This window comes from Ralstonia flaminis (assembly GCF_958415495.1).
Taxonomy (GTDB): Bacteria; Pseudomonadota; Gammaproteobacteria; order Burkholderiales; family Burkholderiaceae; genus Ralstonia; species Ralstonia flaminis.
This window is the reverse complement of sequence record NZ_CATZLL010000004.1, coordinates 56,559-111,226: the sequence shown is the minus strand read 5'-3', so window position 1 is coordinate 111,226 and position 54,668 is coordinate 56,559. Positions and strand designations below refer to the sequence as shown.

58 protein-coding genes (2 of these 58 cut by a window edge) are annotated in these 54,668 nt (G+C 63.5%); 39 read left to right on the top strand and 19 right to left on the bottom strand.

The genetic code is table 11. The features are described from left to right. The 11 genes from bamA to R2N11_RS07355 form a co-directional block, all read left to right on the top strand. Positions 1–2,115, top strand: the 3' portion of a protein-coding gene (gene bamA, locus R2N11_RS07405; RefSeq protein WP_199032215.1) for an outer membrane protein assembly factor BamA. 183 nt of this gene lie to the left of the window's left edge; only the last 2,115 of its 2,298 coding nucleotides appear in the window; the start codon falls outside the window, past its left edge; its stop codon occupies positions 2,113–2,115. Next, on the top strand, positions 2,115–2,672 hold the full coding sequence (locus tag R2N11_RS07400) for an OmpH/Skp family outer membrane protein (protein ID WP_199032216.1): 558 nt from the start codon (positions 2,115–2,117) through the stop codon (positions 2,670–2,672). Before bamA ends, R2N11_RS07400 begins: the two co-directional genes overlap by 1 nt. A 10-nt stretch (positions 2,673–2,682) precedes the next feature. After that, positions 2,683–3,756: a UDP-3-O-(3-hydroxymyristoyl)glucosamine N-acyltransferase gene (gene lpxD / locus R2N11_RS07395; protein WP_316680667.1), complete on the top strand. Its 1,074-nt coding sequence runs from the start codon at positions 2,683–2,685 to the stop codon at positions 3,754–3,756. Continuing rightward, positions 3,753–4,256 (top strand): 3-hydroxyacyl-ACP dehydratase FabZ, encoded by a 504-nt coding sequence (fabZ, locus tag R2N11_RS07390; protein ID WP_199032218.1) that lies wholly within the window; start codon positions 3,753–3,755, stop codon positions 4,254–4,256. Before lpxD ends, fabZ begins: the two co-directional genes overlap by 4 nt. After that, positions 4,253–5,065, top strand: coding sequence for an acyl-ACP--UDP-N-acetylglucosamine O-acyltransferase (gene lpxA, locus R2N11_RS07385; protein WP_199032219.1), 813 nt, complete (start codon positions 4,253–4,255; stop codon positions 5,063–5,065). The genes fabZ and lpxA overlap by 4 nt, the downstream gene beginning before the upstream one ends. A gap of 41 nt (positions 5,066–5,106) precedes the next feature. Further along, the gene (gene lpxB, locus R2N11_RS07380) at positions 5,107–6,240 is read left to right on the top strand and encodes a lipid-A-disaccharide synthase (protein WP_316680820.1); all 1,134 of its coding nucleotides are present in this window, start codon (positions 5,107–5,109) and stop codon (positions 6,238–6,240) included. A gap of 4 nt (positions 6,241–6,244) precedes the next feature. Then, positions 6,245–6,943 (top strand): ribonuclease HII, encoded by a 699-nt coding sequence (gene rnhB / locus R2N11_RS07375; RefSeq protein WP_316680665.1) that lies wholly within the window; start codon positions 6,245–6,247, stop codon positions 6,941–6,943. A 5-nt stretch (positions 6,944–6,948) separates the two neighbouring features. Then, positions 6,949–7,731: a TrmH family RNA methyltransferase gene (locus tag R2N11_RS07370; RefSeq protein WP_316680663.1), complete on the top strand. Its 783-nt coding sequence runs from the start codon at positions 6,949–6,951 to the stop codon at positions 7,729–7,731. 191 nt (positions 7,732–7,922) lie between these two features. Then, positions 7,923–8,810: a M24 family metallopeptidase gene (locus R2N11_RS07365; RefSeq protein ID WP_316680662.1), complete on the top strand. Its 888-nt coding sequence runs from the start codon at positions 7,923–7,925 to the stop codon at positions 8,808–8,810. Between the two features lie 17 nt (positions 8,811–8,827). Next, on the top strand, positions 8,828–10,636 hold the full coding sequence (locus tag R2N11_RS07360; protein ID WP_316680661.1) for an SDR family oxidoreductase: 1,809 nt from the start codon (positions 8,828–8,830) through the stop codon (positions 10,634–10,636). 32 nt (positions 10,637–10,668) lie between these two features. Continuing rightward, positions 10,669–11,565: a metal-dependent hydrolase gene (locus R2N11_RS07355; protein ID WP_316680660.1), complete on the top strand. Its 897-nt coding sequence runs from the start codon at positions 10,669–10,671 to the stop codon at positions 11,563–11,565. A gap of 70 nt (positions 11,566–11,635) precedes the next feature. Here R2N11_RS07355 and ppsR read toward each other — a convergent pair whose 3' ends face one another. Further along, a complete protein-coding gene (gene ppsR, locus R2N11_RS07350; RefSeq protein WP_199032662.1) occupies positions 11,636–12,487 on the bottom strand; it encodes a posphoenolpyruvate synthetase regulatory kinase/phosphorylase PpsR in 852 nt (283 codons plus the stop codon). 220 nt (positions 12,488–12,707) lie between these two features. Here ppsR and ppsA point away from each other — a divergent pair, with 220 nt between their 5' ends. The 3 genes from ppsA to R2N11_RS07335 all read left to right on the top strand — a co-directional run bounded on the left by ppsA (position 12,708) and on the right by R2N11_RS07335 (position 16,646). Further along, positions 12,708–15,095 (top strand): phosphoenolpyruvate synthase, encoded by a 2,388-nt coding sequence (ppsA, locus tag R2N11_RS07345; protein WP_199032661.1) that lies wholly within the window; start codon positions 12,708–12,710, stop codon positions 15,093–15,095. 161 nt (positions 15,096–15,256) lie between these two features. Further along, on the top strand, positions 15,257–15,685 hold the full coding sequence (locus tag R2N11_RS07340) for an NfeD family protein (RefSeq protein WP_199032660.1): 429 nt from the start codon (positions 15,257–15,259) through the stop codon (positions 15,683–15,685). Positions 15,686–15,719: 34 nt separating this feature from the next. Next, positions 15,720–16,646, top strand: a complete 927-nt coding sequence (locus R2N11_RS07335; protein ID WP_199032659.1) for an SPFH domain-containing protein — start codon at positions 15,720–15,722, stop codon at positions 16,644–16,646. Positions 16,647–16,677: 31 nt separating this feature from the next. On the opposite strand, the gene smpB is transcribed toward R2N11_RS07335, so the two are convergent. Further along, complete coding sequence (gene smpB, locus R2N11_RS07330) at positions 16,678–17,124, bottom strand: SsrA-binding protein SmpB (RefSeq protein WP_199032658.1); 447 nt, start codon at positions 17,122–17,124, stop codon at positions 16,678–16,680. Positions 17,125–17,258: 134 nt separating this feature from the next. Here smpB and R2N11_RS07325 point away from each other — a divergent pair, with 134 nt between their 5' ends. Continuing rightward, positions 17,259–17,696 carry a type II toxin-antitoxin system RatA family toxin gene (locus R2N11_RS07325; RefSeq protein ID WP_021194398.1) on the top strand — a complete coding sequence of 146 codons (438 nt, stop codon included), beginning with the start codon at positions 17,259–17,261 and terminating at the stop codon, positions 17,694–17,696. Beyond that, complete coding sequence (locus R2N11_RS07320) at positions 17,683–18,039, top strand: RnfH family protein (RefSeq protein WP_199032657.1); 357 nt, start codon at positions 17,683–17,685, stop codon at positions 18,037–18,039. The genes R2N11_RS07325 and R2N11_RS07320 overlap by 14 nt, the downstream gene beginning before the upstream one ends. Before the next feature lie 7 nt (positions 18,040–18,046). On the opposite strand, the gene R2N11_RS07315 is transcribed toward R2N11_RS07320, so the two are convergent. Beyond that, the gene (locus R2N11_RS07315) at positions 18,047–18,574 is read right to left on the bottom strand and encodes a hypothetical protein (RefSeq protein WP_316680659.1); all 528 of its coding nucleotides are present in this window, start codon (positions 18,572–18,574) and stop codon (positions 18,047–18,049) included. Positions 18,575–18,727: 153 nt separating this feature from the next. Further along, positions 18,728–19,672 (bottom strand): DMT family transporter, encoded by a 945-nt coding sequence (locus tag R2N11_RS07310; protein WP_316680658.1) that lies wholly within the window; start codon positions 19,670–19,672, stop codon positions 18,728–18,730. A gap of 154 nt (positions 19,673–19,826) precedes the next feature. Between R2N11_RS07310 and guaB the strand changes: the two genes are divergently transcribed. The 3 genes from guaB to guaA all read left to right on the top strand — a co-directional run bounded on the left by guaB (position 19,827) and on the right by guaA (position 23,589). Further along, positions 19,827–21,290 carry an IMP dehydrogenase gene (gene guaB / locus R2N11_RS07305; protein WP_199032654.1) on the top strand — a complete coding sequence of 488 codons (1,464 nt, stop codon included), beginning with the start codon at positions 19,827–19,829 and terminating at the stop codon, positions 21,288–21,290. Between the two features lie 126 nt (positions 21,291–21,416). After that, positions 21,417–21,995, top strand: coding sequence for a hypothetical protein (locus R2N11_RS07300; protein ID WP_316680657.1), 579 nt, complete (start codon positions 21,417–21,419; stop codon positions 21,993–21,995). After that, the gene (gene guaA / locus R2N11_RS07295; RefSeq protein WP_316680656.1) at positions 21,970–23,589 is read left to right on the top strand and encodes a glutamine-hydrolyzing GMP synthase; all 1,620 of its coding nucleotides are present in this window, start codon (positions 21,970–21,972) and stop codon (positions 23,587–23,589) included. The genes R2N11_RS07300 and guaA overlap by 26 nt, the downstream gene beginning before the upstream one ends. A 74-nt stretch (positions 23,590–23,663) precedes the next feature. On the opposite strand, the gene R2N11_RS07290 is transcribed toward guaA, so the two are convergent. The 7 genes from R2N11_RS07290 to R2N11_RS07260 form a co-directional block, all read right to left on the bottom strand. Beyond that, complete coding sequence (locus tag R2N11_RS07290) at positions 23,664–24,122, bottom strand: DUF3828 domain-containing protein (protein ID WP_199026701.1); 459 nt, start codon at positions 24,120–24,122, stop codon at positions 23,664–23,666. 8 nt (positions 24,123–24,130) lie between these two features. Further along, on the bottom strand, positions 24,131–24,505 hold the full coding sequence (locus tag R2N11_RS07285; protein WP_199026700.1) for a CHAP domain-containing protein: 375 nt from the start codon (positions 24,503–24,505) through the stop codon (positions 24,131–24,133). A 160-nt stretch (positions 24,506–24,665) separates the two neighbouring features. Then, positions 24,666–25,934 carry an MFS transporter gene (locus tag R2N11_RS07280; protein ID WP_316680654.1) on the bottom strand — a complete coding sequence of 423 codons (1,269 nt, stop codon included), beginning with the start codon at positions 25,932–25,934 and terminating at the stop codon, positions 24,666–24,668. Continuing rightward, a complete protein-coding gene (locus R2N11_RS07275; RefSeq protein WP_316680653.1) occupies positions 25,931–26,272 on the bottom strand; it encodes a hypothetical protein in 342 nt (113 codons plus the stop codon). Before R2N11_RS07275 ends, R2N11_RS07280 begins: the two co-directional genes overlap by 4 nt. Positions 26,273–26,288: 16 nt before the next feature. Further along, positions 26,289–26,741 carry a MarR family winged helix-turn-helix transcriptional regulator gene (locus tag R2N11_RS07270; protein WP_316680652.1) on the bottom strand — a complete coding sequence of 151 codons (453 nt, stop codon included), beginning with the start codon at positions 26,739–26,741 and terminating at the stop codon, positions 26,289–26,291. Positions 26,742–26,857: 116 nt separating this feature from the next. Continuing rightward, positions 26,858–27,514: a Vgb family protein gene (locus R2N11_RS07265; protein WP_316680651.1), complete on the bottom strand. Its 657-nt coding sequence runs from the start codon at positions 27,512–27,514 to the stop codon at positions 26,858–26,860. A 37-nt stretch (positions 27,515–27,551) separates the two neighbouring features. After that, entirely contained in the window at positions 27,552–28,772 is a 1,221-nt protein-coding gene (locus R2N11_RS07260) for a helix-turn-helix domain-containing protein (RefSeq protein ID WP_316680650.1), read from the bottom strand. Positions 28,773–28,869: 97 nt separating this feature from the next. On the opposite strand from R2N11_RS07260, the gene R2N11_RS07255 reads away from it, so the two are divergent. Both R2N11_RS07255 and R2N11_RS07250 read left to right on the top strand, forming a co-directional pair. Beyond that, the gene (locus R2N11_RS07255; RefSeq protein WP_199026694.1) at positions 28,870–29,649 is read left to right on the top strand and encodes a DUF899 domain-containing protein; all 780 of its coding nucleotides are present in this window, start codon (positions 28,870–28,872) and stop codon (positions 29,647–29,649) included. Continuing rightward, positions 29,630–30,442 carry a DUF2182 domain-containing protein gene (locus R2N11_RS07250; RefSeq protein ID WP_430715422.1) on the top strand — a complete coding sequence of 271 codons (813 nt, stop codon included), beginning with the start codon at positions 29,630–29,632 and terminating at the stop codon, positions 30,440–30,442. Before R2N11_RS07255 ends, R2N11_RS07250 begins: the two co-directional genes overlap by 20 nt. Positions 30,443–30,490: 48 nt before the next feature. Here the strand turns inward: R2N11_RS07250 and R2N11_RS07245 are convergent, their stop codons facing one another. Then, complete coding sequence (locus R2N11_RS07245; RefSeq protein WP_316680647.1) at positions 30,491–31,297, bottom strand: IclR family transcriptional regulator; 807 nt, start codon at positions 31,295–31,297, stop codon at positions 30,491–30,493. Positions 31,298–31,506: 209 nt separating this feature from the next. On the opposite strand from R2N11_RS07245, the gene R2N11_RS07240 reads away from it, so the two are divergent. From R2N11_RS07240 to R2N11_RS07185, 12 genes are all read left to right on the top strand, one after another. After that, positions 31,507–32,583, top strand: a complete 1,077-nt coding sequence (locus R2N11_RS07240) for a sugar ABC transporter substrate-binding protein (RefSeq protein ID WP_316680646.1) — start codon at positions 31,507–31,509, stop codon at positions 32,581–32,583. Beyond that, positions 32,568–34,103, top strand: a complete 1,536-nt coding sequence (locus R2N11_RS07235) for a sugar ABC transporter ATP-binding protein (RefSeq protein WP_316680645.1) — start codon at positions 32,568–32,570, stop codon at positions 34,101–34,103. The genes R2N11_RS07240 and R2N11_RS07235 overlap by 16 nt, the downstream gene beginning before the upstream one ends. Next, complete coding sequence (locus R2N11_RS07230; RefSeq protein WP_430715419.1) at positions 34,093–35,112, top strand: ABC transporter permease; 1,020 nt, start codon at positions 34,093–34,095, stop codon at positions 35,110–35,112. The genes R2N11_RS07235 and R2N11_RS07230 overlap by 11 nt, the downstream gene beginning before the upstream one ends. A 34-nt stretch (positions 35,113–35,146) precedes the next feature. After that, positions 35,147–35,905, top strand: coding sequence for an SDR family oxidoreductase (locus tag R2N11_RS07225; protein ID WP_316680644.1), 759 nt, complete (start codon positions 35,147–35,149; stop codon positions 35,903–35,905). A 32-nt stretch (positions 35,906–35,937) separates the two neighbouring features. Beyond that, positions 35,938–36,798, top strand: a complete 861-nt coding sequence (locus R2N11_RS07220; RefSeq protein ID WP_316680643.1) for a fumarylacetoacetate hydrolase family protein — start codon at positions 35,938–35,940, stop codon at positions 36,796–36,798. A gap of 28 nt (positions 36,799–36,826) precedes the next feature. Further along, positions 36,827–38,104, top strand: coding sequence for an L-fuconate dehydratase (locus R2N11_RS07215; protein WP_316680642.1), 1,278 nt, complete (start codon positions 36,827–36,829; stop codon positions 38,102–38,104). Positions 38,105–38,108: 4 nt separating this feature from the next. After that, complete coding sequence (locus R2N11_RS07210; RefSeq protein WP_316680641.1) at positions 38,109–38,996, top strand: L-fucono-1,5-lactonase; 888 nt, start codon at positions 38,109–38,111, stop codon at positions 38,994–38,996. 3 nt (positions 38,997–38,999) lie between these two features. After that, a complete protein-coding gene (locus tag R2N11_RS07205) occupies positions 39,000–39,776 on the top strand; it encodes an SDR family oxidoreductase (protein ID WP_316680639.1) in 777 nt (258 codons plus the stop codon). Positions 39,777–39,795: 19 nt separating this feature from the next. Continuing rightward, positions 39,796–40,134, top strand: a complete 339-nt coding sequence (locus R2N11_RS07200) for an L-rhamnose mutarotase (protein WP_316680638.1) — start codon at positions 39,796–39,798, stop codon at positions 40,132–40,134. Positions 40,135–40,192: 58 nt separating this feature from the next. Then, entirely contained in the window at positions 40,193–41,248 is a 1,056-nt protein-coding gene (locus R2N11_RS07195; protein WP_316680636.1) for a porin, read from the top strand. Between the two features lie 185 nt (positions 41,249–41,433). Further along, complete coding sequence (locus R2N11_RS07190; protein ID WP_316680635.1) at positions 41,434–42,642, top strand: DUF418 domain-containing protein; 1,209 nt, start codon at positions 41,434–41,436, stop codon at positions 42,640–42,642. A gap of 142 nt (positions 42,643–42,784) precedes the next feature. After that, positions 42,785–44,176 (top strand): L-cystine transporter, encoded by a 1,392-nt coding sequence (locus tag R2N11_RS07185; protein ID WP_316680634.1) that lies wholly within the window; start codon positions 42,785–42,787, stop codon positions 44,174–44,176. A gap of 50 nt (positions 44,177–44,226) precedes the next feature. Here R2N11_RS07185 and pcaQ read toward each other — a convergent pair whose 3' ends face one another. Beyond that, on the bottom strand, positions 44,227–45,159 hold the full coding sequence (gene pcaQ, locus R2N11_RS07180) for a pca operon transcription factor PcaQ (RefSeq protein ID WP_316680633.1): 933 nt from the start codon (positions 45,157–45,159) through the stop codon (positions 44,227–44,229). A 105-nt stretch (positions 45,160–45,264) separates the two neighbouring features. Here pcaQ and pcaH point away from each other — a divergent pair, with 105 nt between their 5' ends. From pcaH to thpR, 3 genes are all read left to right on the top strand, one after another. Beyond that, positions 45,265–46,005, top strand: a complete 741-nt coding sequence (gene pcaH, locus R2N11_RS07175; RefSeq protein WP_199026689.1) for a protocatechuate 3,4-dioxygenase subunit beta — start codon at positions 45,265–45,267, stop codon at positions 46,003–46,005. Beyond that, the gene (gene pcaG / locus R2N11_RS07170; RefSeq protein WP_316680632.1) at positions 46,005–46,700 is read left to right on the top strand and encodes a protocatechuate 3,4-dioxygenase subunit alpha; all 696 of its coding nucleotides are present in this window, start codon (positions 46,005–46,007) and stop codon (positions 46,698–46,700) included. Before pcaH ends, pcaG begins: the two co-directional genes overlap by 1 nt. Before the next feature lie 132 nt (positions 46,701–46,832). Next, positions 46,833–47,435, top strand: coding sequence for an RNA 2',3'-cyclic phosphodiesterase (thpR, locus tag R2N11_RS07165; RefSeq protein WP_316680630.1), 603 nt, complete (start codon positions 46,833–46,835; stop codon positions 47,433–47,435). Positions 47,436–47,446: 11 nt separating this feature from the next. On the opposite strand, the gene R2N11_RS07160 is transcribed toward thpR, so the two are convergent. Beyond that, positions 47,447–48,142 (bottom strand): DsbA family protein, encoded by a 696-nt coding sequence (locus R2N11_RS07160; protein ID WP_316680628.1) that lies wholly within the window; start codon positions 48,140–48,142, stop codon positions 47,447–47,449. 13 nt (positions 48,143–48,155) lie between these two features. Next, positions 48,156–49,037, bottom strand: coding sequence for an MBL fold metallo-hydrolase (locus R2N11_RS07155; RefSeq protein WP_316680627.1), 882 nt, complete (start codon positions 49,035–49,037; stop codon positions 48,156–48,158). Between the two features lie 107 nt (positions 49,038–49,144). Here R2N11_RS07155 and R2N11_RS07150 point away from each other — a divergent pair, with 107 nt between their 5' ends. Continuing rightward, on the top strand, positions 49,145–50,047 hold the full coding sequence (locus tag R2N11_RS07150) for a LysR family transcriptional regulator (RefSeq protein WP_316680626.1): 903 nt from the start codon (positions 49,145–49,147) through the stop codon (positions 50,045–50,047). A 60-nt stretch (positions 50,048–50,107) separates the two neighbouring features. After that, on the top strand, positions 50,108–51,052 hold the full coding sequence (locus R2N11_RS07145) for an endonuclease/exonuclease/phosphatase family protein (protein WP_316680625.1): 945 nt from the start codon (positions 50,108–50,110) through the stop codon (positions 51,050–51,052). A gap of 20 nt (positions 51,053–51,072) precedes the next feature. Here the strand turns inward: R2N11_RS07145 and R2N11_RS07140 are convergent, their stop codons facing one another. From R2N11_RS07140 to R2N11_RS07125, 4 genes are all read right to left on the bottom strand, one after another. After that, a complete protein-coding gene (locus R2N11_RS07140; RefSeq protein ID WP_199026682.1) occupies positions 51,073–51,900 on the bottom strand; it encodes an isocitrate lyase/PEP mutase family protein in 828 nt (275 codons plus the stop codon). A 2-nt stretch (positions 51,901–51,902) separates the two neighbouring features. Then, the gene (locus R2N11_RS07135; RefSeq protein WP_199026681.1) at positions 51,903–52,574 is read right to left on the bottom strand and encodes a 2-hydroxychromene-2-carboxylate isomerase; all 672 of its coding nucleotides are present in this window, start codon (positions 52,572–52,574) and stop codon (positions 51,903–51,905) included. Further along, on the bottom strand, positions 52,567–53,403 hold the full coding sequence (locus R2N11_RS07130) for a CmcJ/NvfI family oxidoreductase (protein ID WP_316680624.1): 837 nt from the start codon (positions 53,401–53,403) through the stop codon (positions 52,567–52,569). Before R2N11_RS07130 ends, R2N11_RS07135 begins: the two co-directional genes overlap by 8 nt. A 66-nt stretch (positions 53,404–53,469) precedes the next feature. Next, entirely contained in the window at positions 53,470–54,414 is a 945-nt protein-coding gene (locus tag R2N11_RS07125) for a LysR substrate-binding domain-containing protein (RefSeq protein WP_199026680.1), read from the bottom strand. A 138-nt stretch (positions 54,415–54,552) separates the two neighbouring features. On the opposite strand from R2N11_RS07125, the gene R2N11_RS07120 reads away from it, so the two are divergent. Further along, positions 54,553–54,668, top strand: partial view of an MFS transporter gene (locus R2N11_RS07120; RefSeq protein ID WP_199026679.1) — the beginning only. The gene runs 1,102 nt beyond the window's last position; only the first 116 of its 1,218 coding nucleotides appear in the window; it begins with the start codon at positions 54,553–54,555; the stop codon falls past the right edge of the window.

Below are 54,668 nucleotides of genomic sequence, written 5' to 3'. Positions count from 1 at the left end.
GACGAGAAGGGTGCCGAATCGATCCGCGCGCTCTACAACACCGGCTTCTTCAAGGACGTGCAGATCCGTGCCGAAGGCAACGTGCTGGTGGTGCGTGTGGAAGAGCGTCCGGCCATCTCGCAGCTCGAGTTCATCGGCTTCAAGGAGTTTGACAAGGACGCACTGCGCCGTACCTTGCGTGGCGTGGGCGTGGCCGAAGCCCGCTATTACGACAAGTCGCTGATCGACCGTGCTGAGCAGGAAATCAAGCGTCAGTACGTCTCGCGCGGCTACTACGCCGCCGATGTGTCGACCACTGTAACGCCGGTCGACGCCAACCGCGTGTCGATCACCTTCACGGTGGACGAAGGCCCGACGGCCAAGATTCGCCAGATCAATATCGTCGGCAACAAGGCCTTCAAGGAAAGTGACCTGCGCGACGAAATGCAGCTGTCCACGCCGAACTGGCTGTCGTGGTACACGAAGAACGATCTGTACTCGAAGCAGAAGCTGACCGCCGACCTGGAAGCGTTGCGCTCGTTCTACCTGGATCGTGGTTACCTGGAATTCGCGATCGAGTCGACTCAGGTTTCCATTACGCCGGACAAGAAAGACATCTACCTGACACTGAACATCCACGAGGGTGAGCAGTACAAGGTGTCGGATATCAAGCTGACCGGTGAACTGCTCTCCAAGCAGGCCGAGATGGAGAAGCTCATCAAGCTCAAGCAGGGCGATGTGTTCTCCTCGGCGAAGCTGTCGGCCACGACCAAATCGATCACCGATCTGCTTGGCACGTACGGTTACGCCTTTGCCACGATCAACCCCCAGCCGCAGATCAACCAGAAGGACCGTACGGTTGCGCTCACGCTGGTGGTCGATCCAGGCCGTCGCGTCTATGTGCGCCGCGTCAACGTGCTTGGCAACAGCAAGACGCGCGATGAAGTGGTGCGCCGTGAAATGCGCCAAATGGAAGCTTCGTGGTTTGACGGCGAGAAGCTGCAGCTTTCGCAGAACCGCATCAACCGCACGGGCTACTTTACTGATGCGAACATCACCACCGAAGACGTGCCGGGCACGTCAGACCAGGTGGACGTCAACGTCAACGTGACGGAAAAGCCGACCGGCCAGATCAACCTGGGTGTGGGCTTCTCGTCGACTGACAAGGTGGTGCTCTCGGCCGGTATCCGTCAGGACAACGTGTTCGGTTCCGGTACCAGCCTGGGCCTGGATGTGAACACCTCCAAGGCAAACCGTACCATCGCGGTAACGCAGTACGACCCGTACTTCACGACCGACGGTATCAGCCGCTCGACCGAACTGTACTACCGCACTTATCAGCCGCTGTACTACACCGGCGATACGACGTACAAGATCGTGCAGCAGGGCGGCAACATGAAGTTTGGGGTGCCGTTCTCGGAAACCGACACCGTGTTCTTTGGTATCGGCTACGAGCGCACGTCCATCGACGTGTCGTCCAACACGCCGCTGGCCTATCAGAACTGGGTTGCGAAGAACGGTAGCATCACCAACAACTTCCCGTTCACGATCGGTTGGTCGAAGGATCAGCGTGACAGCGCGCTGGTCCCGACCCGTGGCCGCTATCAGCAGGCCAATCTGGAAATTGGTGTTCCGGGCGGCATCACGTATTACCGCGCGTATTACCAGCACCAGTGGTTCTACCCGGTTTCGAAGTCGTTTACGCTGGCCTTCAACAACGAGTTCGGCTACGGCCGCGGCTACGGCGGCAAGGACTTCCCGATCTTCAAGAACTACTACGCGGGTGGTATCGGCTCGGTGCGCGGCTATGAAACCAGCACGCTGGGCCCGCGCGATGCCAACGGTATTGCCATTGGTGGCGCCAGCAAGATCGTCGGCAACGTGGAGTTCATCTTCCCGCTGCCTGGCTCGGGTGTGGACCGCACCGTTCGCCTGTTCACCTTCTTCGACTACGGCAACGTGTTCGCAGAAGCCGCCCAGCCGTACAAGCTTAGCGACATGCGCTACTCGACCGGTTTCGGCCTGTCGTGGCTGTCGCCGATTGGTCCGCTGAAGATCAGCATGGGCTTCCCGATCAAGCGGAAGGCCGAAGACCAGACTCAACGCTTCCAGTTCCAGATCGGGACGGCATTCTAATGACTGCATTCATCATGAAATCCACACGCGTCACATTGTCCCGCATGGGCGTGTCGGTTGCCTTCGCAGCACTCGCCGCCGCTAGCTTTGCACTGCCGGTTGCTGCGCAGGAAGCACGTATCGCCGCTGTCAATTCCGAGCGCATCCTGCGCGATTCGCAGCCCGCCAAGGCGGCTCAGGCGAAGCTGGAGGCTGAGTTCGCCAAGCGCGATCGCGATCTGCAGGACACGGCCGCCAAGCTCAAGGCGATGTCCGACAAGCTGGATAAGGACTCGGCCGTGCTGGCTGATGCTGACCGCACCCGCCGCCAGCGCGAGCTGTCCGATCTGGACCGCGATTTCCAGCGCAAGCAGCGGGAGTTCCGCGAAGACCTGAACCAGCGTCGCAACGAAGAGCTGGCCCAGGTGCTTGAGCGCGCCAACCGAGTGATCCGTTCGATCGCGGAGCAGCGCAAGTACGATCTGATCGTGCAGGAAGCGGTGTATGTGAATCCGCGCATCGACATCACCGACGATGTGCTCAAGGCGCTGAACGCGGCTTCGCAATCGGCGAAATGAGGTTGTTCGCATGTCGTTTTCGCTTGGTGAACTTGCCGCGTCGCTCGGCGCGACCGTCCAGGGTGACGCAGGCCTGATCGTCAAGTCGATCGCGCCGCTGGATCAGGCCGGCGCCGATCAGCTCGCCTTTCTTTCCAATCCGCTGTATCTCAATCAGGCTGTGGACTCCAGTGCGGGGGCGATCATCGTGTCGCCCCGCGATCTGGAAGCGCTTGCCGCCCAAGGCCATGTCAATGGCCGGAACTGGTTGGTGACCGCCAATCCGTATGCTGCGTTTGCCCGCGTTGCCCAGCGCTTTGTTGCGCTGACTGCGCGGACGGTGGTGCCCGGTATCCACCCGAGCGCGAGCGTAGGTGAGGGGGCCGTGGTGCCGGCATCGTGCTCAATCGGCCCGAACGTGATCATCGAGGCGGGCGCCGTGCTCGGAGAGCGCGTGCGCATTGCTGGCAATGGCTTCGTCGGCGCGGATGCGCGCATTGGCGACGACACGCTCCTCTACGCAAACGTCTCGATCTACCACGGCTGTGTGGTGGGTGCGCGCTGCATCTTGCACAGCGGCGTAGTGATTGGTGCAGATGGTTTCGGCTTTGCGCCAGACTTCGGCCCGCAAGGCGGCGAGTGGGTGAAGATTCCGCAGATCGGCCGTACAGTGATTGGCGACGATGTGGAGATTGGCGCGAATACCGCCATCGACCGCGGCGCCATGGCCGACACGGTGGTTGAGCAGGGCTGCAAGATCGACAACCAGGTGCAGATTGCGCACAACGTGCATGTTGGTGCATACACCGTCATCGCGGGCTGTGCAGCCATTTCCGGCAGTACGAAGATCGGGCGCTACTGCATCATCGGTGGCGCAGCCAACTTTGCCGGCCACCTGACAATTGCGGACCGCGTGACTGTTTCGGGCGGTACGTCCATCACCAAATCCATCACCAAACCCGGTGGTCACTTCACCAGCGTCTTCCCGTTTATGCCGCACGGCGATTGGGAACGTAACGCGGCCATCGTCCGAGGCCTGACGCGCATGCGCGAACGGTTGCAACAACTGGAACAGCAGGTCAAAGATCTGCGTAAAGAATCATGACCGAAGCATCGAATGTGACGAATGCGACGACCAGCCTCGTCAGCGATTTCAACATCAAGAAGATCCTCGACCTGCTGCCGCATCGCTACCCGATGCTGCTGGTCGACCGCGTGGTCGAGTTTGAATCGGGCAAGCGCATCAAGGCCATCAAGAACGTCACGTTCAACGAGCCGTTCTTCAACGGCCACTTCCCGGGGCATCCGGTCATGCCGGGTGTGCTGATTCTCGAGGCGCTGGCGCAGACTGCGGCACTGTTGACCTTTGGTGAGCCCGGTCACCAACGCAACGAGAACGATCTCTATCTGTTCACAGCCATTGATGGCGCCCGTTTCAAGCGGCAGGTCGTGCCTGGTGATCAACTCTGCCTGCACGCGGAACTGCTGCGTGGCAAGCGTGGCTTCTGGAAGTTCAAGGTGTTCGGCATGGTGGACAACGAGGTTGCCGCCGAAGCCGAAATCATGTGCGCGATCATCAAGGACGAACCGAAGGGAGCCGCATGAGCACGAGCAAGATTCATCCGACCGCGCTGATCGACCCAAAGGCCGAGCTGGATTCGAGCGTCGAGATCGGCGCCTTTACCGTCGTGGGCCCCAACGTGCGCATGGGTGCGGGCACACGTGTCGGTCATCACACCGTGGTCGAGGGCTACACCACGCTCGGTCGCGACAACAGCATCGGCCATTTCGCGTCGGTGGGCGGTCGCCCGCAGGACATGAAGTACCGCGATGAGCCGACGCAGCTCATCGTTGGCGACCGCAACACCATCCGCGAATTCACCACGATCCACACCGGCACTTCGCAGGATGCCGGTATCACGTCCATTGGCGACGACAACTGGATCATGGCCTACGTGCACATCGCGCACGACTGCCGCGTGGGCAATCACACCGTGTTCTCGAGCAACGCGCAGATTGCCGGCCACGTGGAAGTGGGCGATTGGGCCATTCTGGGCGGCATGTCGGGTGTGCACCAGTTCGTGCGCATCGGTGCGCATGCGATGCTGGGCGGTGCGTCAGCGCTGGTGCAGGACGTGCCGCCGTTCGTGATTGCCGCGAGCGACAAGGGTGGCAACAAGGCCGCGCCGCACGGCATCAACGTCGAAGGTCTGCGCCGCCGCGGCTTCACGGCAGAGCAGATCACAGGCTTGCGCCAATCGTACAAGCTGCTCTACAAGAGCGATCTGAGCTTCGATCAGGCCAAGGCCGAGATTGCGGCACAGATCGCGCAGGCTGACGATGCCCCGACGCGTGAAGTGCTGACCGCGTTTGCTGATTTCATCGCCGCCACCAAGCGCGGCATCGTGCGTTGATCGAGCAAGCCCAGGGGGCTGCACCGGCGCGCCGCATCGGCATGGTGGCCGGCGAGGCGTCCGGCGATCTGCTGGCCTCGCTGCTGCTCAGGGGGCTGCACGCACAACTGCCCGCCGATATTGTCTACAACGGCATCGGCGGTGCGCGCATGGCCGAGCAGGGCTTCCAGTCCAATTGGCCGATGCACAAGCTGTCGGTCAACGGCTACGTGGAAGTGCTTGGTCAACTGCGTGAGATTCTCGCCATTCGCAAGGGGCTCAAGCAGGATTTGCTGTCCAATCCGCCGTTGGCCTTCATCGGCGTTGATGCGCCGGACTTCAATTTCAACGTCGAGATCGCCATGCGGCGGGCAGGTGTACCGGTGGTGCACTTCGTTAGCCCGTCGATCTGGGCGTGGCGTGCCGGGCGCATCAAAACGATCGCCAAGGCCGTTGACCACATCCTCTGCCTGTTTCCGTTCGAGCCCGAAATCTACGCCAAGGCTGGCATTCCGGCCACCTATGTCGGTCATCCGCTGGCAGACGTGATTCCGCTGGTGCCGGACGTGGAAGGTGCACGCACGCGCCTGGGTCTTCCGATGGGTCGCAAGATCGTGGCGGTGCTGCCGGGCAGCCGTAACTCCGAGGTCAAGAACCTCGGGCCGACGCTGTTCGCCGCCATGGCACGCATGCAGGCGGTTGAGCCGGACATCGCATTCGTGCTGCCGGCCGCCAGCGCGACGCTGCGCGAGCGGGTCGATGCCCTGCGTGCCGAGCACCCGGGCTTGCATCTGTGGGTGGTCGACGGCCAGTCGCACGCGGCCATGGAGGCTGCTGACGTGATTCTGCTCGCCAGCGGTACGGCCACGCTGGAAGCGGCGCTGTACAAGAAGCCCATGGTCATCACCTACAAGGTGCCCTGGTTGACGGCGCAGATCATGAAGCGCAAGGGGTATCTGCCTTACGTGGGGCTGCCGAACATCCTGTCCGGCCGCTTTGTCGTGCCCGAACTGCTGCAGGACGACGCGACGCCCGAGGCGCTTGCGCGTGAGACGCTGCTGCAGCTGAGCGACCACGGCAACGCCACCTTCCTGCGCGAGCATTTCACGCAGATGCATCTGACGCTCAAGCAGAACATGGCGGAGATTGGCGCGAAGGTCGTGGTCGACCTGCTGCGCAGCCGCGGTCAGCTTTAACGCCATGGCTTCCCGCAAACCCAATCCGGATCAGCTGGGCCTGCTGCTGTCGCAAGCGCCTGCGGACAATGCCGGCAAGCACGCGCACCGCATGCTGTGTGGTGTAGATGAAGCTGGCCGCGGGCCGCTGGCCGGGCCGGTGACTGCCGCTGCCGTTATCCTCGACCCACGCAGGCCGATTGCTGGGCTGGCCGATTCCAAGATCCTCACGGCCAAAAAGCGCGAGGCGCTGTACGACGAGATCATCGAAAAGGCGCTCGCCTGGCACGTGGCTGAGGCGACCGTCGAGGAGATCGACCGGATCAACATTCTGCATGCGACCATGCTGGCCATGCAGCGTGCCGTGCAGGGCGTGGCTGCAAAAGGCACGCTGCCTGACCTCGTACAGGTGGACGGCAATCGCTGCCCGCAAGTGCCGTTTGCTGTGGAGGCCATCGTCAAGGGTGACGCGCTGGTGCAGGAGATCTCGGCGGCGTCGATTCTTGCCAAGGTTACGCGTGATCGGCAGTTGGTTGCCTTGCACGCAGCGTTTCCCGAGTATGGCTTCGACGTGCACGCTGGCTATGGCACGCCCCAGCATTTGGCGGCCATCGAAGCGCATGGCGTGACACCGCATCATCGCCGCTCGTTTGCACCGGTGCGCCGTGCGCTGGAAGCACAAGCGGCAACGACTGCGGGTGGCAGCCCCGCCTGGGACGACTGACTTTCATGAAGCACATCACTTCCCGCGACAACGCCGTATTCAAGCACCTGAAGGCACTGTCGGGCTCGACTCAGCAACGCCGGCGCGCGGGGCAATCTGTGCTCGACGGCGTGCATCTGGTTGCTGCCTTTCTGGATGCAGGCCAGACGCCGGCCCAGATCCTGGTTTCCGAGCGTCATGTCGCTCACCCGGAAGTCACGGTGTTGCTTGATCGCGTTGATCCGCAAACGGTCATCCTGCTGGCCGACAACCTGTTTTCCCAGCTCACCACGGTTGTCAATGGCGTGGATCTGATCGCCTTGATCGAAACGCCCGAAGGTCAGCTGCCGCAAGTCATCGATGCCGATTGCGTCATCCTGGATGGTATTCAGGACGCCGGCAACGTCGGCTCCATCCTGCGCTGCGCTGCGGCGGCAGGTGTGCGCGATGTGTTCATGACGGCGGGGTGTGCCTTCGCGTGGTCGGCCAAGACTTTGCGCGCTGCAATGGGCGCGCATTTCCACCTGAATATTGTTGAGCACTGCACGTTCGAGAACGTGCATCCGCGCATTCAGGTGCCGTTGCTGGCAACGTCCTCGCACGCCAAGCAGGCCGTCTTCGATGTGCGATTGAATGCGCCCGTCGGTTGGGTCTTTGGTAACGAGGGTGCGGGCGTGTCCGACGCATGGCTGTCGGCGGTGACCACGCCCGTAACGATCCCCCAGCCAGGCGGCATGGAATCCCTCAACGTGGCTGCCGCAGCAGCCATCTGCCTGTTCGAAGCGGTGCGCCAGCGCCGCGCTAGCTGATCTCGTTTTCCTGTCGGTTACCGGTCACATGGCGTTTTCAAACGCCAGAAAAGTCCCGCATTGACTTTGCCATTGAGTAATGGAACATTGTGCGTGGTGCCATTGAGCACCCCTCGATAACCAGACTCAGAGCCTGTTCGCAATCCGCATCGCGCGGCCAAAGCGTCAATGGGTTCGCAAGGAGACCGGCCATGCCGAACCCCACCCTGGCGCGCGCCAGTGTCGACGAACTCGCGCAGTTTCGTGAAATCCAGCAACTCGCCTACCAATGCGTTGAAGCGGTCGGGGGCATGTTGCGCCCGGGCATGACGGAGAAGGATGCAGCCAAGCTGCTCACCGAGTGGTTGGGTGACCGCGGCGTGCACGACTGGCTGCACAAGCCGTTCGCCTGGTTTGGCGATCGCACGGCGTTTCAGGGGTTCTCCGGCCTGACGCACATGGCCGGCTTCAACATGGCGTTCTTCCCCTCGTCGCGGCGGCTGGAGGAGAACATGCCAGTCATTCTGGATGTGGCGCCGGTGCGTAACGGGGTGATTGCCGACGTGGGCTATGCCACGTGTCTTGGCGAGAACGCCATCCTTGAACAACTGCAGGACGATCTGATGGCACATCGCGAGCTGATCGTGCGTCTGATCCGTGAGCGTCGCCCGATGGCGGATGTGGCCCGCGCGGTCGATCAGCTTTGCATGAAGCAGGGTGTGGAGCCGCGTCACAAGGCCTATCCGTTCAAGGTACTGGCACATCGCGTGGCCAAGCTGGAAAGCCCGTCCAAGCCGCGCTTCGTGGCGCGCTTCGGGCTCAATGCCACGCGCAACCTGATCCTTGACCAAGTGCGCAGCGGCAAGCAGGAAGGGTGGTCGCCGCTATGGTCGATCGACCGCCGCTCCGAGCACGCGCCAGTGCCGGGCCTGTGGGCAGTCGAGCCGCACCTGGGCTTCCACGGGGTGGGCGCCAAGTTCGAAGAGCTGCTCGTCATTACAGAGGACGATGCCTACTGGCTCGATGACGACCTGCCGCACGTGCGCAGGTGGCAACAACGGCAGCAGCAACGCCAGCTCACGCAGCAGCGTGCCGCATGATGCTTGCGGAGCCACAGATGAAAACGCTTCTTGAAGAGGCCCCGCTGGCGCTGTTCGAGCCGGCCGCCGCTTTTCCGCGCGCTGAGCGCACCGTGCAATCCGGTGATGTCGCACTCGCCGTCAAGACCTGGGGCGATCCAGCTCGCCCGACCGTCGTGCTCGTCCATGGGTACCCGGACAACAGCGAGGTCTGGCACGAGATGGCGCCGCTACTCGCGCGCGACTACTACGTCATCGCCTATGACGTGCGCGGCGCAGGGCAATCGAGCGCGCCCAAGGGAATGCGCAATTACACGTTCGCGCGGCTGACCGACGACTTCATCGCCGTGATTGATGCGCTGAGCCCGAGCAAGCCTGTTCACCTGATTGCGCACGACTGGGGTTCGATCCAGTCGTGGGAGTTCGTGACGGAAGCGCGCCTGCGCGGGCGCATCGCGTCGTACACGTCGTGCTCGGGGCCGTGCCTGGATCACGTTGGGTATTGGATGCGCGCACGGCTGCTGCGGCCGACGCCAGCGTCGCTGGGCAAGATGCTGGGGCAACTCGTGCGCTCGTGGTACGTGCTGCTGTTCCATCTGCCGATCGTGCCGGAGTTGAGCTGGCGCCTCTGGCTGGGCCGGGCCTGGCCGCGCGTGCTGCGTCGCGTGGAGAAGACCACCATCGCGCCGCGTGCCACACAGACGGCCGATGGGGTACGCGGTGTCTCGCTGTATCGCGCCAACTTCATCCGCAGCCTGTTCACGCCACGCAAGCGCGTTGCACATGCACCGGTGCAGGTGATCGTGCCGACGCTGGACAAGTACGTGAGCCCAGCGCTGTCGGAGGATCTCGCGCGCTGGGTGCCGAATTATTGGCGGCGTGAAGTCGTCGCGCGGCACTGGCTGCCGGTCACGCATGCTGAGCGTATGGCGGGGATGGCGCGCGAGTTGATCGAGCATGCCGAGGGGAAGCCTGAATCCGAGGCGCTGCAGCGTGCCCGCCAGCATGATGGGCACAACCCGCGCAAACCGCTCACGGGCAAGCTGGCCGTCGTCACCGGTGCCGGCAGCGGCATCGGGCGTTGTGCGGCGCTGGAGTTTGCGGAACAAGGCGCGGCCATCGTCGCAGTCGACATCCGCGCGGAGGACGCCGAGCGCACCGCTACGCTTATCCGCCTCTCCGGCGGCAAGGCATGGGCACGCACCGTTGACGTCGGTAACGCCGAGCAGATGGAAGCCCTGGTCGATTGGGTCGGCAAGGTGCTGGGTGGCGCTGACATTGTCGTCAACAACGCAGGCATTGGTATGGCCGGCGGCATTGTCGACACCTCCGAGCGCGATTGGCAACGCATCCTGCATGTGAACGTGTGGGGCGTGATCCACGGCGCGCGGCTGTTCGCCAGGCAGATGGTGGCGCGCGGGCAGGGTGGGCACATCTTGAATACCGCATCGGCAGCGGCCTTTGCACCCTCACGCGACCTTGCCGCGTATGCGACCACCAAGGCCGCCGTGCTGATGCTGTCCGAATGCATGCGAGGTGAGTTGGCTGGGCAGGGCATTGGCGTCTCGGCCATCTGCCCGGGCTTTGCCGAGACGGGAATCATGGCCTCCACCGTCTACGCCGGCACGACCGAGGCGCAGCAGGCCCAACTGCGTGCCCGCGCAATCAAGCTCTACCAGCTGCGTGGGCTCAAGCCCGAAACCGTTGCCAAAGCCATGCTCCGTGCGGTGCTTCGCAACAAGCCGGTCGTCACGGTCGGCATCGAGGCGCATTCATCGCGCTTCATCTCACGCTACGCGCAGTGGCTCAGCCGGCTGATGGCCCGCGTGAGCATGGCCGGGCATTGAACCCGGCTTTGACAAGAACACAGGAGACGACCATGACCGCGTCCGATTACTTCATCAAGGCCCGCCACGTCCGCTTCGACTGGAAGGACACGCCGATCCAATGGATCCCCGGCGACCCGTCCAGCACGCACATCATAAACATCCTGAACCTGCTGTTCCCGGCGGGTGAGCTGTGGTTCTGCCGCGTCTACAACAAGGCGCTGCCGTTGATTGCCGACGCCAAGCTGCGCGCTGATGCCGAGGGCTTCCTGCGCCAGGAGGCCGTCCATTCGCGTTCCCACGGCGGTGTGCTCACGCATTACTACAAGGACCACGGCATCGACACGCAGCCGTTCACCAAGCGACTGGACTGGCTGTTCTCCAAGATGCTCGGCGAACAGCCGCTCGGCCTGAAGATCGGCCACACACGTTTCTGGCTGCGGCAGCAGCTTGGCATCATCGCCGCGCTTGAACACTTCTTCGGCTATCTCGGCAACTGGGTGCTCAACGCCAAGGGGCTGGACGCCGCCAAGGCCGACCCCGTCATGCTCGACCTGCTGCGCTGGCACGGCGCGGAAGAAGTCGAGCACCGCACCGTGGCGTTCGACATCTTCCGCCACATGGGCGGCACCTACCTCGAGCGCTGCTTCCACATGCTGACGACCATCATCCTGCTGCTGTACTTCCTGGTGACGGGCTTTCGCTTCATGCACAAGCGCGATCCGGGCGCGGGCCGGTTCCCCGGTTTCATCCGTGGCTGGTGGTATGGCTCGCGGCGCAATTGCCTGCCGTCGTTCTGGAAGATGCTGGGGGCGGCGCTGCGCTACTTCCGGCCGAGCTACACGCCGCACCACGAAGGCTCGACCGAGCAGGCACTGGCCTATCTCGCCACTTCACCGGCCGCTCAAGCTGCGGCACACGGCGGCAACTGGGTGCGCGATCGAGCTTGACCCGGGGCATCGCCAGCAAAGCAAAACGGCCGGTTTGAGTCCGGCCGTTTTGCGTTGTCGAGCGTCGTGCTCAGTAGTTGTTGTGGTCGATCTTGACGTCCTGCAGGATCGTCGTCGCAATTTCTTCAATCGATTTGTGCGTGGACGAGAGCCACTTGATGCCCTCCCGGCGCATCATCGATTCGGCTTCATTGATTTCGTAGCGGCAGTTTTCCAGCGCTGCATATTTGCTGCCTGGGCGACGTTCGTTGCGGATCTCGGACAGGCGCTGTGGATCGATCGACAGCCCGAAAATCTTGCTCTTGTAGTCGTACAGCACCGTGGGCAGCTTGCCGCGCTCGAAATCGTCGGGAATCAGCGGATAGTTGGCCGATTTCACCCCGTACTGCATCGCCAGGTAGAGGCTGGTCGGCGTCTTGCCGCTGCGCGATACCCCCACCAGAATCACATCCGCCTCGGCCAGGTTCTTGTGTGACTGACCGTCATCGTGCGCAAGTGAAAAGTTGATCGCTTCGATGCGGTTTTTGTACGCCTCGGTGTCGGCGTTCTGGTGGAAGCGTCCGATGGCGTGGGTGGACTTGAGGTTCAGCTCCTTCTCGAGCGGCTCGATGAAGGTCTGGAACATGTCCAGGATGGTGGCCTTGGCCCGATGGACGATCTGGTTGGCCTCGGCATCCACCAGCGTGGTGAAGACGATCGGGCGAACGCCCTCGGCGTCGAACGCCTCGTTGATCTTGCTAACCGCCACATGTGCCTTCTCGACCGTGTCGACAAATGGAATCCGCACCTGGCGGAATTTCATCTCGAACTGGGCCAGGATGGAGTGGGCAAAGGTTTCTGCGGTGATCCCGGTGCCATCCGACACGATAAAAACGGTGCGGACGGCCGCGCGGGTGGCAGGTGCGGCGGCGAGGTCGGTCATCGAAAGCGAGGGGTTTTTCCAGCACGCAGGCAAGAAATCGTGCTGCGGCACGGTAGAATAGCGGCGATCGTTTCGCTAAGCAATTCGGGCCCGCCGCCCGCCAGACAATGTCACAGCGGCTGCCCCGGATGATTTAGCCAAGCGATTCGCACGGCCAGACGACAAGAACAATGCCCCGTGCGCATCCGACCGGTTTTTCACTTAGTTTAGGGACTTTTGTATGACTAACCTGTCGCAAGACGGCGCCTATGTGCTGCCGTTCGAGCAACTGCGGATGACCGATGTTGAGGTCGTTGGCGGTAAGAACGCTTCGCTGGGCGAGATGATCTCCCAGCTGGATGGCGCCGGCGTGCGCGTTCCGGGCGGTTTTGCCACCACGGCACTGGCTTTCCGTGACTTCCTCGCACACAACAACCTGACCGAGCGCATCTCGCAGCGCTTGGCCGCCCTGGATGTTGACGACGTCAAGGCGCTGGCCGCCGCCGGCAAGGAGATCCGCGAGTGGGTTGCCACCGCACCGTTCCAGCCGCGCTTGGAGCAGGAAATTCGCGAGTCGTACGCTCGCGTGTCCGCCCGTGAAGGTGCCGAGGCATCGTTCGCGGTGCGCTCGTCGGCCACGGCCGAAGACTTGCCGGACGCTTCGTTTGCCGGCCAGCAAGAGAGCTACCTCAACGTCTCCGGCATCGATGACGTGCTCGACAAGATCAAGCATGTGTTCGCCTCGCTGTACAACGACCGCGCGATTTCGTACCGCGTGCACAAGGGCTTTGCCCACGACGTGGTGGCCCTGTCGGCCGGTATCCAGCGCATGGTGCGCTCGGATTGCGGCGCCTCGGGCGTGATGTTCACGATCGATACCGAATCGGGTTTCCAGGAAGTCGTCTTCATCACCTCCAGCTATGGTTTGGGTGAGACGGTGGTGCAGGGTGCTGTGAACCCGGATGAGTTCTACGTCTTCAAGCCGATGCTGGCTGCTGGCAAATACCCGATCATCCGCCGCTCGATCGGCTCCAAGCTGATCAAAATGGAGTTCACCGCGCCGGGCGAAGCCGGCCGCGTGAAGACCGTCGACGTGCCGGGCGAATTGCGCAACCGCTACTCCATCAGCGATGCTGACGTGACGGAGCTGGCCAAGTACGCCGTCATCATCGAGAAGCACTACGGCCGCCCGATGGACATCGAGTGGGGCCGTGACGGCAAGGACGGCAAGATCTACATCCTGCAGGCCCGTCCCGAGACGGTGAAGAGCCAGTCGCAAGGTAAGGCTGAACAACGCTTCCGCCTGAAGGGCTCGGCGCCGGTGCTGACCACCGGCCGTGCTATCGGCCAGAAGATCGGCACGGGCCCGGTGCGCGTGATCAACGATCCGGCTGAAATGGAACGTGTGCAGCCGGGCGACGTGCTGGTTGCAGACATGACCGACCCGAACTGGGAGCCGGTGATGAAGCGCGCCTCGGCCATCGTCACCAACCGTGGCGGCCGTACCTGCCACGCGGCCATCATCGCGCGTGAACTGGGTGTGCCGGCGGTGGTCGGCTGCGGCGACGCCACCGACATCCTCAAGGACGGCACCCTGGTGACCGTCTCGTGTGCAGAGGGCGACGAAGGCAAGATCTACGACGGTCTGCTGGAAACCGAAGTGACGGAAGTCCAGCGCGGCGAAATGCCGGTGATCAGCACGAAGATCATGATGAACGTCGGCAACCCGCAACTGGCGTTCGATTTCTGCCAGATCCCGAACGGCGGCGTTGGCTTGGCGCGTCTGGAATTCATCATCAACAACAACATCGGCGTTCATCCGAAGGCGATCCTCGACTATCCGCAGGTCGACAGCGACCTGAAGAAGGCCGTGGAAAGCGTGGCCCGTGGTCATGCCAGCCCGCGTGCGTTCTACGTCGACAAGCTGGCCGAGGGCATCGCCACTATCGCGGCGGCGTTCTATCCGAAGCCCGTGATCGTGCGCCTGTCGGACTTCAAATCGAACGAGTACAAGAAGCTGATCGGTGGTTCGCGCTACGAGCCTGACGAAGAGAACCCGATGCTGGGCTTCCGTGGTGCCTCGCGCTACATCGCCGAAGACTTTGCTGAAGCCTTCGAGATGGAATGCCGCGCCATGAAGCGTGTGCGCGACGAGATGGGCCTGACCAACGTTGAAGTGATGGTGCCGTTCGTGCGCACGCTCGGCCAGGCAGAGAAGGTGGTCGAGCTGCTGGCCAAGTACGGCCTGAAGCGCGGCGAGAATGGCCTGCGCCTGATCATGATGTGCGAAGTGCCGTCCAACGCGATCCTGGCCGAGCAGTTCCTGCAGCATTTCGACGGCTTCTCGATCGGCTCGAACGACCTGACGCAGCTCACGCTGGGTCTGGACCGCGATTCCGGTATGGAGTTGCTGGCCCGTGACTTCGATGAGCGCGACCCGGCGGTCAAGTTCATGCTGCAGCGCGCCATTTCCACGGCGCTGTCGATGGGCAAGTACGTTGGTATTTGCGGCCAGGGCCCGTCCGACCACCCGGACTTTGCCGAATGGCTTGCCAAGGAAGGTATCTCGTCGATCTCGCTGAACCCGGATTCGGTGGTCGACACTTGGCAGAAGCTGGGTTCGGCCTAATTCGGGCCGGAGCTAGAGTGTTGTAAGACAAGGCGCGTATCCTGACGGGTACGCGCTAACAAGAACGCGAAGTGCCCGACGGCGTCCAACGCTGACGGGGGCCGCGCGACATGCCCCCGCAGACGTGCAGCGTCGCGGGGGTTTTTTCTGGGAGAGGGAGCATGTCGGCTCAGACCGTTTGGCTTTCGCTGGCCGTGCTGCTCGTCATCGGTGAACTGATGACGGGCACGTTCTACCTGCTGATGGTAGCAATCGGTTTGTTGGCCGGTGGGTTGGCTGCGCTGGTGGGACTGGCGTTTCCGGCGCAGGCCATTGTGGCTGCCATCATCGCGGTGTTCGGCATCGTTGGGCTGCGGCGCTCGCGCTATGGGCGCGTGACGCGAGAAGATGCGGCCCGCAATCGCAACGTGAATCTGGATATCGGTGAGGTGCTGCGCGTAGACGCATGGTCGCCCGAGCGCCGCGCGCGCGTGCAGTATCGCGGCGCAGCGTGGGACGTCGAGCTGGCGCCGCACGCCACTGCTTCGGGTGGCGAATTCCGCATCGTCGAGATACGCGGCAACGTGCTGGTTGTCGCGCCCAAACATTAAGGCTTAGCACCCAATACCAACAACCGGAGGTTCTATGTTCGAGCTGGGGACTCTCGCGCTCATCGTTCTGTTTGCCGCCATCGTGCTCATCGCGCAGGGCATCAAGATCGTGCCGCAGCAGCACGCCTGGATTCTGGAGCGGCTGGGCAAGTACCACGCGACACTCTCGCCGGGGCTCAACATCGTGTTGCCCTTTGTGGATCGCGTGGCCTACAAGCACGTGCTCAAGGAAATCCCGCTCGATGTGCCGAGCCAGATCTGTATCACCAAGGACAACACGCAGCTGCAGGTGGACGGCATCCTGTACTTTCAGGTGACCGACCCGATGCGCGCGTCATACGGCTCGAGCAATTTTGTCGTCGCCATCACGCAGCTCGCGCAAACCACGCTGCGTTCGGTGGTCGGCAAGCTTGAGTTGGACAAGACGTTTGAAGAGCGAGACTTCATCAACCATAGCGTGGTCAACGCGCTGGATGAGGCTGCCTCCAACTGGGGCGTGAAGGTGCTGCGCTACGAGATCAAGGATCTGACACCCCCGAAGGAGATCCTGCACGCCATGCAGGCGCAGATAACGGCTGAGCGCGAAAAGCGTGCGCTGATTGCCGCATCGGAAGGGCGCAAGCAGGAGCAGATCAACATTGCCACCGGTGAGCGTGAAGCGCTGATCCAGCGTTCGGAAGGGGATCGCCAGTCGCAGATCAATAAAGCGCAGGGCGAGGCGGCGGCGATTCTGGCAGTGGCCGAGGCCAATGCGCAGGCCATCCAGAAGATCGGTCATGCCATCCGCACCGAAGGCGGTATTGACGCGGTCAACCTGAAAGTGGCCGAAGAGTATGTGAGCGCGTTCAGCAACTTGGCCAAGCAGGGCAACACGCTCATCGTGCCCGGCAACATGGGCGACCTGAGCACGATGATTGCGTCAGCGTTGACGATCGTGAAGCAGCAGCGGCCAGGCGCCTAAGGGTAGTGCGGCAAGAGCGGCGAGAGGGCCCTTAGGCCTTCTCGCGCATGAGGCGAGCCTTCTCGCGCTGCCAGTCGCGGTTCTTCTCGGTTTCGCGCTTGTCGAATTGCTTCTTGCCCTTGGCGAGACCGATTTCGCATTTCACGCGGCCGCGCGAGTAGTGCAGGTTGAGCGGCACGAGCGTATAGCCGCGCTGTTCGACCTTGCCGATGAGCTTCTTGATCTCTTCAGCGTGCAGCAGCAGCTTGCGGGTGCGCACAGGGTCAGGCGTGACGTGCGTGGAGGCCGATTGCAGCGCGCTGATGTGCGCGCCGATCAGGAAGAGTTCCGCATTGCGGATGACGACGTAGCCTTCCTTGATCTGGGCGCGGTTGGCACGGATGGCCTTCACTTCCCAGCCTTCGAGTACGATGCCCGCCTCGTAGCGCTCTTCGATGAAGTAATCGAAAAAGGCTTTTTTGTTGTCGGCGATGGTCATACGTTGGAATGTGCGGTGAGCGCATCGGGGTGACGATCCCGGCATGCGCTGCGATAAAATGGCGAGTTTAACAAATCCGCTGCAGCCCGAGGCTTATGCCCGGAGGTGTGGCGCGCAAAGCTTTCGGATGGCGCATGGCAGACGTTGAAAAAACCGTGTTGATCGGCTACTCGGCCGAACAGATGTTCGACCTGGTCACCGACGTCAAGGACTATCCGAACTTCTTGCCGTGGTGCGGCGGCGTAGAGATCTTCGAGCAGACGGAAACGTCTCTCGATGCGCGTGTCGACATTGCCTTCAAGGGTATCCGTCAGCATTTTCGGACACGCAATACGCAAACGCGACCCACCCGGATCGATATGCAGTTTGCTGACGGCCCTTTCAAGGCCTTCACCGGCTTCTGGGTGTTTACGCCGTTGCGCGCCGACGCGTGCAAGATCAATTTCCACCTGCATTACGAGTTCTCCAGCCACCTGCTGGAAAAAATTATCGGCCCGGTGTTCAGCATGATCGCCAATACCTTCGTCGACTCCTTCGTCAAACGCGCGGAGACCGTCTATGGCGAATCCTGAGCCGATTGACGTGATGGTCTGCCTGGCGACGGTCACGCCGCCGCGGCTGATCCATGTGCAGGTGGCGCCCGATGCGACGGTGGCCGATGCCGTGCGTGTGTCCGGCTTGCTGGAGGGAGGCGATTTGGCGATCGAGGCTTGCCGGCTGGGTGTCTACGGTAAGCGCAAGACACCCGATGCGCCGCTGCATGCGCGGGACCGGGTGGAAATCCTGGGCCCGCTGATCGCCGATCCGAAGACCGCGCGCCGGCGCCGCGTGCAGAAGGTGCGGGCAACCGGTACGCGCGAAGGCCTGAAGTGGCTGCGTAACGAGGCGCCGCCCAAAGACGACGTCCTCGAATAACGATCGATCAGTTGCAGTTGGCGCTCAGGGCGGCCTGGTTGCGTGCAACGGCGGCCGCGCGCTGGTTGTCATCCATATAGGCAATCGAGCCGTCGGGCTGTGCAGTGCCGATACGGCGGCCTTCCTGCATATAGGTGGTTTCGTTGCGCAGGCGCGCGCATTCCGCCTGCTTGCGTTGGGCGGCTTCTGCCTGCTTGGCTTCGTCCTGTTCTTTCTTGGCGCGATCGGCCATGCGTTTGCGCAGGGCTTCGTCCGGATCAACGGCGACGCTTGAGGCGGGTTGGCCGGCCTTCGGTGCCGGGGTGGCCTGGGCTGCGGACGCCGGTGCTGGAATTGCCTCGTACGCGGTAGCGGTGCGGCTGTTCGGGTTGCGGATGATGCGGCTGGGCGGTACCGACGGCGGCGGCGCCGCGTCGCTGTAGACCATCAGGCCTTTCTCATCGCGCCATTGCCAGGCCCATTGTGCAAGGGCCGCCGGGCAGGCGAGGGCGATCAGGGTGGCGGTGGCGGGCAGCAGGACGTGCAGTCGTTTCATGGAGTTCTCGTTCGATGGTCTGCCGACGGCGCGTTGGCCGACCCGACGACGGCCCACGACGCGCACGGGAGCCCGGTGGCGTGATCGCCACTCGCAAATTGAGAACGATGGCTTGACCCGCCTATCGACTCGCCCCCCGGCAAGGCGCCCAGTTTATGCAGACTTGTCTTCTGCGTGCAAGCGTACGGACCAGCCGACACCCGCGATCAGCAGGGCGATTGCGGCGATTTCAAGCGGGCGCGGCCAACGCCCGTCGTACACAAAGCCATATGCCAGCGCGAACAGCGTTTCGAACACGATCAGCTGGCCGGACAGCGTGAGCGGCAGGCGGCGGGAAGCAATGTTCCACAGGTTGTTGCCGATCAGCGACGCGCCAAGTGCCACCGCAGCGTTCACCGCCCAGAACGTGCCCCAGGCGCGTCCGCCACCACTGGCCCAGTCTGTGCCGGCTACAAGCAGGGCCGCTACAGTCAGCACGGTCGACAGAAAGCCGCTCGAAATGCCGTACAGGGCCGACCATTCATTGCTCGAAAAATGCGGATTGCGTTGCAGGTAACGCGCGTTGTCTACCGCGTACCACGTCCAGCTGCACAGCGCACCGGCCGCGCAGGCAATGCCAGCGATGCGCTGCCAGACCGGTCGCAGGTTGGCTGCGGCCGTCGCGGCCCCGTGGCCAAACAGGTCAATGTTGATACACGCGATGCCCGCGGCCACCACCAATAGCGGCCAGATTAGCCGGTAAAGCGGCGCCGCGCCGTGGTCACGGCGGCCGAGCACAGTTACGGTGATGGGCAGGATGCCGATGATGAGCGAAGTGGGTGCAACCCCGGCCAGTTGCACGCCAAATGCCACCAGAACGTAATAGACAAGGTTGCCGCTGCAGGATTGTTTGACCAGCGCCAGGCAATCGGCGCGGGTGATCTTGCGGGCAATGCGGGGGAGGATCGGGGCGGCGGCAATGGCCGCGATGGCGCCGTAGGCGAGGTAGCGGCCGAGGGCCAGTTCCCAGGGTGAGAACGCAGGCAGCGCGCGGGGTGCAATGAAGACCATGCCCCACATGGCCCCGGCAAGCAGGGCGCACAATACGCCAATTCCCATTCGAGCACTCGCGAGGCTGGCTCCGCGCGGCCGCTGGCGGCACAGGGCGCTTTAGGTGCGTGCGCGAAGAAAAATTTATCGAGCATAGCACGGCCTTCTACAAACGTGGGGCAAATTCCCGTATAATCCGATTTTGCGCCTAGAGGAAATTGCTATGCGTCTTGTCCAGAAAGCACTCACGTTCGATGATGTGCTGCTCGTCCCGGCTTACTCGGCCGTCCTGCCCCGCGATACGTCCCTTCGCACCAAGCTCACCCGTTCGATTGAACTTGCCATTCCGCTCGTCTCCGCTGCCATGGATACGGTTACGGAAGCGCGGCTGGCCATTGCCATGGCGCAGCAGGGTGGTATCGGTATCGTCCACAAGAACCTGAAGCCGGAAGAACAGGCGCGCGAAGTCGCCAAGGTCAAGCGCTTCGAATCGGGCGTGCTGCGCGATCCGATCACCATTGGTCCGGACATGAAGATCCGCGACGTGATGGCGCTGTCGGCGCAACACGGCATCTCGGGTTTCCCGGTGCTGGAAGGCAAGAAGGTGGTGGGCATCATCACCAACCGCGACCTGCGCTTCGAAGAAGAACTGGACGCCCCGGTGCGCGCCAAGATGACGCCGGGCGAGAAACTCGTCACCGTCAAGGAAGGCGCCTCGCTGGAAGAGGCCAAGCGCCTGATGAATAAGCACCGCCTGGAGCGCGTGCTGGTGGTGGGCGACGACTTTGAGTTGCGCGGCCTGATTACCGTCAAGGATATCCAGAAGGCCACGGAATACCCGCTGGCCTCGAAGGATGAGCGCGGCTCGCTGCGCGTGGGCGCAGCAGTGGGCGTGGGCCCGGACAATGACTTGCGCATCGATCTGCTGGTCAAGGCTGGCGTGGACGTGATCGTGGTCGATACCGCGCACGGTCACAGCCAGGGCGTGCTCAGCCGCGTGCGTTGGATCAAGGATAACTACCCGCAAGTGCAGGTGATTGGCGGCAATATCGCCACGGGTGACGCAGCCAAAGCGCTGGTCGATCATGGTGCCGATGGCGTCAAGGTCGGTATCGGCCCGGGTTCGATCTGCACGACGCGGATCGTTGCCGGCGTGGGCGTGCCGCAGATCTTTGCGGTGTCCAACGTGGCCGAAGCGCTCAAGGGCACCGGCGTGCCGCTGATCGCTGACGGCGGTATCCGTTATTCGGGTGACGTGGCCAAGGCGCTGGCCGCTGGCGCACACACCGTGATGATGGGCGGTATGTTTGCCGGCACGGACGAATCTCCGGGTGAGGTGTTCCTGTTCCAGGGTCGCTCGTACAAGAGCTACCGTGGCATGGGTTCGGTGGGTGCCATGAAAGACGGCGCGGCCGACCGTTACTTCCAGGAAGACAACACTGCCAACGTTGACAAGCTCGTGCCGGAAGGCATCGAAGGCCGCGTGCCGTACAAGGGCTCGGCATTGCCGATCGTGCATCAGCTCACGGGTGGCGTTCGCTCGTCGATGGGTTATTGCGGTTGCGCATCGATTGCCGAATGGCACGAGAAGAGCCAGTTCGTTGAGATCACGGCCGCAGGCATGAACGAATCGCACGTGCACGACGTGCAGATCACGAAGGAAGCGCCGAACTATCACCGCGACTGATCGGCAGCTCGATCACCGCATACAAGATAGAAGGCACGCACTACTGCCGCCGGGGCGCGCGGGCGCTCTGGCTGATTCACAACCGGTGGCCGGAGCACGGGCGGCCACCCGCAACTGGAGACGATGATGAAAGCGCTTTTGCGACTCGTTCTGTTTCTGGATGCGGCTGTCGCTCTGTGCGTCGGTCTCGTCCTCCTGGCCTCGCCGATGACGTCCATCTTCGGCGCGCTGCAACTGCCGCAGCCGGAACCGGCAATGTACGGCCAACTGCTCGGCGTCACGCTCATCGGTCTGGCCTGGCTGCTGTGGCAAGCCACCATCAACGGGCAACTGACCACTGCGGTGGCGCAGGTGGTTGGCCACGTGAACCTGGCTGTGGCTGTGCTGGTGATTGCCTGGCTATTGTTCTTCCACCTGCCGGTGGAGGGCGCTGGCCGTATCTGGCTGCCGACGTTTGCTGCAGTGCTGGCGGCGTTTTCCGCCGTGCAGATTCCCGCCTCGCGCCGCGTGCGCACCAATGAGCGCGAGCGCGCGCAGAAGGCTCGCGATGAAGCCGCTGCCGCCCGCGAACGCCAGCGCACGGAGACCGCCGAGCGCAAAGAACCCGCCTACATGCCGCCGCCTGGGTACGGCCCCGGCACTGAAGTCGACACGATTGCCGATTCCATTCCTCCACAACATGCACGACAAAGTCCTCATCCTTGATTTCGGCTCGCAGGTTACGCAGCTGATCGCGCGCCGCGTGCGCGAGGCGCACGTCTACTGCGAAATCCACCCGAACGATGTGTCTGACGCCTTTGTGCGCGAGTTCGCGCCCAAGGCCATCATCCTGTCCGGCAGCCACGCCAGCACCTACGAAGACCACCAGCTGCGTGCCCCGCAAGCCGTGTGGGACCTGGGTGTGCCTGTGCTCGGCATCTGTTACGGCATGCAGACCATGGCCGTGCAACTGGGCGGCAAGGTCGAGTGGAGCGATCATCGCGAATTCGGTTACGCCGAGGTGCGCGCCCACGGCCATACCCGCCTGCTCAAGGACATCCAGGACTTTGCCACCCCCGAAGGCCACGGCATGCTCAAGGTGTGGATGAGCCACGGCGACAAGGTTGCCGAGCTGCCGCCGGGCTTCAAGCTGCTGGCCTCCACGCCGAGCTGCCCGATCGCCGGCATGGCTGACGAGGCACGCGGTTACTACGCCGTGCAGTTCCACCCGGAAGTCACGCACACCGTGCAGGGCCGCGCGCTGCTGGAGCGCTTCGTGCTGGAGATTGCCGGTGCCAAGCCGGACTGGATCATGCGCGACCACATCGAGGAGGCCGTCAAGCGCATCCGCGAACAGGTGGGCGATGAAGAGGTGATCCTGGGCCTGTCGGGTGGCGTGGATTCGTCCGTGGCTGCGGCGCTGATCCACCGCGCCATCGGTGACCAGCTGACCTGCGTGTTTGTTGACCACGGCCTGCTGCGCCTGGACGAAGGCAAGATGGTGATGGACATGTTCGCCGGCCGCCTGCACGCCAAGGTTGTGCACGTGGATGCCTCCGAGCAGTTCCTCGGCCACTTGGCCGGCGTGACGGACCCGGAAGCCAAGCGCAAGATCATCGGCCGCGAGTTCGTGGAAGTATTCCAGGCCGAAGCCAAGAAGCTCTCCAACGCCAAGTGGCTGGCGCAGGGCACGATCTATCCGGACGTGGTGGAGTCGGGCGGCACCAAGACCAAGAAGGCGACGACTATCAAGAGCCACCACAACGTCGGCGGCCTGCCGGAAACGCTGGGCCTGAAGCTGCTTGAGCCGCTGCGCGACCTGTTCAAGGACGAAGTGCGCGAGCTGGGCGTGGCGCTGGGTCTGCCGCACGAGATGGTGTATCGCCATCCGTTCCCGGGCCCGGGTCTGGGCGTGCGCATTCTGGGCGAGGTCAAGCGCGAGTATGCGGACCTGCTGCGCCGTGCGGATGCGATCTTCATCGAAGAGCTGCGCGGCACGAAGGCCACGGCACAAGATGCTGCCGCCGGCCTGTGCGCCGAGGGTGATGTCGGCAAGAGCTGGTATGACTTGACCAGCCAGGCGTTTGCGGTGTTCCTGCCGGTCAAGTCCGTCGGCGTGATGGGCGATGGCCGCACGTATGACTATGTGACGGCACTGCGCGCGGTGCAGACCACCGATTTCATGACTGCACACTGGGCGCACCTGCCGTACGCGTTGCTCGGACGTGTGTCGAGCCGCGTCATCAACGAAGTGCGTGGGTTGAGCCGGGTTGTGTATGACATCTCGGGCAAGCCGCCTGCGACGATTGAGTGGGAGTGAGATTCACCTCCACGGTTTAGTAAAAAAGCCCGCGTAAAGCGGGCTTTTTTTTCGTACGTGGCGGCACGCCAGGATCACTGAAAGTCCTGCGTATCCTCAACCTTGGTGATCTTCCAACCATCTGCCAGTTTGCGCAGGAAGACGAGCACGCTCACCTTGTCTTTCGAACCGAATGTGACTGGTACGACGGCAACGTCCTCAAGCAGGATCGGGGCGCGGGCGACGGTGTGCTCGGCCCAGTCCTTCTCGTCGTAGTCCTGGACCTTGGTGAAGTAGTCAGCATCCCCCGGCATTTCATTGCGGCGGTAGGCCTCGCGCAGGCGGTCCACGGTGTCTTTGGATACATAGGTGTAGATGCCGCTGTCGGTCAGTGGGTAGACCGACTTGGCCTGTAGCTTGATGTACCAGGCGTAGAACGCCTTTGTGTCGGCTTCAGGCGAGGCGGCTTTGCCTTGTGCCATGACGGCCTGCATGCCAAACAGGCTGGCCGCGAGGACCAGCCACGCCAGCAGTCTGGAGAATCGCGTCTTCATGGCGGGCCTCAGTCGTCGTGGCGATAGATCTTGTAGGCCGGCTGCGCGGTGCGATAGGCCTCACCCGGGTAGAAGCCCTGCGGCCCGGCGTTCTGTGTGAAATCAGATACCCATACCGTGCCGTTGTAGATGGCCATGTGCCCGGACGGATGACCCGGTGCCGGCTGAATGACGATCACGTCACCCTTGCGCGGGGTGGTTTGCACGGTGTGAAAGCCACCTTCTTCGAGGACGGGGCCGTAGTCCTTCGCGAAGTGCGCGCGGCCCAGCGTCGCGCCGCCCCATTCGAGGGCCTTGCGGACGTATTTGGCGCAGTTTCCTGTGCTATTCGGTTGCACGTGGCTGTCGGCGTAGTTGGCCGCGCGGTTTCCATCGTAGGGCATCGTGTCTCTCCTGAAATACGATTGCGGACGCGGCCATCGTACAAGGACTGCCTCGGCGGAATGTTATGGGGCTTTCAAACAAGCCCGTACGCAGCAAAGAAAAGACAGCAGCGGGGTGGGCGAGCGCACCAACGCAATTTCCGTAGTGGTGGGGCGGATTTCAGCGTGTGCCTGGTTCCAGCGTTGCCTGCGCCTGACGGGGCAGATGAATCTGCTGGCGCATCACATAAATGGCAACCGCGGCCGAAAGCAACCCGGAAAGTGCACCGACCCCGAGTGACCACCGGGGCCCGAGATGGTCTGCCACCCAACCCACAATCGGCGCGCCGATGGGCGTGCCGCCCAGCGCGATCGCTACCCGGAGCGCCATGACGCGGCCCCGCATGGCAGGCTCGGTCGACAATTGCATCAGGCTGTTGCTGGTGTTGGTGAATGTGAGCGCGGCAATGCCGGTGATGACCAGTGCTGCTGCAAACAGCCAATAGCTCGGTGCGATGGCGGCCAACGTGCACCCCAGGCCAAACATTGCTGCACCGATCAGCAGCGATTTGAACTCAGGCCGCTCACGACCGGCGGCGAACAACGCGCCAGACATCGTGCCAATAGCCATCATCGACGACAGCACGCCATAGCCGCGCGCGTCGGAATGAAAGACGCTTGCGGCCATCGTCGAGATGAAGATGGGGAAGTTCAGCCCGAACGTGCCGATCAGGAACAGCATGACGAGCATGGCCTTGAGGTCGGGCCGAGCCCGCACATAGCGGATGGCCTCGGCGAAACCGCCTGCCGAACGCCGTGCCCGCGCATTCGGGTGCAGCTCGGACTTGCGCAGAAAGCAAAGCGAAACCAGCACCGCGATGAACGAGAGGCCATTGGCCAGGAACGCCCAGCCGGTACCAAGGGAGGCAATGGCAATGCCAGCAGCTGCTGGCCCGATCATGCGCCCGGCATTGAACGATGTTGAGTTAAGTGCAACGGCGTTGGACAGTTCACCGTCTCCGACCAGTTCCGCCACGAAGGTCTGGCGAACCGGCGCATCGAACGCCGACGCGCAGCCCGATAGGAATGCCAGCAGATAAACATGCCAGAGCTGAACTACACCGGTCACGGTCAGCAGCCCGAGAATCAACGCCAGCACGCCCGACGTTGCCTGTGTTGCCATTAGCAGCTTGCGCTGGTTATAGCGGTCTGCGGCAACGCCCGTCCACGGCAGCAGCAGGAGCTGTGGGCCGAACTGCAAGGCCATCACCACGCCCACCGCAGAAGCGTTGTGGTTGGTGAGTTGCGTCAGGACCAGCCAGTCCTGGGCGGTACGCTGCATCCACGTCCCCACGTTGGAGACCAGTGAGCCCGCTGCCCAGAGGCGGTAGTTGTAAATGCGCAGCGAGCGGAAGACGCCCGTTGCTGGCGCACTTGTCGATGTGCTCATCTGGGTTCCTGCACCTTGCCAGCAAGGTTGCCCCCATTGAAGCGGCCAAAGCGTCGTGCCAGCGGGACGCTGAGCGCGAGGATGCCGAGCCCCAGCACTGCGGCATCCCCTGTGTCACGCAAGTTGAAGTCACCCACATGCAAGACGAGGATGTAACCGACGACCAGGTTGAACAGGCTCCAGAGCACGTTCACTGTCGAGGACGAGAGCCCTTCGCCACGCGGTTTGGCGAATGGACTTTGAAACGGCCGGCCCGCGATGCCGAAGACGAAATGCGGCACGGCGTTGGCGAGAAAGGCGCCGCCGAAGAACCACGATACGAGATGCAGTGCTGTCATGTCTGGGGCTCCGTGTTCAGAATTCGGCAAGCCGTTGCAGCAGCTTCACTGCGCTCGTCAGTTCGGCTTGTTCCTGGGGGGACAGTTGGGCCTGCAGTGCGCGAAAGAGCCAATCATCCTTGGCCGCGCGGCTCTCCTTGAGCACCATGCGGAAGCCGGGCGTCAGGTCGATGAGCGTTTGCCGACCGTCAGTCGGGTCGGGCTTGCCGACAACTGCCCCCATGGCTTCCAGCCCTGCGACAGTCACGCGCATGGACTGCGGCTTCACACTCTCCGCACGGGCAAGTGCGGAGACCGTGGTGGGGCCGTCACGATCCAGGCGCAGCAGAACGGACTTCTGCGCGTGGGTGAGGTCGTTCGGGTGCACTTGTTCACGCAGCCGCCGAGACAGTTTGCCTAGAGCAATGCGCAGATCACCCGCCAGCGTGGCCGACGGTGAGGTTTCGGTTGGGGAGGGTTGCTTGACCATCCGCCAAGCGTAGCATAAATACAGTTTAACTGTGCAGTTTGACTGTAATGTTGAGCCGAAAGCGAGAAAGCCCGCATCGCCGCGGGCTTCGTTCGGTTGGGGGGGGATGTGGCTGGCTAGCTTGCCGTTGCTTTTGCGTTCTTTGTGGGCCGCCGTACCGCCCGAATCTTCCCGCTGGTTCCGCCGCCGCAGAAGAACTGGTCGGCGCCGTCAGATTCCAGCCCTGACACGCTCACACCTGTTGGCATGTCGATCTGCTCCAGTACCTCGCCCGTGCGTGGATCGATATGCCGGATATCGCTGTCGTCGCCTTCCCAGGTGGCATGCCAGAGTTCGCCGTCGACCCAGGTGACGCCCGTCACAAAGCGGTTGGATTCGATGACGCGCAGCACGGCGCCAGTTTCGGGGTCGATCTGGCGGATTTTCCTGTCCCGATAGTGGCCGACCCAGAGTGTGCCTTCCGCCCACGCGAGCCCGGAATCGCCACCGGCGCCCGGCGCGGGAATGGTCGCGAGTACGTTCCCGGTTTGTGGGTCGATCTTGTGGATGCGGTCTTCTGCGATCTGGAACAGGTGCCGCCCGTCGAAGGCCGTGCCGGCATGGGCGGGTACGTCAATCGTGCGCAGAGCATGACCGCTGGCGGGGTCGACTTCCTGCACATGGTCCCCGGCCGCAAACCAGACGTGCTGACCGTCGTACGTTACACCGCCTACGTTGTTGGCGCCCGGGAACGGGCCATATTCGCGCACGATTTCGGCGGCGGATCGTTTCATGTTCGTGTCCTGTGGATTGGGTTGCGGAGCCTTCATCCTAGTCACTCGGCAGCGGCGCAGGGAGTAACAAGGTGGTCGCGAATCCGGGCACGGGGGGCGTCATCCAGCGGCGGGCCCGGCCATGGCCGAAGCATTGCACCTTGCCAGCTGTCGCCAGCGTGTCGAGCGCGCGCTGCACGGTGCGTTGGCTGCTGCCGAGCGCGAGCGCCAATGCTGAACTGGACCACGACTCCCCATCTGCCAGGCAGGCGAGCACGGCAGCGTGCGGCTCCTCAACGGGTTGTGCCAGCACGACAATTTCGCGCGCGCGCCGCGGCTGCAGTGCGAACCCGTGTTTGGTTGCGCTCACCGTTGCCAGATCGCCGAGTGCTGCGCGCAGCCGCCCGATCTCGACACGCAGGCGCACGCGATGCGATTCATCGGCGTGCTTGGTGCGGAATGCCTGGGCGATGAGCCTGTCTCTTGGCACGTCTGCCGGCCAGGCTTCGGACAGAGTGCGAACGAGGGTGAACAGCACCGGGCGTGTGGCGAGTGAGACGACGGTGTCGGTCTCGCGCACGGCAAGGCGGCAGGCGTCTACGACGAGCGTTGTCGAAGCGAACAGCGCTTCCACGTCCTCAAGCCGGAGGAGGCGTGCCTCGCCGCGCGCGATCAGGCGCGCAGCAGGTGCATGCAAGGCAAGGGCTGCGTTTTCAACTTCCGCCGTTAGTGCGGCGATGCCTGCTTGGCGCGCAGCGCGTTCAGCATGCGCAAGTGCTGTACGCGCAGGCTGTGTTTGCAGCCGGCGCAGTGCGATGCCCGCGATGACCAGCTCATGCGCCGCCCGTAGGACAGGCGGCAGGGTGGCCGGGTTCTGCACCGCCAGCATGCGTTCGGCGTCGTCCAATCGGCCAATGAGGAGAAAACGTCGGATGTCGAGATACCGCGCATGTGCGGCGTTGACATGATCGCTGTGCGCTTCCAGCGTGACACGTGCTGCATCGAGTGTCTTCTCGGGCCAGCCAAGGTCACGGGAGGCGAGCGCAATTTCGGCTTCTGCAACGATGCAGCGCGCGCGGGCCAGCGCCTCTCTTGATCCGAAGGCGCGTGCTGCATTGCGCAGCAGTGTCCGTGCGCGTGTGAGGTCGCCAAGCTGGGCCATGGCGATACCGCGCAGCGCGAGTGCCGGCGGGTCGTCGCGCAAGGCGACGCGGTTCAGCGCCCCGAACGGGTCACCCGCCGCGAGCGCGCGTGCGGCTGCCGTGATCAGCGAGTCCATCTGAATCCCGCCACACTTGTCACTCCCTCCGGTTGGTGTCGGCGCCTAATCTAGCACACGCGTTTCCACCCGAATTTCCATCCACATGGAGGTAAGCATGACTGCAACACACATCACCCAACATGCCACCGCGACGCGGCAAGCGTGGCTAAAGGCACGTCTTGAGTTGCTGGCAGCGGAGAAGGAACTGACCCGCCGCAGCGACGAACTCGCACGCCAACGTCAGGCGCTGCCGTGGGTCCGCGTCGACAAGACCTACCGCTTTGAAACCGATGAGGGGAGTGCGTCGCTGGCGGACCTGTTTCGCGGGCGTTCGCAACTGCTCGTCTATCACTTCATGTTCGGGCCTGATTACAAGGCCGGCTGCCCGTCGTGCTCGATGATTGCGGATGGGTTCAATGGCTTTGCGACGCATTTGGCGAATCACGACGTACTGCTGCTGGCGGTATCGCGCGCCCCGCTGGAGAAGCTGCAGGCCTATAAACAGCGCATGGGCTGGACGTTCCCGTGGGCGTCGTCGGTCGGCAGTGATTTCAACTACGACTTCAACGTCTCGATTTCCGAAGAGCAGCAGCGCGCCGGCACGTCCGACTACAACTACGTGCGCGGCAGCCACGTGATGGATGCATCAGACCTGCCCGCACCCGTGCAGCAGTTTGCGGCCATGTGCGGCACCGATGCCCCCACCTACGTGCGCGACCGGCCGGGTATGAGCGCATTCGTGCTGGAAGATGGCGTCGTGTATCACACGTACTCCACCTACGCGCGCGGACTGGATGGCCTGTGGGGGGCCTACCAATGGCTCGACCGTGCGCCGCTTGGTCGCAATGAAACCGGTGTCTGGTGGCGCCGCCATGATGAGTACGCGCAGCGTTGAACCATCACGCACGCATGCAGTGTCCGAGCGCGGTTTCCTTGGCGTCTCGGCACTGCTTTTCGTGGCCAGCACGGCGGCGACAGTCGCGTGGTGCACATCGATGTCAGGCATGGGCGAGATGCCGATGCCCGGCGGCTGGACACTGGCGATGGCGTGGATGCCGATGTGCGGGCAGACATGGCTAGGCACCGCCGCCTCGTTTCTCGGTATGTGGATCGTGATGATGGTGGCGATGATGTTGCCCTCTCTGGTGCCGATGCTGTGGGGGTATCGGCACAGCGTGCGCACGGCGGGAGGGACGCATCTGGAGGCGCTGACCGCACTGGTTGCGCTGAGCTACTTCGCGGTGTGGGCGGTGTTTGGTCTGCTGGCCTTTGCGCTAGGGACTGTGCTTGTGACGTTGCAGATGCGGTGGCCGATGCTGGCGCGCGCGGTTCCGGTGGCGGCGGGTATCGCAGTGCTGGGCGCGGGTGTGCTCCAGTTCTCCGTATGGAAAGCGCATCTGCTTGCCCGTTGCCGAGAGGCAGGGGCGAGTTGCGTGTTACCAGCAAACGCTCGCACAGCCTGGCGACAGGGTATGCGCCTCGGCCTGCATTGCTGTGGCTCGTGCGCAGGGTTGACGACGATTCTGTTCGTGGTGGGGGTCATGGACCTGTGCGCGATGGTGGTGATCGCTGCGGCGATCACGCTTGAGCGTCTCGCTCCTATGGGTGAGCACGCCGCACGTGTTGTCGGCGCGCTTGCGGCTGTGGCTGGGCTGCTCTTGATCGCATGTGCCACCGTGCCTGGGTAAGGCGCGATGTCTCAGCCCGCATCGCGCGGGCTGTTCTTCGCCTAGTGCTCAGTCTTCGTCGCGCTGCTGCCGGTTGAGCGACAGCTCGTTCGCGGCCCGCACGAGAAACGCCCGCGCTTCATCCAGCGATGGGCCGACATGCCGGTCGATGCGGCGGATGTACGGTGAAGTCAGCACTGCCAGCGCCTGTCCATCCGGCCCCAGGATCGGGCACGAAATATCCACCACCCCGAAGGACTGCAGGCTCTCGCGCTGCTTGTAACCCATCGTGCGGATGAGCTGCAGCGTGTGATCAAGCTCGTCTGCCGGGATCGGCACTTCGCCTTCCACGGCGATGTGCTCGGCCAGCATCTGCGCGCGGCGTTCGTCACTTTGGCAAGCCAGCAGCACGTGGCCGGAGCCCGTGTCGAGCAGACTCACGCGTGCCCCCAGGCGAATCGACAGGCCCCATGTGCCTGGGCCGGGCACTTGCGCAATCACCAGCACGTTGCCGCGGTCATACATGCCCAGATGGCAGGACTGCTCGGATTGTCGTGCGTAGGCATCCATTACGGGCAGCGCCTGCGTCACCAGCCGGTTCACGGGCGGGTGCCGGTGCGCCAACGCAAACATCTTCAGGCTCAGCGCATGGCGGTCGCCGCCAGCCGAGCGCGTCACGTATTGCCGCGCGACCAGCCGTTCCAGCATGCGGTAGATCTCGTTGGCGCTTCGGCCGAGCGCCTTGACGATCTCGGCGCGTGTCAGGCCATCGGGGTGTTCGGAGAGCAGCTCGAGAATGTCGAGGCCCTTGTCCAGCGCGGGGGCGCGGTAGCGGTCGGCGCTGGCGTCAGCAGAGGAGGTGGTGTCTTTGTCCATACGGCATCGAATCTTAAAGCGGTGTCGGGCCAATCACAAACAAGGGGCGCGGCGGCGTCTACGCTTCTAGGGAAAACCCCTGCGACACATTCCTTGACGCATTTACATTCAAATATAAATAATATATTCACTGATGAGCGCAACAGGAGATGCCAAGCGATCGTCAGACACAGATGCAGTTCTGAAACTTGCACACCGGAGACAATCACATGGCAGCTTCACGCAGTTCGTCCGCCGCAGGCGGGCGCGTATCCCAATTCCCGCAGTTTTCCCGACTCTTCCAGCGCCCCCTAGTCAGGCGGCTGACCGTGGCAGCCACGGCGGTCGGTGCGCTATGTGCCGGTGCGGCCTATGCCGTGGATGGCGCCAAGGTGGGCGTCAACCTGCCGCTGCTGACTTCGCCGTTCTGGCAGTCCTACAACGGCTATATCCCGAAGATGGCCAAGACGCTGGGCGTCGACATCCTTGCGCCGGTCAATTCCAACCAGGACCCGGCCCAGCAGATCACCGACATTTCCAACCTCATCAACTTGGGTGCGAAGGGCCTGGTGGTGGCGCCGCTCGATTCGGCCGCCATCAGCCGCGCGCTGGACTTGGCCGAGCAACGCAAGGTGCCGGTAGTGGCGGTGGATGTAGCACCCACCAAGGGCAAGGTGGCGATGGTGGTGCGCGCAGACAACCGTGCGTATGGCACCAAGTCGTGCCAGTACATTGGCCAGCACGTGAAAGCGGGCAAGGTGGTGCAGATCATGGGCGATCTGGCGTCGGTCAACGGGCGCGATCGCGCAGAAGCTTTCCGCACCTGCATGAAGGATTTCCCGAACCTGAAGGTGCTGGAGATTCCGGCCGGCTGGAAGTCTGATGCCGCGGCCGCCGCGCTCGACAGCCTGCTCTCTGCTAACCCGGATGTGAAGGGCATCTACATGCATGCCGGTGGCGTGTACCTGGCGCCCACGCTGCAGACGCTGCGCCGCAAGGGTCTATTGTTCCCAGCGGGTGACCCCAAGCACATCGTGGTGGTCAGCAACGACGGTATCGCACAGGAATACGATGCCATTCGCAAGGGCGAGATCGACGCGACCATCTCGCAGCCGGCCGACCTCTACGCTAAGTACGGCCTCTACTACATCAAGGCCACGCTGGCCGGCCAGACCTTCAAGGTGGGCCCGACCGACCACGGCAGCAACATCGTCGAAGTCTCGCCGGGCATTCTGGAAGACCAGCTTCCGGCGCCTGTGGTGACCAAGCAGAACGTGGACGACAAGGCGCTATGGGCCAACCAGTAGTGAAGCCCGCTGAAGCCATGGCGGTACCGGTGCTGGAGGCGCGCGGGCTGTCCAAGCAGTTTGGCTCGACGATGGCGCTGCGCGACGTGAGCCTGGCCGTGATGCCGGGCGAGTCACACGCGCTGGTCGGGCGCAATGGCGCGGGCAAGTCGACGCTGGTGTCGATGCTCACGGGGCTGCGCCAGCCTGACACCGGCACGATCCTGTTCAACGGGCAGGCCGCGCCGCCGGTGTCGGACAGCACGGCCTGGCGCCGTCACGTGGCCTGCGTGTACCAGCACTCGACCATCGTGCGCGAGCTGACGGTGGCCGAGAACCTCTTCATCAACCGGCAACCGCTCAAGCGCGGTTGGATCGATTGGCATGCGCTGCGTCGTGAAGCCCGCACGCTGCTCGATAGCTGGCAGATCGACGTGCACGAAGACATGCGCGCCGCCGATCTGACCGTGGAGGCACGTCAACTGGTGGAGATCGCGCGGTCCCTGTCATACGGCGCGCGTTTCATCATCCTCGACGAGCCGACCGCGCAGCTGGATGGTGACGAGATCAAGCGGTTGTTCCGCCGCGTTGAAGAGCTACAGCGCAACGGCGTGACGTTCCTCTTCATCTCGCACCATCTGCAGGAGATCTACGACCTGTGCCAGACGGTGACGGTGCTGCGCGACGCGCGCCACATCGTCACCTCGCCGGTGGAGGCGATGCCCAAGACCGCGCTCATCGAAGCCATGACAGGCGAGGCCGGCAATCTGGCCCCTAGCGATGCACGCGACCGTGAGCCGCTGGTCGATGCACCTGTAGTGCTCGACGTTGCCAACCTGTCTGGCGTGGACTACGCCAACGTCTCACTGCAGGTGCGACGCGGCGAGGTGGTCGGTATTACTGGCGCCACCAGCAGCGGGCGTACCAGCGTGGGTGAGGCCGTGGCCGGGCTCAAGGCACAGACGGCCGGGCATATCCGCATCGCTGGGCGGTTGCTTAAGCCAGGCGATGTGACTGACGCGCTGGCCACCGGCGTGAGTTGCGTCCCCAAGGATCGTCATCACGAAGGCTTGGTGCTTGGCCAGTCAATCGGCGAGAACGCGACGATGACGGTGCCGCATCTGCTTGGCAAGTTCGGTTTTATCGCGCCCGCGCCGCGCCGCCATATGGCGCAGACGCTGATGCACGAACTGGGTGTGGTCGCGCAAGGGGAAGAGCAGGCCGTGTCAGGCCTGTCCGGCGGCAATCAGCAGAAGGTGGTGATGGCCCGTGCGTTGGCCAACAACCCCGATGTGCTGGTGCTGATCGACCCGACCGCCGGTGTGGACGTGAAATCAAAGCAGGCTCTGCTGTCGGTGGTGGACTCCGTGCGGCAGGAGGGCAAGGCAGTCTTGCTGGTGAGCAGTGAACTGGACGACCTGCGCGTGTGCGACCGCGTGCTGGTGATGCTGCGCGGCGAGGTCTGCGCTTCATACACGGCGGGCTGGGAAGACAACGCCCTGATCGCGTCGATCGAAGGAGTGACTCTCAATGAAAGGTAATGCCATGGCCGCGAATGCACCCGATGCGCGTGCTGCTGCCCGAGCGCCGCGCTTGCAACTTGCGCGCCTGCGCGATTTCGCGCTGATCCCTGCGCTCGTGATTCTGTTCGTGCTCGGTGCGTTCGTCAGCCCGAGCTTCCTGACGGAGGCCAACATCATCAGCATCCTGGGCGCATCGGCTGCGCTGGCGCTGGTGGTGCTGGCGGAGTCGCTGATCATCATCACGGGCAAGTTCGACTTGTCGGTGGAATCGACCGTGGGCATTGCGCCGGCGGTGGGCGCGATGCTGGTGATTCCGGCGGCCTCCGGCGGCTTTGGCACGGAATGGCCGTTGGCCGCGGGCTTGCTGGCGATTCTTGGCATCGGTGCCATCGTTGGTTTCGTCAACGGCTTTCTGGTGGTCAAGCTGCGGCTGAACGCCTTCATCGTCACGCTGGCCATGCTGATCGTGCTGCGCGGCATGCTGGTGGGGGCCACCAAGGGCGGCACGCTGTTTGATATGCCCGCGCCGTTCTTTGCACTGGCAACCACCACGCTGATCGGTCTGCCACTGTCGGTGTGGCTAGCGGCACTGGCCTTTGCCTTGGCGGGCGGCATGCTGCGCTACCACCGGCTGGGTCGTGCGCTGTATGCCATCGGCGGCAATGCGCCGGCGGCCCGCGCAGCCGGTATCAAGGTGGACCGCATCACCTGGGGCGTGTTCGTTCTGGCTGGTGTGCTGGCAGCCATCGGCGGGCTGGTCGTCACGGGCTACGTGGGCGCCATCAACGCCAACCAGGGCAACGGGATGATCTTCACCGTGTTTGCGGCGGCCGTGATCGGTGGCGTGTCGCTCGATGGTGGACGCGGCTCGATGTTCGGCGCGTTGTGCGGCGTGCTGCTGCTGGGTGTCGTGCAGAACCTGCTGACGCTCGCCCAGGTGCCGTCGTTTTGGATTCAGGCCATCTACGGCGCCATCATCCTCGGCGCGTTGATGGTGGCCAAGCTTACCGGTGAAGAACAGCAGTAACCGGGTTTCCTGTCACCCCAACACACACGTAGCAATGAGACTCCAAGGAAAACGCATCCTGGTCACGGCGGCCGGGCAGGGTATCGGCCGCGCCAGTGCCCTGATGTTCGCAAAGGAAGGCGCGCAGGTGCTTGCCACCGATATCAACGAAGGCGCGCTCGCCACGTTGCCAGCGCAGTCTGCTGGGGCAGGTATTCGCACCCTGCGGCTGGACGTAACGGACGCTAACGCTGTTGCTGCACTGGCGCGCGACGAAGCTGCCTTCGATGGGCTGTTCAACTGCGCGGGCTTCGTGCACCACGGCAGCATCCTTGAATGCTCGGAAGAGGACTGGGCGTTCTCGTGGCAGCTCAACGTGACATCGATTTACTGGCTCACACGTGCGTTGCTGCCGAAGATGCTGGACAACGGCGGCGCATCGATCATCAACATGGCCTCGGCGGCCTCCAGCGTGAAGGGTGTGCCCAACCGCTTTGTGTACGGCGCGACCAAAGCCGCAGTGATCGGCATGACCAAGGCGATTGCTGCTGACTTTGTGGCCCGCGGCATCCGCTGCAACGCCATCTGCCCTGGCACCGTGGAATCGCCTTCGCTGGAGCAGCGCATCGCCGTGCAGGCCAAGGAACAGAACGTGTCGATCGACACGATTCGCGCCGCCTTCGTAGCACGCCAGCCGATGGGCCGCGTCGGCACGGCTGACGAGATTGCCGCGCTGGCCACCTACCTCGCTTCGGATGAGTCCCGCTTCACGACCGGCACTTGCTGCGTGATCGATGGCGGCTGGTCCAACTGAATGAACCGATTGCAGTCCACAACGATAACGCCATGAAACTCCTCCGTTACGGCCCCAAGGGCCGCGAAAAACCCGGCCTGCTCGATGCACAGGGGCAGGTGCGTGATCTCTCCGCTGTGATTGACGACGTTGGGGGTGCCGCGTTGTTGCCCGAAAGCCTGGCCCGGCTGCGTGCACTCGACGTCAATAGCCTGCCCGTCGTTGATGGCACGCCGCAGGCTGGTCTTCGTTTGGGCCCCTGTGTGGGCAACGTCCGCAAGTTTATCTGCATTGGGTTGAACTACTCCGACCACGCCGCTGAAACCGGCGCCGAGGTACCGGCCGAGCCTGTGGTCTTTGGTAAGTGGACAAGCGCCATCTCCGGCCCGGACGATGATGTTGAGATCCCGCGCGATTCGGTCAAGACGGATTGGGAAGTGGAGCTTGGCGTTGTCATCGGCAAAGGTGGTCGCTACATCAGCGAGGCCGATGCGCTCTCGCATGTGGCGGGCTACTGCGTCGTCAACGATGTGTCGGAGCGCGAATTCCAGATTGAGCGCGGCGGTACCTGGGACAAGGGCAAGGGCTGCGACACCTTCGGTCCAATCGGCCCGTGGCTCGTCACCGCTGACGAGGTGCCCAACCCGCAGGCGCTGCACCTGTGGCTGGAGGTTGACGGGCACCGTTACCAGAACGGATCGACGTCGACCATGGTGTTTGGCGTGACGCATCTGGTGAGCTACCTGAGTCGCTTCATGAGCCTGCAGCCTGGCGATGTGATCTCCACCGGCACGCCGCCGGGCGTGGGGCTGGGGCAGAAGCCGCCGGTCTACCTGCGAGCAGGCCAGACCATGCGTCTGGGGATCCAGGGGCTGGGCGAGCAGCACCAGCGCACCGTGAGCGCACAAGACTGAGCATTCCGCATTCCAGAACACAACACACATGACCATCATCCGATCTCTGCGCGTGCTGGACGTGCGCTTTCCGACTTCCCAGCATCTCGACGGCTCCGATGCGATGAACCCGGACCCGGACTACTCCGCGGCTTATGTGATTCTCGAAACGGATCAACCGGGCCTGGAAGGCCATGGCCTGACCTTCACCATCGGGCGCGGCAACGAGGTGTGCTGCGCCGCCATCGAGGCGATGCGCCATCTGGTGGAAGGGCTCGACCTCGACTGGATTCGCTCAGACATGGGCCGCTTCTGGCGCCATGTCACCTCCGATAGTCAACTGCGCTGGATTGGCCCGGACAAGGGGGCCATCCACTTGGCCACGGGTGCCGTCGTCAACGCCGCCTGGGATTTGTGGGCCAAGGCCGAGGGCAAGCCGCTGTGGCGCCTGGTGGCTGACCTTACGCCAGAAGAACTCGTGCGCTGCATCGACTTCCGCTATATGACCGACGGCATCACGCCGGAAGAAGCGCTGGATCTGTTGCGCAAGCAGGCGCCTGGCAAGGCCGAACGCATCCGTACGCTGGAGCAGGAAGGCTACCCGTGCTACACCACCTCCGCCGGCTGGCTCGGCTATGACGACGACAAGCTGCGCCGCCTCTGCCGCGAGGCTGTGGACAGCGGCTTCCGCCATATCAAGCTCAAGGTGGGGCGGGACTTGAAGGACGACATTCGCCGCGTGTCCATCGCCCGCGAAGTACTCGGGCCGGACCGCCAACTGATGATCGACGCCAACCAGGTCTGGGAGGTGAACGAGGCCATCGACTGGGTGCGAGAACTCGGCTTCGCCAAGCCCTGGTTCATTGAAGAGCCGACCAGCCCGGACGACGTGGAGGGCCATCGCGCCGTACGCAACGCCATCGCACCCGTGAAGGTGGCGACGGGCGAGATGTGCCAGAACCGCATCCTCTTCAAGCAGTTCATCATGCGCGGCGCCATTGATGTGGTGCAGATCGATGCCTGCCGCCTGGGCGGCGTGAACGAGATCCTGGCCGTGCTGCTGCTGGCAGCCAAGTACGGCTTGCCGGTGTGCCCGCACGCGGGCGGCGTGGGCCTGTGCGAGTACGTGCAGCATCTGTCTATGATCGACTACATCTGCGTGTCGGGCACGCGTGAAGGGCGCGTGGTGGAGTACGTGGACCACCTGCACGAGCACTTTGTGGACCCCTGCGTGGTACACAACGCGGCCTACCTGCCACCGCAGGCACCCGGGTTCTCTATCACGATGAAACCCGCATCGCTAGAGCAATACCGCTTCCGGGGCTGAGTCGATGGCTGCGCCTGTTTTCCGCATCGACGCGCACCAGCACTTCTGGCGCTATCGGCCCGAGGCGTATCCGTGGATCGGCCCTGGCATGGACGCGTTGGCAGAAGACCGCCTGCCGGCCGATCTGCTGGCCGAGCTGCGTGCGCAACGGCTGGACGCTGCGATTGCCGTGCAGGCCCGTGGCGAGCGGGAGGAAACGCGCTTCCTGCTCGAACTGGCCAACGCGCACGACTGGATTGCCGGCGTGGTCGGTTGGGAAGACTTGACCGCCGCCGATCTGGAAGCGCGCCTGGAGGCGTTGAGTGGCGAGCACAAGCTGGTGGGCTTCCGCCATCAGGTGCAGGACGAACCGGATGTGGCGGCTTTTCTGTCCGCGCCAGCATTTGAGCGTGGCATTGCACTGCTACAGATCTGGGGCTATGCGTATGACGTGCTTGTGCTCGGGCATCAACTGAAGCCTGCAGTGGAATTTTGCGGGCGGCACGGCAACCACTGGCTGGTGCTCGATCACCTTGGCAAGCCGCCGCTCGAAGCCTTTGCACGTGACCCGGAAGCGATGACACGCTGGAAGGCGGCATTGGCACCGCTGAAGGACATGCCGCATGTCGCCTGCAAGCTCTCCGGCCTGTTGACCGAAGCGGACTGGCGCAAGGGTGTGACGGTGCGCGATGTCCACCACGCCCGGCAATGCCTGGACGTGGCGCTCGACGTATTTGGTCCGCAGCGGCTGATGTTCGGCTCCGACTGGCCGGTATGTCTGCTGGCCGCGTCGTACGGCACCGTCTACGACGTGCTGCATGTCTGGGCGGAAGAGCGCCTGAGCACCACCGAACGCGCCGACCTCTGGGGCGGCACCGCCACCCGCTGCTACAACCTGCAACCCAAGGCCTGAACCATGGACCTGCATCTGCAAGACAAAGTCGTGATCGTCACGGGCGGGGCGGCCGGCATTGGCGCGGCCATCTCGCTGCAATTGGCGGCCGAGGGTGCCATCCCCGTCGTCTGCGGCAAGAGCCCGATGACGACCGAGTTCGAGGCCGATCTGATGCAGCGCCAGCCCAAAGCGCGCTTCTTCCAGTTCGACCTTGAGCAAGAGGTCGATTGCCGGCACATGGTCGATGAAACGGTGCGTGCTTTCGGCCATATCGATGGCCTGGTCAATAACGCCGGCGTGAACGATGGGGTGGGGCTCGACGCGGGGCGCGATGCCTTCGTGCGCTCACTGGAGAAGAACCTTATTCACTACTACGTGATGGCGCATCTGTGCGTGCCGCATTTGAAGGCCAGTCGTGGCGCCATCGTCAACATCTCTTCCAAGACGGCAGTCACGGGGCAGGGGAACACCAGCGGCTACACCGCTGCCAAGGGCGCGCAACTCTCGCTCACGCGCGAGTGGGCAGCATCGCTGGCACCGGATGGTGTGCGCGTCAACGCGGTGATTCCAGCCGAGGTGCTTACGCCGCTGTACGAGCGCTGGATTGCCACGTTTGACGACCCTGATGCGAAGCTGGCAGAGATCACCGCCAAGATTCCGCTCGGGCAACGCATGACCACGGCGGATGAGATTGCCAACACAACCGTCTTTCTGCTCTCGCCGCAGGCATCGCATACGACGGGGCAATGGGTGTTTGTCGACGGTGGCTACACGCACCTCGACCGCGCGTTGACCTAATTTCCCAGAGACCGCCGCCATGCGCTACTGCCTCGCTCTGGACTTGAAGGACGACGCGGCGCTCATTGCCGCTTACGAAGCGCATCACCAGCGCATCTGGCCGGAAGTCGCGCAGCACCTGCGCAAGCACGGCGTGACCGGTATGGAGATCTATCGTCTGGGCACCCGCATGGTGATGCTCATGGACACCGACGACGCCGTCTACAACGCCGATCGCATGGCTGACGCCGCCAGCACCGACCCCAGGCTCATCGAATGGGAAACGCTGATGTGGCAATTCCAAGCGCCTACCCCCTGGACGCCCGCTGGCCAGAAGTGGACACCGATGACCTGCATCTTCGATTTGCGGCAGCAGTAGTAGTCGTTGCCGCAGCACGACCCGGCCGTGGCCGGTATGACACCAGAGAGGAGACACAATGAAAAACCGAGCAATCCGGCCGCTGGGTGCGGTCGTCCTGTGCGTGGCCGCTGGCGCGGCGCATGCGCAAACCAGCGTCACGTTATATGGCCGGGTAGCCTCCGGCATCGACTACCAGAACAACGTCGCTCCCACTGCGACTTCGCCTGGCGGCAGCCTCTGGCGCGCTGCGGACAACCAGTGGGGGACCAGCATGTTCGGGTTCATGGGCAAGGAGGATCTGGGTGGCGGTCTGCAGGCGGTCTTCCGCCTGGAGTCGGGCTTTGGCGCTGCGCAGGGCAAAACCAACGGTGATGCGCTGTTCAATCGCCGGTCGTACGTCGGCCTGTCGAGCCCGACCTGGGGCACGTTGACCGTCGGCAAGAACCTCTTCATCAGCAACGACGTCTGGTTCCTGGATCCGACTGGCCAGCAGTTCATCGGCTCGGCCACGCTGGTGCGCGGGCGCAACTGGCAGGGCGCCAACAACATCGTCGAGTATCAGAGCCCCACGTGGGGCGGCTTCCAGATCGGTCTGCAGACCGGGCTGGGCGAGCAGCCGGGCTCCTTCAAGAACAGCCGCCGGGACGGCGTGTCTGCCGTCTACACCGCCGGGCCGGTGGAAGTGCGCGCGATCTACGATGTCATCCGCGACCCGAACGGTAAGTTTAGCGACCTCTTCAATTTCTCGAAGGAAGCGACGATCGGTGGTACGTACACCATCGGCAAGGCGAAGCTGTTTGCCGTGTACGAAAACCTCTCTGCGCCGGATGCCCCGACTGGTGGGCCCACCAAGGCCAACCACTACTGGCTGGGTGTGAACTACGAGCTCACGCCAGCGCTCACACTGATCGGCGCGGCGTACCGCATCAACGTGAACCATGGCGGCGGCAACGCCAACCTGTTCATGCTGGGCGCGAACTACAACCTGTCCAAGCGCACCATGCTGTACGCCAGCGTCGGCACGGTGCAGAACAGCGCTACAGCCAACTTCTCGGTGGAGGCGACCAACAACAACCCTGCGCCGGGCAAGAGCCAGTTGGGCGCCTATACCGGCATCGTTCACTCGTTCTGAGCAGCGTGTCCTCCTGATCGCCCAGCGCCTTGTCAGCCCGCATGCGTGCGGGCTTTTTTTCGCCTGTGCAAGAAACGCTTGCAGCTGGCTGAGCGTGTCGTGTGCGCCGTCAGTGGGCCACAAGGCGGCGCGTTGGCATGCGGAATATCCTGCCTTTCGTTCAAGCTGTCTTGTCGGAATCCGTCATGGCCCTATCTCCAATCGAGCGTCAATCGAGCCTTGACGCGCTGCGCGGTTTCGCCCTGCTGGGCATCCTGGTCGTCAACATCATCGCCTTTGCAACGCCGTACTACGGCACGGGCGTACCCGATCCAATGGCGCAGAGCCGTGTCAGCCACGCGGTCATGGTTGGCATTGCCTTGCTGTTCGAATGGAAGTTCTACCTGCTGTTCTCGTTTTTGTTTGGCTACAGCTTCACGCTGCAGATGCAGTCTGCCGAGCGCGACGGCAAGGCGTTTGTGCCTCGCATGCTGCGACGGCTTGCTGGGCTCTGGGTGCTCGGGCTGCTGCATGGTGTGCTGTTGTTCCACGGTGACATCCTCACCACCTATGCGTTGATGGGCGCTGTGCTGCTGACGTTGCGCAGCCGGGCAGACAAGACGCTTGCCAAGCTGGCCGTGGGCCTGATTGTGGGTACGGCCGCGGTGTGGGCGATCATCGGCGTGCTCTCCGTGCTGGATGTCGATGCGACGCGCGATTCGAAGGCGTTGGCGGAGATCACCTCGACGCTGACGGCGTTCCGCAGCACACCCGCGGGCGTCATCGCCCAGCATGTGGAAGAACTCAAAGGTGTGTGGGTGGTGACGGCCCTGATGCAGGCGCCGACCGCGCTGGCGATGTTTCTGATGGGGTGCATTGCAGGGCGGCGCGGGCTGTTCTCGGCATCGTCGCCAACCGCCGGCACCGGCAAGCTGTACACGCAATGCCTGATTGCCGGCGCGTGTGTGGGCCTGCCGGCTGCGGTGGCGTATGCCTACGGCACGACAAAGCTGGCCGGCACGCCGTGGGATCTGCTGGGCCTGTCGCTAACCCTGCTGACGGCACCATTGCTGACCGCTGCGTATATCGGCGGGATGCAGTTGCTGTTCCGCACCCGCTGGGGCCGATGGTGGCTGGGCGTGCTGGCACCTGCCGGGCGGATGGCGCTGTCGAATTACCTGATGCAGTCGCTGGTGTGTTCGGTGATCTTTCTGGCGTATGGATTCCGCATGATGGGCCGGGTCAGCCCATTGGATGCGCTGCTGATCGCGTTTGCAATCTTTGCGGTGCAGACGGTCGTCAGCCGCTGGTGGTTAGGGCGTTTTGCCTATGGTCCGGTGGAGTGGTTGCTGCGCGCGGTGACGCACTGGCGGTTTTCGGCGTTGCGCACCGAGCCGAAGGGGTTGGCCAGCTAGGGCAGCGCCAGGATGTTCGTGTGAGATTGGGCGATTCCTTGCTACGACGCCATTTGCGCATCTGTCGTAAGATGCCGGGGCAATTGACGATGGTGATGCCGAAGTCGTCACTTTCGATCACACATAGCAACTCAATAGAACAATGAACGTTCCGCTCATACTGAATATCGCCGCCTTCGCAGCCATCCTGATTGGCCTTGGCGCTTGCGTGAAATCGAACTGGAGCCTGGCAAAGCGCGTGCTACTGGGCATGGTGTTGGGTATCGTGTTCGGTCTGGTGCTGCACCTGATCTACGGCGAAGAAAGCGCAACGCTCAAGCAATCGATTGCGTGGTTCAGCATCGTCGGCGGCGGCTACATTCAGTTGCTGCAGATGATCGTCATGCCCCTGGTGCTGGTCTCCGTTCTCAATTCGGTGGCCAAGCTCAACAACACGGCGTCGCTGGGCAAGATCAGCGTGCTGACAATCGGCACGCTGCTACTGACGACGCTGATTTCCGCACTGGTCGGCGTGTTTGTCACGAACCTGTTTGGCCTGACCGCACAAGGGCTGGTGCAAGGCGCGCAGGAAACTGCCCGCCTGAGCGCGATCCAGGACAACTACGTCGGCAAGGTGGCTGACCTCTCGGTTCCGCAACTGCTGCAGTCCTTCCTGCCGAAGAACCCGTTTGCAGAGCTGACCGGTGCCAAGCCGACATCGATCATCGGCGTGGTGATTTTTGCTGCCTTCCTGGGTGTGGCTGCACTGAATCTGCTCAAGGATGATGCGGTGAAGGGCGAGCGTGTGCTGACCGCCATCGATACCGCGCAGGCCTGGGTCATGAAGCTTGTGCGACTCGTCATCCGCCTGACCCCGTACGGTGTGCTCGCGCTGATGACTAACGTGGTGGCCGTGTCCAACGTGCAGGACATCATCAAGCTCGGCGGCTTCGTGGTGGCCTCGTATCTTGGCCTGGCGATCATGTTCGGTGTGCATGCCGTGCTGCTGACGGTCAACGGCATCAACCCGATTCGATTCTTCCGCAAGGTGTGGCCGGCGCTATCTTTCGCGTTCACCAGCCGGTCGAGCGCTGCCACCATTCCGCTGAGCATCGAGGCACAGACACGGCGTATCGGCGTGCCGGAGTCGATCGCCAGCTTTGCGGCATCGTTTGGGACCACCATTGGCCAGAACGGCTGCGCGGGCTTGTATCCCGCCATGCTGGCCGTGATGGTGGCGCCCACGGTCGGCATCAACCCGTTTGATCCGGTGTGGATTGCAACGCTGGTCGCGATCGTCACGCTCAGTTCAGTTGGCGTTGCCGGCGTTGGCGGTGGCGCTACCTTTGCCGCGTTGATCGTGCTGCCGGCCATGGGCCTGCCCGTGACGCTCGTGGCGCTGCTGATCTCCATCGAGCCCCTGATCGACATGGGGCGGACCGCGCTCAACGTCAACGGCTCGATGACCGCCGGGACGATCACCAGCCAGTTGCTGGGGCAAACCGATCGAAGCGTGTTTGATGCCGGTGACGAGCCGGAACTGATGCATCGCTGATCGCTGCGCCAAAAGAGAACATGCCGACCTCGTGGTCGGCATGTTGCTTTTCAGGGCACCTGCGCCAGATCGGTCAGCGTCTCCATGAATGCGCTGGCGAGTTCGCTGGGTGTGCTGGCACTTCTGCGTAGCAGGCCGACGGGCTCTTTGGTGGCGGAGGTGACAATGTCCAGTCGGACCAGTCCACCGTGCTGAAGATCGTCATGGGCGGCGCGCTCGGGTGTGATCCACACCGCATTGGAGCGGCATGCCAGCAAACGCGAGACCGACACGGATAGCGTTTCTGTTACGCCCGTCGGCAAGCGCAGGCCGTGCGTCTGGAGCAACGCCTCAGTGTGATGACGCGGTACGGTGCCCGGTGTCGCAATCACCATCGGATAATCCAGCACCGCCTGCAACGACGCCGATGCGCCTGGCTGCGCGAGCAGCGGATGCCCGGGCCGCACCACCAGCGCAAGGGGTTCGGCATATAGCAACTCGAACGATAGCCCTTGCATGGCATCCGGCTCGGCCATGCGGGCGACCACGAAATCGAGTTCGCCTGCCTTGAGCGCTGTCAGCAGTTCGGCATTGGTGCCGGTGCGCAGGCGTACGCCGGCATGCGGGCGTTGTGCATGCAGCGCAGCAATCGCCTGCGGCAGCAGGCCGCTCGCCACCGTCGGCAGGGCGCCGACGTGCACGACAGGTGCAGAGGCTTCGCCCGAACCCATCAGCGCTGCGGTGGCCGATTCCAGCGCCTGTGTCGCGCCTACGGCATACCGCAGGAACTGCTCGCCGGCCGCGGTGAGCCGCGCCCCTTGCCGGCCACGTTCAACCAGTTGGGCGCCGGCCAGCGCTTCCAGTTCGCCCAGTGTTTTCGACACCGCCGGCTGGCTCAGGTGAAGCCGCTCAGCCGCCCGCCGCAGGTTGCGCTCCTGCGCAATGGCAACAAAGCAACTCAGATGGCGAAAGCGGATGCGCGAGGGGAGGTCAGTGCTATCCATAAATTTTAGTTATCGATTTTTCGATCATAAGTCAATTTACTTCACTTTTTGGCGGCCATATAGTCCAACTCGAGTCATTCCTACAGATTCCAACGGAGACGCCCCATGACCCTGCCGCTTTCCGGCACCGGCGAGTTCGCCCAGCGCGATACCGCCCAGCACCCGCCCGCGCTCACCCCCGTGTACAAGACCAGCGTGCTGCGCTCGCCGCGCAATGCGCTCATCTCCACGCTCAATACGCTGTCGGAGACGACCGCGCCGGTATTCCACCCGGACGACCTCGGCGCGCTCGATAACGACCTCATCCTCAACTACGCCAAGGAGGGCTTGCCGATTGGCGAGCGCATCATCGTCCACGGCTACGTGCGCGACGAATTTGGCCGCCCCGTGCCGAATGCGCTGGTGGAGGTCTGGCAGGCCAACGCCGGTGGCCGCTATCGTCACAAGAAAGATCAATACATCGCGCCGATCGACCCGAACTTCGGCGGCTGCGGCCGCATGCTGACGGATGCCAACGGCTACTACGCCTATCGCACCATCAAGCCGGGGCCGTATCCGTGGCGCAACCGCATCAACGACTGGCGCCCGTCGCATATCCATTACTCGCTCTCGGGCGATGGCTGGGCGCAGCGCCTGATCACACAGATGTACTTCGAGGGCGATCCGATGATTGCGCAGTGCCCGATCATCAAGACCATTCCCAGTGAAGAGCAGGTGCGCGGTCTGATTGCGCTGCTCGATACGGCCAACCACGTGCCGCTCGATGCGCGCAGCTACCGTTTTGACATCACGTTGCGTGGCCGCCGTGCCACGCATTTCGAGAACGCCCAGCAAGGAGCCAAGTGATGACCACGACCACGCTTCATGCATCGCTCGAACGTGCCCAGGCCGCAACCATGACGACCACGCCGCCCTTCGCGCATTTCAATGAGACGGCCTCGCAGACGGGCGGCCCCTACGTGCATATCGGGCTCGCACCGCGCCAGGCAGGCTTCGACATCTACGAGAAGGAATTCGGCAACGTGCTGACCACGCCGGCCACGCGCGGCGAGCGCATCGCGCTGGAAGGCCGCGTGTTCGATGGTTCCGGCTCGCTCGTGCGCGACGTGCTGATCGAGATCTGGCAGGCCAATGCCGATGGCAAGTACGCCCACCCGGCTGACCGCCAGGACAAGCCAGTCGATGCGGCTTTCCGTGGCTGGGGCCGCGCGGGTGCCGATTTCGACACCGGCGTCTATCGCTTCGACACCATCAAGCCGGGTGCCGTGGCAGGGCGCGGCAATACCGTGCAGGCGCCGCATATCTGCATGGTGCTGTTTGCACGCGGCATCAACCTTGGCTTGCATACGCGCGTGTACTTTGGTGATGAGGCCGTCGCCAATGGTGCCGACCCGGTACTCAATGGCATTGAATGGGAAGTGCGCCGCAAGACGTTGATTGCGCAGCGCACCGAGCGCAATGGTGAGGTGGTCTACACCTTTGACGTGCGCCTGCAGGACACGCCCGATGGTGGTGCGGAAACGGTGTTCTTCGATATCTGATCGATTGCCGCGTCACATGAAACAACGCCCAGCGGGGTAACCTGCCGGGCGTTGTTTTTTGGAGCAATGCGCAAGACGTCATGCGCTTGTCGATAATGGAGGCCTTGATGCTCCACATTTGACACCCGCGCTGTGACCCAACTCACCCTTCCCGGATTCGAAGCCACGCCCCAGTTGCCCGCACACCGCCTGTTTCTGGCGATCAAGCCCGATGCCGGTACCGCAGAGCGCATTGCGCGGGTGGTGGAGCAACTGCGGCCAGCCGTCGGCTTCAAGGGAAAGGCGCTACGCCCGGAGCGCCTGCATATCACGCTGTATCACCTTGGCGATTTCGTTCAAGCGCCGCCGGACGATCTGGTTGCGCGCACGCGCCTGGCTGCCGAAGGGCTTGCCTTGCCTGCCTTTGATGTCACCTTCGATCAGGTGGTGAGCTTTCATGGCCGACGCGACCATCGGCCATTCGTGCTGCTGGGCGGTGAAAGCGAGAGTGGCGCCAATGGCACGACAGCACTGATGGCGTTTCAGTTGGCACTGGGCGAGGCCTTGCAGCATGCCGGCCTGCCCGTGCCGCTTGGGCATTTCAAGCCGCACATCACGCTGCTGTACGACCGTGGCGGCTTTGCGCCCAAGCCGGTCGAGCCCATGACTTGGACGGTGCGCGAGTTCGTCCTCATCCATAGCTGGCTCGGCAAGACGCGGTATGACGAGCTTGGCCGCTGGACACTCAAAGGCTGAGCTTCGCGCCGTTACGCGCAGCCATCCGGTCCGCAGACCGGGCCATCGGCCTCACTTGCCGGGGCGGGGGCGCCGATGTGCTGCGCCAGGGCCTGTGCCCATTGTTCCGGACGACCGAGCCACGGGCCGACGTCGATCGTGCCCAGGCGGCCCTCCGCATCTTCCAGGGCAAACGTTGGAAAGCCCTGTCCACCCACGCGATCCAGCCATTGCCGGCTTGCCGCAATGTGCTGCTGCGTGAGTGCGCCGGCTTGCCGCGTATATTCCGCATCGAACGCCTCAGGCGACAGGCCCAACGTTGCGGCCAGCTCACGCAGCACGGGCAGATCAGCAATCCGCCGGCCTTCTTCGTAGTGCGCGCGCTGGACGCGGTGGATCATGTCCAACCCGTGCCCGCCAAGCGCTTCAGCCGCCAGCACCGCGGTGATGGGCGGCTCCGAATCCATCACCGCGCTGGTATCACGCAGCAGGCCGTCAAAGTACGGTTTGCCGAATGGCTGACCGGACATCTCGGCGATGCGGTGGTCGTGCGGCATGACGTAGTCGCGCCATTGCGGCGTGACCATGCGCCGGTTTGCGCCGGCCAGCATGCCGCCGCCATGAAACGCGACGGTCAGGCCAGGCACCGCGCGGGCGGCATCCACCAGTGGCGCGGCGCCGTAGCACCAGCCGCACAGCGGGTCGAAGATGTAATGCAACGTCGTCATAAGCAATCCTGGGTTACTGCGGCCACTTCATTTCGCCCTTGATGACCTTGGCGCTCAACTCCAGCGATGCGTCACCAGGCAGGGACGGGTAGGCCGCTTTCATCGCCTTGATCAATTCGGCTGAGTTGTTGGCGCGGGCGGCTTCGGCTTCAAAGGTCTTCAGGTAGTCTGCCGTAAAGCGTACCGCTTCCAGCCCCGCGGGCATGGGTCCGGTGAAGTGTCCTGGCACCACCGTCGTCGGCTTGAGCGCGGTGATGTTGTCGAGGGTCTGCAGCCAGCCCAGGCGTGATTCGCGCGTTTGCGTGTCGGCCACCCAAACATGGTCGCCGCTGTTGACCACCACGCCCCCGGCCACCGTCTTGAGCGACGGAATCCACAGGTACGTGCGCGCCGGGTTCGGGCCGTTCAGGCCCTTGATCTCGATGGCGCGGCCTTCCAGGGTGAGGTGGTCGGCGTGCAGCACCTCGGGCAGCACGAGCGCCTTGGGGGCGTTGTCTTTCAGGAGCGGACCCCAGTAGGCCAGCTTGCCATTCATCGATGCCTGGATGGCCGCCACGGTTTGCGGTGTGGCCACGATCTTCGCCTTCGGGAAGGCCGCGCGGATGACGTCGAGGCCGAAGTAGTAATCCGGGTCGCTCTGGCTGATGTACACGGTGGTGAGCGTCTTGCCGCTGGCCTGGATCTTTCGCACCAGGGCTTGCGCGTCGGTGCGTTGGAACTGCGCGTCGATCAAGATGGCCTCGTGCGCCCCCGTAATGATTTCCGACGACACCGGGAAGACACCCTTGTCACCGGGGTTGTAGACCTCCAGGTGCAGCGGCGCCGGCGCGGCGGCATAGGCAACGATGCCGGCGCTGACGAGGCCGGCGGCAAGCAGGGGGCGGATCAAGGTCATCGGGGGGCTCCTGGGCGGATGTGATGGCAATACCGCTACTGTAGGTTGCTTGATTCGGCCGAAAAACCACCTAGTATGCGCATATTTGTTTCGCGAATCGATCAAATATGGACCGAATTCGAGCCGCCGAGGTGTTCGTCGCGATTGTCGAGCGTGGCAGCCTGAGTGCCGCCGCAGATGGGCTCGATATGTCGCGCGCCATGGTGACGCGTTATCTGGCGGAGATGGAGGCGTGGTCCGGTGCACGCCTGCTGCATCGGACTACGCGCCGCATCGGTCTGACACCTGCCGGCGAAGCCGCGCTCGTGCGCTGCCGCCAGATGCTGGAGATCGCTGCACAGATGGCTGCGGCGGACGGCCCCGAAGCTGACACGCCGCGTGGTTTGCTGCGCGTTGCGTGCGCACAATCGCTCGCGCAAGAGGTGCTGAGTGCGGCGGTAACGGCCTACCTGCGGCGTTATCCGCAGACCGCCGTCGACCTCGTCGTCGACAACCGCACCATCAACCTTGTGGAGGAACGCATCGATCTGGCGGTGCGCATCACCAATGATCTTGACCCGAACCTCATCGCGCGGCCGCTGGGCACGTGTGAATCGGTAGTAGTGGCCGCGCCCGCGTATCTGGCGGCGCATGGCGTGCCACGCCGGGTTGAAGATCTGGCCGTGCACAACTGCCTGACGTATTCGTACTTTGGCAAGAGCCTGTGGAGGTTCACCGATGCGAAGACGGGCAGGTCATCCGATGTGCCTGTGAGCGGCAACCTGAGTGCGAATGAGTCGATGGCGCTACTGGCGGCAGCCCGGGAGGGGGCGGGTGTCGCACTGCAGCCGGCGTTTGCAGCAGCGCCGCTCATTGCCAGTGGCCAGCTCGTACGCCTGCTGCCCGAACACGTGCCGCTGGCGCTCGGCATCCACGGCGTATACAGCTCGCGCAGGCAGATGCCGGCGGCGCTGCGGGCGATGCTGGACTTCCTTGTCGATTGGTTTGCTGCGCACCGGAGCGTGACCTGATGTAGCAATCGGCGGCAGGGGGGATGACTACAGTGAGAGGCTCCCAAGCCCGGAGCCCCCATGAACTACGAAGGCATCACCACTGAAATCGCGCGCGGCCTGTTGGAGCTGCGTGCTCGTATTGCCCAAGCGAAGATTCCATCCTCCAAGCTGGACGAGACGCTCAACATCGCCACCTGGAACGTGCGCGAGTTCGGCAGGAAACCGCGCACCAAGACTGCGCTGTACTACATCGCGGAGATCCTGCGGCAGTTCGATCTGATTGGGCTGCAGGAGGTGCGCGACAACCTGGGCGACCTCAACCGCGTGCTCGAAATCCTCGGCCCTGATTGGCACGCGGTCTATTCCGATGCAATGACGGATGCGGGTGGCAACCGCGAGCGCATCGCCTACGTCTATGACCGTCGCGCCGTTGCCTTTACCGGCCTGGCGGCACAGGCGCAGCCGCCGCGCACGAAACGCGGTATGGAGTACTTGTCGGATATCTCGTGGTGGCGCCGGCCATACATGGTGTCGTTTCATTCCGGCAACTTCGATTTCGTCTGCATTTCTGCCCACATTCGGTGGGGCAACAGCGAGCGGGATCGACTGCCGGAAATCGAGGCGCTGGCCGACTGGGTCTACGCCAAGGCACAGGAGAAGGATGCCGACGGCAAAGACTTGATTGTCATGGGCGACTTCAACGTCCCCAGCGAAAAGAGCCCGCTGTTCCAGGCGCTGACTGCCCGCGGGCTGCGCGTGCCGGACAAGCTCCTGCGCAGCACCTTTGGCAGTAACCTGGAGAAGAACAAGCGCTACGACCAGATCCTGCAGATGCCGGAATACCCCGAGAGCTTCACCAATGCGGGCGGCGTGCTCGATTTCTACCAGGGCGACCATACCCCGCTGTTCCCGCGCCTGACCAAGCAGGCGATGACGTATCAGCTCTCAGACCACCTGCCGCTGTGGGTGCAGATCAATACCAATACCGAGGAGCACACATTGCGGGCGCTGGCCGAGGGCTGATGGTCAGTGTGCTGTATTGCTCAAACAAACGGCGCAAAGAGGCCGTTGAGCCTGGCCCCGCTGGCGGCATCACGCGCAAAGGCGAAGGTACCCGTGGCTCGCAGTTCTTCCGCCGCGCGGAGGAATGCCCCTTGCGCTGCACGAGCCAGCGCAGCGCCCACGCTGATGCGCTTGACGCCCAGTTCGGTTAGCTCCGCTACGCTCAGATTGCCATCCGCAAACCCCATCAACACGTTGAGCGGACGGTCGATTTCGCGCAGCACGGTGGCGATCTCTTCGCGCGTTTTCAGGCCGGGGGCGTAGAGCACGTCGGCGCCGGCGTCCTGGAATGCCTGCAGGCGGCGGATGGTGTCGGCCAGGTTGTTACGGCCGTGCAGGTGGTTCTCTGCGCGCGCGGTGAGCGTGAACGGAAACGGCAGCGAGCGCGCGGCTTCCACGGCGGCGCGTACGCGCTCGACCGAGGCTTCCAGCGGATAGATGGGCGCATCGGCGTGGCCTGTGGCGTCTTCAATTGAGCCGCCCACGATGCCGGTGGCACCCGCCAGGCGGATGCTCTCGGCCACGGTCTCGGGGGTATCGCCAAAGCCGTTTTCCAGATCGGCGGCCACCGGCAGGTCAGTGGCTGCAGCCAGATCGGCCACGTGCGTGAGGATGAGGTCGCGGCCAACGCCGTAGTCGGGCCGCCCGCGCGAGAAGGCAAAGCCGGCGCTGGTGCTGGTCAGCGCCTCGAAGCCGAGCGCCGCCAGCAATCGGGCCGAGCCCGGGTCCCACGGGTTGGGGATGACGAAGGTGCCGCTGCGTTCGTGCAGGGCGCGGAAGGCGTGGGCTTTTTCGATCTGAGTCGGCATGGCTATCCGGGGTAAGGTGGATACGGGTTGGACTGCAAGGCTGAGGCACAGGCGAGCGCGTCATCCAGGCGGTCATTGCCCCAGAACATCGCGTCACCGACAAAGAACGTGGGAGCGCCAAAGATGCCACGAATCTGCGCCGCATGCGTTTGTTCGCGCAGGCTCAGCTTGTTGGCGTCGGACAGCGCTTCGGCCAAGATCGCACTGGCGGGAAGCCCGAGTGCGGTCAGTTCTTCACGCACGGCTTCCGGTGTGTGGATGTCGTGGTCCTGGGCGAAGTTGCGCAGCATGATGCGCTGGCAGAACGCGCCGATCCAAGGCCGATCTGCGCCCAGCAGCGCCACGCGCAGCGGCAGCACGGAGGCACGCGGGAAGGTGCTGGGCCTCACCCAGGGCACGCCGATCTTGTGGCACTCCCGGGCGATGTCGTGCCACATGTAGTCGCCCTTGGCTTTCTGCAGCATGAACGGCGAGTTGCTCCAACCGAGCGACTGGAAGATCGGCCCGAGCAGAAACGGCTTCCACACGATGCGCACGCCCTGGCGTATGGCTGCCGCCTCAATACGCATCACGCTCAGGTAGCTGTAGTTGCTGGCGAAGTCGAACCAGAACTCGACGGTGGGTGTGGGGAAGAGGGCCTCCCACGTGGCGTTGTACGGGGCGAGCTTAGTCATAGACCACCAGGCAGCGGATTTCGATGCTCTCGCGCGGCGGTGTGCCGGCCGGCGCCTCAGGGTGGGCAAACGCGGCATGCGGTGTGAAGCGCGCCACGCCGCTGGCCTGCGAGTCGTACTGCTTGAACACCAGCGCCTCGTGCCGATCGATCGCCGAGGCGTACCACCAGCGGTGGCGGGGGTTGTGGGTGGCAAGGTACAGCTCGCCGGTGCGCGTGGGGTAGCGGATTTCGGCGGCGACGAGGTCGGCAGCGTTCACGCTGCGCGCGTCGCACAGGGCTAGCGGCGTATCGAGCACCGGCCCACGGATCGAGCGCCAGATGTTGACGATGCCATAGCGCCAAACGGCGGCGGCCTGTGCCGGATTGGTCAGCACGCGGCCCAGGCGCAGGCGGCCGGAGGCTTCGGTGTAGTCGTTGTGGATGCGGCCGACGGCAGAAGGGGGGCCGTCGCCTTCGCGCCCGAAGGTCAGGGTGGGGCGGCTCGGGTCGCGCTTGCGCACAAGGTGATCGAATACATGTGCGCTGCGGGCACCTGTTGCGGCGGTGGCGAGTTCGGCGGCCTCTGCGTAGTAGATCGAGCGGATCGCCTCTTCATCGCCAAAGTCCGTCATGCGCGTGGGAGCCTCGGCGAGGATGAAGCCTTCGCGCTCAAGGGCCGGCGCGGCAGAACGCATGTCGGCGATGCTGACCTCGTGCAGTTCGTATTCGCAGGTCTGCCAAGGCTCGCCGGCAGGCGGTGGGTACATGTAGTTGATCGGGGTGCCGGTGCCGGGTTTGACGTAACTCAGGCCACCGACCACCGTTTGTGGTCGGGTATGAGGGTCCATGCAGCCTCCAACGTGAGTGTCGTTGGCTGCATTACACGTGGTGCGCTGCGTGCGCTCAAACGTGTTTCATGCAAGTTCGGATGCGCTGGGCGCATGCGAGGCCTGGGCGGCGGCTTCAGCACGAATCCATTCGGCCACGTCGCGCACATCGCGGCGCGGGTTGGGCTCGGACTGGATCAGCCAGTACGCATGCGCGTTGTGCACGCCAGGGGCCGTGGTTGGCACGCGCACCAGCCTGCCGTCGGCCAGCAGAGGGGAGATCAACTCCAGTCGCCCAAGCGCAATGCCCTGGCCCGCCACGGCCGCGTGGATGATCTGGTCGTGCTGGTTGAAACGCAGCACCGTGCGCGGTTTGGCGTGGCTCCAGCCAGCGGCGGCCAGCCAGTCGGTCCATTGGAGCCAGGGGCGGCGCAGGTCGCGGTCGTCAAAGTCGAGCAGGGTCTGGCCTGCCAGCGCGTCGGCGGAATCGAGCGGACGCAGCGCCAGCGACGGATGGGCAACCGGCACCACGGTTTCCCCAAACAGCCGGATTGCGCCGGGCGGCGCATCCCCCGGCGGGCAGTAGCGGATGGCCAGTTCGATGCCTTCGTTTTTCAAGTCGACAAGGCGGTTGTTGGTGGCCACGCGCACATCGATGTCCGGGTACTGCTGTTGGAAGCGCGCCAGGCGCGGCAGTAGCCACAGGCCCGTCACGCCGATGCTGGCGGTGATCGTGACAGGCCGGCGCTCGGCTGCCACGCGAATGGCGCCGATGGCGTCCTGCAACTGCTGCACGGCGCTGTCGGCGCTGCGGAACAGGCGCTCGCCCTCGGGCGTGAAGGCAATCGAGCGGTGCCCGCGCACTAGCAGCTTCACGCCCAGTGCTTCTTCCAGCACCGACACTTGGCGGCTCACGGCCGATTGGGTCAGGCACAGGTCATCGGCGGCCAGCGTGATGCTCATGCGCCGGCCCACGGCCACGAAGCCGCGCAGCAAGTCCAGGGAGGCCAATCGAACCAACGGTGTCGACATGCGTTTTCCTCATGTGAAGCGTTCTCAAAGATCAATTGAGAACCCCAATGTGGCGAAGTTTAATAAGCCATCGGACGACATTCCAGTCAAACGCACGCCTGCAGGATAGGAATGTCAGTCGCCACGGAGAACACACCCATGACATCGAAATCGTTGACGCAATCGCCTTGGCTGCCGGTACTGGCCGGCGGGGCGGTGATCGGCCTGGCGCTGGGCATCCGACACGTGCAGGGCCTGTTCCTGGTGCCCATTAC

Excerpts from the sequence above, each read along its gene's own strand:
- R2N11_RS07225 (WP_316680644.1), top strand. The coding sequence starts at position 35,147 with ATGAGACTCCAAGGAAAACGCATCCTGGTCACGGCGGCCGGGCAGGGT.
- R2N11_RS07320 (WP_199032657.1), top strand. The coding sequence starts at position 17,683 with ATGGCGAATCCTGAGCCGATTGACGTGATGGTCTGCCTGGCGACGGTC.
- R2N11_RS07215 (WP_316680642.1), top strand. The coding sequence starts at position 36,827 with ATGACCATCATCCGATCTCTGCGCGTGCTGGACGTGCGCTTTCCGACT.
- R2N11_RS07130 (WP_316680624.1), bottom strand. The coding sequence starts at position 53,403 with ATGGACCCTCATACCCGACCACAAACGGTGGTCGGTGGCCTGAGTTAC.
- R2N11_RS07340 (WP_199032660.1), top strand. The coding sequence starts at position 15,257 with ATGTCGGCTCAGACCGTTTGGCTTTCGCTGGCCGTGCTGCTCGTCATC.
- R2N11_RS07140 (WP_199026682.1), bottom strand. The coding sequence starts at position 51,900 with ATGCCGACTCAGATCGAAAAAGCCCACGCCTTCCGCGCCCTGCACGAA.
- R2N11_RS07325 (WP_021194398.1), top strand. The coding sequence starts at position 17,259 with ATGGCAGACGTTGAAAAAACCGTGTTGATCGGCTACTCGGCCGAACAG.
- guaA (WP_316680656.1), top strand. The coding sequence starts at position 21,970 with ATGCACGACAAAGTCCTCATCCTTGATTTCGGCTCGCAGGTTACGCAG.
- smpB (WP_199032658.1), bottom strand. The coding sequence starts at position 17,124 with ATGACCATCGCCGACAACAAAAAAGCCTTTTTCGATTACTTCATCGAA.
- R2N11_RS07195 (WP_316680636.1), top strand. The coding sequence starts at position 40,193 with ATGAAAAACCGAGCAATCCGGCCGCTGGGTGCGGTCGTCCTGTGCGTG.
- R2N11_RS07155 (WP_316680627.1), bottom strand. The coding sequence starts at position 49,037 with ATGACCTTGATCCGCCCCCTGCTTGCCGCCGGCCTCGTCAGCGCCGGC.
- R2N11_RS07370 (WP_316680663.1), top strand. The coding sequence starts at position 6,949 with ATGAAGCACATCACTTCCCGCGACAACGCCGTATTCAAGCACCTGAAG.
- R2N11_RS07250 (WP_430715422.1), top strand. The coding sequence starts at position 29,630 with ATGAGTACGCGCAGCGTTGAACCATCACGCACGCATGCAGTGTCCGAG.
- pcaG (WP_316680632.1), top strand. The coding sequence starts at position 46,005 with ATGACCACGACCACGCTTCATGCATCGCTCGAACGTGCCCAGGCCGCA.
- R2N11_RS07310 (WP_316680658.1), bottom strand. The coding sequence starts at position 19,672 with ATGGGAATTGGCGTATTGTGCGCCCTGCTTGCCGGGGCCATGTGGGGC.
- R2N11_RS07300 (WP_316680657.1), top strand. The coding sequence starts at position 21,417 with ATGAAAGCGCTTTTGCGACTCGTTCTGTTTCTGGATGCGGCTGTCGCT.
- lpxB (WP_316680820.1), top strand. The coding sequence starts at position 5,107 with ATGGTGGCCGGCGAGGCGTCCGGCGATCTGCTGGCCTCGCTGCTGCTC.
- rnhB (WP_316680665.1), top strand. The coding sequence starts at position 6,245 with ATGGCTTCCCGCAAACCCAATCCGGATCAGCTGGGCCTGCTGCTGTCG.
- R2N11_RS07245 (WP_316680647.1), bottom strand. The coding sequence starts at position 31,297 with ATGGACAAAGACACCACCTCCTCTGCTGACGCCAGCGCCGACCGCTAC.
- fabZ (WP_199032218.1), top strand. The coding sequence starts at position 3,753 with ATGACCGAAGCATCGAATGTGACGAATGCGACGACCAGCCTCGTCAGC.
- R2N11_RS07135 (WP_199026681.1), bottom strand. The coding sequence starts at position 52,574 with ATGACTAAGCTCGCCCCGTACAACGCCACGTGGGAGGCCCTCTTCCCC.
- R2N11_RS07220 (WP_316680643.1), top strand. The coding sequence starts at position 35,938 with ATGAAACTCCTCCGTTACGGCCCCAAGGGCCGCGAAAAACCCGGCCTG.
- lpxD (WP_316680667.1), top strand. The coding sequence starts at position 2,683 with ATGTCGTTTTCGCTTGGTGAACTTGCCGCGTCGCTCGGCGCGACCGTC.
- R2N11_RS07200 (WP_316680638.1), top strand. The coding sequence starts at position 39,796 with ATGCGCTACTGCCTCGCTCTGGACTTGAAGGACGACGCGGCGCTCATT.
- R2N11_RS07285 (WP_199026700.1), bottom strand. The coding sequence starts at position 24,505 with ATGCCCTACGATGGAAACCGCGCGGCCAACTACGCCGACAGCCACGTG.
- R2N11_RS07355 (WP_316680660.1), top strand. The coding sequence starts at position 10,669 with ATGACCGCGTCCGATTACTTCATCAAGGCCCGCCACGTCCGCTTCGAC.
- R2N11_RS07290 (WP_199026701.1), bottom strand. The coding sequence starts at position 24,122 with ATGAAGACGCGATTCTCCAGACTGCTGGCGTGGCTGGTCCTCGCGGCC.
- R2N11_RS07145 (WP_316680625.1), top strand. The coding sequence starts at position 50,108 with ATGAACTACGAAGGCATCACCACTGAAATCGCGCGCGGCCTGTTGGAG.
- R2N11_RS07190 (WP_316680635.1), top strand. The coding sequence starts at position 41,434 with ATGGCCCTATCTCCAATCGAGCGTCAATCGAGCCTTGACGCGCTGCGC.
- R2N11_RS07365 (WP_316680662.1), top strand. The coding sequence starts at position 7,923 with ATGCCGAACCCCACCCTGGCGCGCGCCAGTGTCGACGAACTCGCGCAG.
- ppsR (WP_199032662.1), bottom strand. The coding sequence starts at position 12,487 with ATGACCGACCTCGCCGCCGCACCTGCCACCCGCGCGGCCGTCCGCACC.
- R2N11_RS07335 (WP_199032659.1), top strand. The coding sequence starts at position 15,720 with ATGTTCGAGCTGGGGACTCTCGCGCTCATCGTTCTGTTTGCCGCCATC.
- R2N11_RS07265 (WP_316680651.1), bottom strand. The coding sequence starts at position 27,514 with ATGAAACGATCCGCCGCCGAAATCGTGCGCGAATATGGCCCGTTCCCG.
- ppsA (WP_199032661.1), top strand. The coding sequence starts at position 12,708 with ATGACTAACCTGTCGCAAGACGGCGCCTATGTGCTGCCGTTCGAGCAA.
- R2N11_RS07275 (WP_316680653.1), bottom strand. The coding sequence starts at position 26,272 with ATGACAGCACTGCATCTCGTATCGTGGTTCTTCGGCGGCGCCTTTCTC.
- R2N11_RS07230 (WP_430715419.1), top strand. The coding sequence starts at position 34,093 with ATGAAAGGTAATGCCATGGCCGCGAATGCACCCGATGCGCGTGCTGCT.
- R2N11_RS07210 (WP_316680641.1), top strand. The coding sequence starts at position 38,109 with ATGGCTGCGCCTGTTTTCCGCATCGACGCGCACCAGCACTTCTGGCGC.
- R2N11_RS07235 (WP_316680645.1), top strand. The coding sequence starts at position 32,568 with ATGGGCCAACCAGTAGTGAAGCCCGCTGAAGCCATGGCGGTACCGGTG.
- guaB (WP_199032654.1), top strand. The coding sequence starts at position 19,827 with ATGCGTCTTGTCCAGAAAGCACTCACGTTCGATGATGTGCTGCTCGTC.
- R2N11_RS07315 (WP_316680659.1), bottom strand. The coding sequence starts at position 18,574 with ATGAAACGACTGCACGTCCTGCTGCCCGCCACCGCCACCCTGATCGCC.
- lpxA (WP_199032219.1), top strand. The coding sequence starts at position 4,253 with ATGAGCACGAGCAAGATTCATCCGACCGCGCTGATCGACCCAAAGGCC.
- R2N11_RS07240 (WP_316680646.1), top strand. The coding sequence starts at position 31,507 with ATGGCAGCTTCACGCAGTTCGTCCGCCGCAGGCGGGCGCGTATCCCAA.
- R2N11_RS07150 (WP_316680626.1), top strand. The coding sequence starts at position 49,145 with ATGGACCGAATTCGAGCCGCCGAGGTGTTCGTCGCGATTGTCGAGCGT.
- R2N11_RS07280 (WP_316680654.1), bottom strand. The coding sequence starts at position 25,934 with ATGAGCACATCGACAAGTGCGCCAGCAACGGGCGTCTTCCGCTCGCTG.
- R2N11_RS07360 (WP_316680661.1), top strand. The coding sequence starts at position 8,828 with ATGAAAACGCTTCTTGAAGAGGCCCCGCTGGCGCTGTTCGAGCCGGCC.
- pcaH (WP_199026689.1), top strand. The coding sequence starts at position 45,265 with ATGACCCTGCCGCTTTCCGGCACCGGCGAGTTCGCCCAGCGCGATACC.
- R2N11_RS07160 (WP_316680628.1), bottom strand. The coding sequence starts at position 48,142 with ATGACGACGTTGCATTACATCTTCGACCCGCTGTGCGGCTGGTGCTAC.
- R2N11_RS07255 (WP_199026694.1), top strand. The coding sequence starts at position 28,870 with ATGACTGCAACACACATCACCCAACATGCCACCGCGACGCGGCAAGCG.
- pcaQ (WP_316680633.1), bottom strand. The coding sequence starts at position 45,159 with ATGGATAGCACTGACCTCCCCTCGCGCATCCGCTTTCGCCATCTGAGT.
- R2N11_RS07125 (WP_199026680.1), bottom strand. The coding sequence starts at position 54,414 with ATGTCGACACCGTTGGTTCGATTGGCCTCCCTGGACTTGCTGCGCGGC.
- R2N11_RS07260 (WP_316680650.1), bottom strand. The coding sequence starts at position 28,772 with ATGGACTCGCTGATCACGGCAGCCGCACGCGCGCTCGCGGCGGGTGAC.
- R2N11_RS07185 (WP_316680634.1), top strand. The coding sequence starts at position 42,785 with ATGAACGTTCCGCTCATACTGAATATCGCCGCCTTCGCAGCCATCCTG.
- R2N11_RS07270 (WP_316680652.1), bottom strand. The coding sequence starts at position 26,741 with ATGGTCAAGCAACCCTCCCCAACCGAAACCTCACCGTCGGCCACGCTG.
- R2N11_RS07400 (WP_199032216.1), top strand. The coding sequence starts at position 2,115 with ATGACTGCATTCATCATGAAATCCACACGCGTCACATTGTCCCGCATG.
- R2N11_RS07205 (WP_316680639.1), top strand. The coding sequence starts at position 39,000 with ATGGACCTGCATCTGCAAGACAAAGTCGTGATCGTCACGGGCGGGGCG.